At 48.9% G+C, this 57671-nt stretch carries 54 protein-coding genes and 1 pseudogene (2 of these 55 cut by a window edge); 24 read left to right on the forward strand and 31 right to left on the reverse strand.

Features of this window, described 5'->3' with window-relative positions:
- From RN22_RS03895 to RN22_RS03935, 9 genes are all read right to left on the reverse strand, one after another.
- Nucleotides 1–1697 carry the 5' portion of an ATP-binding cassette domain-containing protein gene (locus RN22_RS03895; protein ID WP_046303159.1) on the reverse strand. The gene continues 25 nt to the left of window position 1, outside the view, so only the first 1697 of its 1722 coding nucleotides appear in the window; the start codon lies at nt 1695–1697; the stop codon falls past the left edge of the window.
- A complete protein-coding gene (locus RN22_RS03900; RefSeq protein ID WP_002538773.1) occupies nt 1675–2526 on the reverse strand; it encodes a branched-chain amino acid ABC transporter permease in 852 nt (283 codons plus the stop codon). The genes RN22_RS03895 and RN22_RS03900 overlap by 23 nt, the downstream gene beginning before the upstream one ends.
- Before the next feature lie 17 nt (nt 2527–2543).
- Nucleotides 2544–3710: a substrate-binding domain-containing protein gene (locus tag RN22_RS03905; protein WP_046303160.1), complete on the reverse strand. Its 1167-nt coding sequence runs from the start codon at nt 3708–3710 to the stop codon at nt 2544–2546.
- 31 nt (nt 3711–3741) lie between these two features.
- Nucleotides 3742–5148: an indoleacetamide hydrolase gene (gene iaaH / locus RN22_RS03910; RefSeq protein ID WP_046303161.1), complete on the reverse strand. Its 1407-nt coding sequence runs from the start codon at nt 5146–5148 to the stop codon at nt 3742–3744.
- A 104-nt stretch (nt 5149–5252) separates the two neighbouring features.
- The gene (locus RN22_RS03915; RefSeq protein ID WP_046303162.1) at nt 5253–7253 is read right to left on the reverse strand and encodes a tyramine oxidase; all 2001 of its coding nucleotides are present in this window, start codon (nt 7251–7253) and stop codon (nt 5253–5255) included.
- A gap of 144 nt (nt 7254–7397) precedes the next feature.
- On the reverse strand, nt 7398–8504 hold the full coding sequence (locus RN22_RS03920; protein WP_046303163.1) for a class II histone deacetylase: 1107 nt from the start codon (nt 8502–8504) through the stop codon (nt 7398–7400).
- A gap of 135 nt (nt 8505–8639) precedes the next feature.
- Complete coding sequence (locus RN22_RS03925) at nt 8640–9659, reverse strand: response regulator transcription factor (protein ID WP_046303164.1); 1020 nt, start codon at nt 9657–9659, stop codon at nt 8640–8642.
- 126 nt (nt 9660–9785) lie between these two features.
- The gene (locus RN22_RS03930) at nt 9786–10244 is read right to left on the reverse strand and encodes a MarR family winged helix-turn-helix transcriptional regulator (RefSeq protein ID WP_046303165.1); all 459 of its coding nucleotides are present in this window, start codon (nt 10242–10244) and stop codon (nt 9786–9788) included.
- 2 nt (nt 10245–10246) lie between these two features.
- Nucleotides 10247–11209 (reverse strand): MBL fold metallo-hydrolase, encoded by a 963-nt coding sequence (locus RN22_RS03935; RefSeq protein WP_046303166.1) that lies wholly within the window; start codon nt 11207–11209, stop codon nt 10247–10249.
- A gap of 297 nt (nt 11210–11506) precedes the next feature.
- Between RN22_RS03935 and RN22_RS03940 the strand changes: the two genes are divergently transcribed.
- Both RN22_RS03940 and RN22_RS03945 read left to right on the forward strand, forming a co-directional pair.
- A complete protein-coding gene (locus RN22_RS03940; protein ID WP_046303167.1) occupies nt 11507–13177 on the forward strand; it encodes an FAD-dependent oxidoreductase in 1671 nt (556 codons plus the stop codon).
- Complete coding sequence (locus RN22_RS03945; protein WP_046303168.1) at nt 13174–13359, forward strand: DUF2783 domain-containing protein; 186 nt, start codon at nt 13174–13176, stop codon at nt 13357–13359. The genes RN22_RS03940 and RN22_RS03945 overlap by 4 nt, the downstream gene beginning before the upstream one ends.
- Nucleotides 13360–13445: 86 nt before the next feature.
- Here RN22_RS03945 and RN22_RS03950 read toward each other — a convergent pair whose 3' ends face one another.
- From RN22_RS03950 to RN22_RS03965, 4 genes are read right to left on the reverse strand one after another with little or no spacing between them, the layout of a single operon-like run.
- Nucleotides 13446–14234: a response regulator transcription factor gene (locus RN22_RS03950; RefSeq protein WP_231590840.1), complete on the reverse strand. Its 789-nt coding sequence runs from the start codon at nt 14232–14234 to the stop codon at nt 13446–13448.
- A gap of 22 nt (nt 14235–14256) precedes the next feature.
- A complete protein-coding gene (locus RN22_RS03955) occupies nt 14257–15558 on the reverse strand; it encodes a TRAP transporter large permease (RefSeq protein ID WP_046303170.1) in 1302 nt (433 codons plus the stop codon).
- The gene (locus tag RN22_RS03960) at nt 15551–16105 is read right to left on the reverse strand and encodes a TRAP transporter small permease (protein WP_046303171.1); all 555 of its coding nucleotides are present in this window, start codon (nt 16103–16105) and stop codon (nt 15551–15553) included. Before RN22_RS03960 ends, RN22_RS03955 begins: the two co-directional genes overlap by 8 nt.
- Nucleotides 16095–17114 (reverse strand): TRAP transporter substrate-binding protein, encoded by a 1020-nt coding sequence (locus RN22_RS03965; RefSeq protein ID WP_046303172.1) that lies wholly within the window; start codon nt 17112–17114, stop codon nt 16095–16097. The genes RN22_RS03960 and RN22_RS03965 overlap by 11 nt, the downstream gene beginning before the upstream one ends.
- Nucleotides 17115–17492: 378 nt before the next feature.
- Between RN22_RS03965 and RN22_RS03970 the strand changes: the two genes are divergently transcribed.
- From RN22_RS03970 to RN22_RS03980, 3 genes are all read left to right on the forward strand, one after another.
- Nucleotides 17493–18446 (forward strand): helix-turn-helix domain-containing protein, encoded by a 954-nt coding sequence (locus tag RN22_RS03970; RefSeq protein ID WP_156168164.1) that lies wholly within the window; start codon nt 17493–17495, stop codon nt 18444–18446.
- An 87-nt stretch (nt 18447–18533) separates the two neighbouring features.
- The gene (locus RN22_RS03975; RefSeq protein ID WP_197076243.1) at nt 18534–19967 is read left to right on the forward strand and encodes an aldehyde dehydrogenase family protein; all 1434 of its coding nucleotides are present in this window, start codon (nt 18534–18536) and stop codon (nt 19965–19967) included.
- Between the two features lie 10 nt (nt 19968–19977).
- Nucleotides 19978–20400, forward strand: a complete 423-nt coding sequence (locus tag RN22_RS03980) for a hypothetical protein (RefSeq protein WP_046303175.1) — start codon at nt 19978–19980, stop codon at nt 20398–20400.
- A gap of 48 nt (nt 20401–20448) precedes the next feature.
- Here RN22_RS03980 and RN22_RS03985 read toward each other — a convergent pair whose 3' ends face one another.
- The 6 genes from RN22_RS03985 to paaK form a co-directional block, all read right to left on the reverse strand.
- A complete protein-coding gene (locus RN22_RS03985) occupies nt 20449–20784 on the reverse strand; it encodes a DUF3088 family protein (protein ID WP_046303176.1) in 336 nt (111 codons plus the stop codon).
- Nucleotides 20785–21019: 235 nt separating this feature from the next.
- On the reverse strand, nt 21020–21397 hold the full coding sequence (locus RN22_RS03990; RefSeq protein WP_046303177.1) for a hypothetical protein: 378 nt from the start codon (nt 21395–21397) through the stop codon (nt 21020–21022).
- 164 nt (nt 21398–21561) lie between these two features.
- A complete protein-coding gene (locus RN22_RS24465) occupies nt 21562–22137 on the reverse strand; it encodes an MltR family transcriptional regulator (protein ID WP_052737487.1) in 576 nt (191 codons plus the stop codon).
- Between the two features lie 267 nt (nt 22138–22404).
- Nucleotides 22405–23001, reverse strand: a complete 597-nt coding sequence (locus RN22_RS04000) for a phenylacetic acid degradation protein PaaY (protein WP_046303178.1) — start codon at nt 22999–23001, stop codon at nt 22405–22407.
- Between the two features lie 24 nt (nt 23002–23025).
- On the reverse strand, nt 23026–23955 hold the full coding sequence (gene paaX / locus RN22_RS04005; protein WP_046303179.1) for a phenylacetic acid degradation operon negative regulatory protein PaaX: 930 nt from the start codon (nt 23953–23955) through the stop codon (nt 23026–23028).
- 147 nt (nt 23956–24102) lie between these two features.
- Entirely contained in the window at nt 24103–25389 is a 1287-nt protein-coding gene (gene paaK / locus RN22_RS04010) for a phenylacetate--CoA ligase PaaK (protein WP_046303180.1), read from the reverse strand.
- Between the two features lie 243 nt (nt 25390–25632).
- On the opposite strand from paaK, the gene paaZ reads away from it, so the two are divergent.
- Genes paaZ through RN22_RS04060 form a run of 10 tightly spaced genes read left to right on the forward strand, consistent with a single transcriptional unit; the run spans nt 25633 to nt 35966 of the window.
- A complete protein-coding gene (gene paaZ / locus RN22_RS04015) occupies nt 25633–27681 on the forward strand; it encodes a phenylacetic acid degradation bifunctional protein PaaZ (RefSeq protein WP_046303181.1) in 2049 nt (682 codons plus the stop codon).
- 2 nt (nt 27682–27683) lie between these two features.
- The gene (paaG, locus tag RN22_RS04020; RefSeq protein ID WP_082111349.1) at nt 27684–28487 is read left to right on the forward strand and encodes a 2-(1,2-epoxy-1,2-dihydrophenyl)acetyl-CoA isomerase PaaG; all 804 of its coding nucleotides are present in this window, start codon (nt 27684–27686) and stop codon (nt 28485–28487) included.
- A gap of 2 nt (nt 28488–28489) precedes the next feature.
- Nucleotides 28490–28933 carry a hydroxyphenylacetyl-CoA thioesterase PaaI gene (gene paaI / locus RN22_RS04025; RefSeq protein WP_046303182.1) on the forward strand — a complete coding sequence of 148 codons (444 nt, stop codon included), beginning with the start codon at nt 28490–28492 and terminating at the stop codon, nt 28931–28933.
- A complete protein-coding gene (pcaF, locus tag RN22_RS04030; protein WP_046303183.1) occupies nt 28930–30132 on the forward strand; it encodes a 3-oxoadipyl-CoA thiolase in 1203 nt (400 codons plus the stop codon). Before paaI ends, pcaF begins: the two co-directional genes overlap by 4 nt.
- A 30-nt stretch (nt 30133–30162) precedes the next feature.
- On the forward strand, nt 30163–31131 hold the full coding sequence (gene paaA / locus RN22_RS04035) for a 1,2-phenylacetyl-CoA epoxidase subunit PaaA (protein ID WP_046303184.1): 969 nt from the start codon (nt 30163–30165) through the stop codon (nt 31129–31131).
- 11 nt (nt 31132–31142) lie between these two features.
- Nucleotides 31143–31430, forward strand: a complete 288-nt coding sequence (paaB, locus tag RN22_RS04040; RefSeq protein ID WP_046303185.1) for a 1,2-phenylacetyl-CoA epoxidase subunit PaaB — start codon at nt 31143–31145, stop codon at nt 31428–31430.
- A gap of 12 nt (nt 31431–31442) precedes the next feature.
- Nucleotides 31443–32201, forward strand: coding sequence for a 1,2-phenylacetyl-CoA epoxidase subunit PaaC (paaC, locus tag RN22_RS04045; protein WP_156168166.1), 759 nt, complete (start codon nt 31443–31445; stop codon nt 32199–32201).
- A gap of 3 nt (nt 32202–32204) precedes the next feature.
- On the forward strand, nt 32205–32744 hold the full coding sequence (gene paaD, locus RN22_RS04050) for a 1,2-phenylacetyl-CoA epoxidase subunit PaaD (protein WP_046303187.1): 540 nt from the start codon (nt 32205–32207) through the stop codon (nt 32742–32744).
- 15 nt (nt 32745–32759) lie between these two features.
- A complete protein-coding gene (paaE, locus tag RN22_RS04055; protein WP_046303188.1) occupies nt 32760–33857 on the forward strand; it encodes a 1,2-phenylacetyl-CoA epoxidase subunit PaaE in 1098 nt (365 codons plus the stop codon).
- 24 nt (nt 33858–33881) lie between these two features.
- A complete protein-coding gene (locus RN22_RS04060) occupies nt 33882–35966 on the forward strand; it encodes a 3-hydroxyacyl-CoA dehydrogenase NAD-binding domain-containing protein (RefSeq protein ID WP_046303189.1) in 2085 nt (694 codons plus the stop codon).
- Between the two features lie 102 nt (nt 35967–36068).
- Here RN22_RS04060 and RN22_RS04065 read toward each other — a convergent pair whose 3' ends face one another.
- Entirely contained in the window at nt 36069–36656 is a 588-nt protein-coding gene (locus RN22_RS04065; RefSeq protein WP_046303190.1) for a TetR/AcrR family transcriptional regulator, read from the reverse strand.
- Between the two features lie 160 nt (nt 36657–36816).
- Between RN22_RS04065 and RN22_RS04070 the strand changes: the two genes are divergently transcribed.
- From RN22_RS04070 to RN22_RS25100, 6 genes and pseudogenes are all read left to right on the forward strand, one after another.
- Nucleotides 36817–37872, forward strand: a complete 1056-nt coding sequence (locus RN22_RS04070; protein WP_046303191.1) for a Rieske 2Fe-2S domain-containing protein — start codon at nt 36817–36819, stop codon at nt 37870–37872.
- Nucleotides 37873–37937: 65 nt separating this feature from the next.
- Nucleotides 37938–38234: pseudogene (locus RN22_RS25610) on the forward strand (FAD-binding oxidoreductase); the annotation flags it as partial.
- 48 nt (nt 38235–38282) lie between these two features.
- Complete coding sequence (locus tag RN22_RS04075; RefSeq protein WP_231590841.1) at nt 38283–39059, forward strand: flavin reductase family protein; 777 nt, start codon at nt 38283–38285, stop codon at nt 39057–39059.
- Between the two features lie 30 nt (nt 39060–39089).
- On the forward strand, nt 39090–40082 hold the full coding sequence (locus tag RN22_RS04080; protein WP_046303192.1) for a xylose isomerase: 993 nt from the start codon (nt 39090–39092) through the stop codon (nt 40080–40082).
- A 167-nt stretch (nt 40083–40249) separates the two neighbouring features.
- A complete protein-coding gene (locus RN22_RS25615) occupies nt 40250–40420 on the forward strand; it encodes an epoxide hydrolase N-terminal domain-containing protein (protein ID WP_197076244.1) in 171 nt (56 codons plus the stop codon).
- A 9-nt stretch (nt 40421–40429) separates the two neighbouring features.
- Nucleotides 40430–40744 carry an alpha/beta fold hydrolase gene (locus RN22_RS25100; protein ID WP_197076245.1) on the forward strand — a complete coding sequence of 105 codons (315 nt, stop codon included), beginning with the start codon at nt 40430–40432 and terminating at the stop codon, nt 40742–40744.
- A 169-nt stretch (nt 40745–40913) separates the two neighbouring features.
- On the opposite strand, the gene RN22_RS04090 is transcribed toward RN22_RS25100, so the two are convergent.
- The 3 genes from RN22_RS04090 to RN22_RS04100 all read right to left on the reverse strand — a co-directional run bounded on the left by RN22_RS04090 (nt 40914) and on the right by RN22_RS04100 (nt 44596).
- Complete coding sequence (locus tag RN22_RS04090; RefSeq protein ID WP_231590842.1) at nt 40914–42242, reverse strand: outer membrane beta-barrel protein; 1329 nt, start codon at nt 42240–42242, stop codon at nt 40914–40916.
- Nucleotides 42243–42456: 214 nt separating this feature from the next.
- Complete coding sequence (locus tag RN22_RS04095) at nt 42457–43476, reverse strand: phenylacetaldoxime dehydratase family protein (protein WP_046303194.1); 1020 nt, start codon at nt 43474–43476, stop codon at nt 42457–42459.
- Nucleotides 43477–43531: 55 nt separating this feature from the next.
- Nucleotides 43532–44596: a carbon-nitrogen hydrolase family protein gene (locus tag RN22_RS04100; protein ID WP_046303195.1), complete on the reverse strand. Its 1065-nt coding sequence runs from the start codon at nt 44594–44596 to the stop codon at nt 43532–43534.
- 255 nt (nt 44597–44851) lie between these two features.
- On the opposite strand from RN22_RS04100, the gene RN22_RS04105 reads away from it, so the two are divergent.
- Entirely contained in the window at nt 44852–45823 is a 972-nt protein-coding gene (locus RN22_RS04105) for a helix-turn-helix domain-containing protein (RefSeq protein WP_046303196.1), read from the forward strand.
- A 184-nt stretch (nt 45824–46007) separates the two neighbouring features.
- On the opposite strand, the gene RN22_RS04110 is transcribed toward RN22_RS04105, so the two are convergent.
- The 8 genes from RN22_RS04110 to xsc all read right to left on the reverse strand — a co-directional run bounded on the left by RN22_RS04110 (nt 46008) and on the right by xsc (nt 55043).
- Nucleotides 46008–46805, reverse strand: coding sequence for an FRG domain-containing protein (locus RN22_RS04110; protein WP_046303197.1), 798 nt, complete (start codon nt 46803–46805; stop codon nt 46008–46010).
- Nucleotides 46802–47833, reverse strand: coding sequence for a phosphate acetyltransferase (gene pta / locus RN22_RS04115; protein ID WP_046303198.1), 1032 nt, complete (start codon nt 47831–47833; stop codon nt 46802–46804). Before pta ends, RN22_RS04110 begins: the two co-directional genes overlap by 4 nt.
- 98 nt (nt 47834–47931) lie before the next feature.
- Nucleotides 47932–49272 carry a TRAP transporter large permease gene (locus tag RN22_RS04120; protein ID WP_046303199.1) on the reverse strand — a complete coding sequence of 447 codons (1341 nt, stop codon included), beginning with the start codon at nt 49270–49272 and terminating at the stop codon, nt 47932–47934.
- A 39-nt stretch (nt 49273–49311) separates the two neighbouring features.
- Entirely contained in the window at nt 49312–49863 is a 552-nt protein-coding gene (locus RN22_RS04125; protein ID WP_046303200.1) for a TRAP transporter small permease, read from the reverse strand.
- A gap of 84 nt (nt 49864–49947) precedes the next feature.
- Nucleotides 49948–50946, reverse strand: coding sequence for a TRAP transporter substrate-binding protein (locus RN22_RS04130; RefSeq protein ID WP_002538703.1), 999 nt, complete (start codon nt 50944–50946; stop codon nt 49948–49950).
- 219 nt (nt 50947–51165) lie between these two features.
- The gene (locus tag RN22_RS04135; RefSeq protein WP_046303201.1) at nt 51166–52617 is read right to left on the reverse strand and encodes an FAD-dependent oxidoreductase; all 1452 of its coding nucleotides are present in this window, start codon (nt 52615–52617) and stop codon (nt 51166–51168) included.
- Between the two features lie 30 nt (nt 52618–52647).
- Nucleotides 52648–53079 carry a nuclear transport factor 2 family protein gene (locus RN22_RS04140; RefSeq protein ID WP_046303202.1) on the reverse strand — a complete coding sequence of 144 codons (432 nt, stop codon included), beginning with the start codon at nt 53077–53079 and terminating at the stop codon, nt 52648–52650.
- 152 nt (nt 53080–53231) lie between these two features.
- Nucleotides 53232–55043, reverse strand: coding sequence for a sulfoacetaldehyde acetyltransferase (gene xsc / locus RN22_RS04145; protein WP_046303203.1), 1812 nt, complete (start codon nt 55041–55043; stop codon nt 53232–53234).
- A 209-nt stretch (nt 55044–55252) separates the two neighbouring features.
- On the opposite strand from xsc, the gene RN22_RS04150 reads away from it, so the two are divergent.
- Together RN22_RS04150 and RN22_RS04155 are read left to right on the forward strand one after the other, a co-directional pair.
- Nucleotides 55253–56236, forward strand: a complete 984-nt coding sequence (locus RN22_RS04150) for an AAA family ATPase (RefSeq protein ID WP_046303204.1) — start codon at nt 55253–55255, stop codon at nt 56234–56236.
- A protein-coding gene (locus RN22_RS04155) for an aerobic cobaltochelatase CobT subunit (RefSeq protein WP_046303205.1) crosses the window boundary here: on the forward strand, nt 56233–57671 show its 5' portion. 310 nt of this gene lie beyond the right edge of the window; 1439 of the gene's 1749 nt are visible here — the first part of the coding sequence; its start codon is at nt 56233–56235; its stop codon lies off the right edge, out of view. The genes RN22_RS04150 and RN22_RS04155 overlap by 4 nt, the downstream gene beginning before the upstream one ends.

The following is a 57671-nucleotide window of genomic DNA, read 5'->3' on the forward strand; positions in this document are numbered from 1 at the left end:
GCTCGTACTTCCTCGTTCTTACGAACAAAATCAAAGCTGCCAAAACACAACATAGAACCTTGATTCATCACAAGCACTTCGTCAGCCAATTTCTCCACCACTTGCATGTCATGCTCAATAATCACACAGGGTTTTCTCTCTCTGGCGATGTAATTTTTGATGATGTCGATGAGCGTTTTTGTCTCGACAGGTGAGAGTCCCGCACAGGGTTCATCCAGCAATAACAAGTCAGGTTCAGCAAGACAGGTCATCGTAAAGTCCAGCATTTGACGTTGCCCTACCGATAGCGATCCGGCCAAGACTTCACCCTGTTCAAGAAATGGCATCGCTTCGTAAAGCGCGTTTAAAGATGCAGAACGTTTTCCGTATTTGGCGACTCGGAATAATGATTTTTTATTCGAACGGCTTGCCCACATCGCCAAATGAATATTCTCTTCAACGCTTAGCGATGGGAACACACAAGGAATTTGTAATTTCCGACCTATACCCTGACGTGCAGCGTCATAAGGCTTACGTGGACTAAAGCGTTCTCCATTCCATACAAGCGTTCCGGAAGAAAGCGGCAGCACGCCAGTCATAGTGTTGAATGCCGATGTTTTTCCTGCGCCGTTTGGGCCGATCAGGCACTGAATACCCTTTCCACCCAACCTCATATCCAAGGACGATAGAATATTAACTGCTCCTATCGATACGGAGACATCATTGATGGCGAGCGTCACGCGCCGTTCAGGCGAGCAGGCATTAGGCTCCTCATCTGACTTGTCTTCCTCAATACGCTTTTTCGTCGCGGGTAACCAACCTAGCAAACCCTTTGGTAAAAAGAGCACTACAACAATGAAAATAGATGCGACTATCACTTCCCAGTAAGGGAAAGACGCTTTCAACTCACTGGACACCATTCCCATCACCAAAGCACCAGCAATAGGACCAACCAGCGTAAAACGTCCTCCCACTGCAGCCCAGATAACAAACTCTGCCGAAAGGAAAAAGCCCAGTGCCTGTGGCGTAACGATGCCCTGATGGACACTGTACAACGCGCCTGCCAACCCAGAAACCGCAGCACTTATGGCAAAGACAATACTTTTCAGTTGGTCACTTTTGTAACCCAGTAAGTCAACACGCTGTTCATTATCACGGATGGCATTAAGCAAAAGTCCGAATGGCGTATTTTCTAAATACTGAAGGGACAAAAGCACAACTGCCACTGCGCCTGCAATCACCCAATACAGGTTTTCGTAACGATCTGTTCCTGGAATGTCATTAATGCCATTAAGGCCGTTAAACCCGCCTGTGACACCATCAAAAACCAATGCTAATTGCGTTGCCAACATGGCAACCGCCAGTGTGATCAACGAAAAATACGGGCCGGAACTCGAAGTACGTGAGAACACCAGCTTTCCCAATGCGAAAGCTAACAGCGCCGGTACCAGAAGTGCCAAAACCAGTCCTTCTACGACACTGAACACCGATGCCTGCTCAACATTCACATAACCATAAAGATACGCGCCCAATCCAAAGAAAGCGGCTTGGCCAAGCGGTAAGAAACCTGCCTGCCCCCAACAAGACGCGACACTCAATGCTGCGAGTCCGAAGATTAAATAGAGACCAACCTCATATGCAGTAAAGCTATCGATAAACAGAGGCAGTGCGAAGATAAACGCGATCGCGTAAAAATTAACGTTGCGAAATGATGCCATTGGGTTTCCACCATAAAAAGAAAATCGACAGCAGAAGCACACCTGTATAGCCGACGACCTTGTCGAACAGGTTGGAGAGGGACTGATCTAAGCCGCCAATCATGCCGCTTCCCAGAATCAGGCCTTCAACGCTGCCGAGGCCGCCAATCACAAGGGCGAAAAATGAGGAGAGCAAGTAATCCAGCCCCATGTAGGGGTCGACTCTCACCAGAGGTGCAATCAAGGCACCGGCGAGCCCTGCCGTACTGACACCGAAAACAAACGTGTAAAAGGCAACGCGTTCAGTGTTTATTCCCACCGCCTGCGCCAGTGCAGGGTTGTCTACCATCGCACGAATTTTGAGGCTGGCAGGGCTTTTTCTGAACCACAGGTAGATGCCTGTCATCAAGGCGGCAATCAACACCACCAAGAGCAATCGATAAACTGGGTAATCAACACCAACAACATCGACGGTGCCTGGCAAGTATTGAGGAACGTTTTGGTACTCCCTACCAAAAAGAGCCTCAATCCCTTTTCGGATGAGCATGGCTACACCCCAAGTTGCCAACAAGGTGTCAAACGGCCGCTGATAAAGGTGCCTGATGAGGCCCTTTTCCATGAGTGCACCGACTAAAGCACTCACAATGACAGCCAAAAAAAGGCCCGCAGGCCAAGGCAGTGACCATTGACTTGCGAGCAGCGCGCTATAAGCGCCAAGCATGACAAACTCACCATGCGCCATGTTCATCACACCTAGTAGTCCGAACACAGCGGCAAGGCCTGTTGCAACTAAAGCCAACACTGAGAGGCTGTAGATGACGTTCAAAATATACAAGGTCAACACATCCATGTGCGTCACTCTCTCCATTAACTGCAGGTACTGCCGCTAGGCACGTTTTCAAAGGTTTCAACAACGCGGAATCTGCCATCTACGGCTTCCGCAAGATAGATATCTTTATCAACATGTCCCTTCGTCAACGTCATGTTCCCGCGAGGAGAAGAAAATGACGCGCCCTCAGAAGCGCTGGCAATTTTTTCAGCCGCTACGCCTTTTGCTTCGTTTGCCAAGGCTTTGAAGAGATAGACACCGTCATAGCAGGACTCACCTAATGCATTGAGTGCAGGTGCATCACTGCCAAACTTTTCGTAGTAGCGCTCAGCAAATGCGGCGGCTTTTGGCGAGTTAATGTTCTGAAAATAACCTGATGAAGAGTAAAGTCTTGCAGCATTTTCTGCCCCAATACCTGCTAGGGTATTTTCTTCTATTAAGGTGCCCAATCGCAGGGCTTGCTTGTCCAAACCGAAGTTTGCAAATGCGCGGTTAAAGCTCACTGATGCACCACCAACCAAAGTGATCAGTACTGCATCAGCGCCACTGGCTTTGATTTTTGCCAAGCTGGAGTCGAAGTTATCGGCTGAAAATGGCAGATATTCCTCACCGACTACCTCACCACCTGCTGCTTTAATGTATTCTTTCGCCGCAGCATTCGAGTCACGTGGCCAGTTGTAATCATTACCAATCAAATACCATTTACTGACCTTGTTGTTTTTTGCTAACCAAGGAATGACCGGTGCCAATTGCTGCGCAGGGGTCTCACCGAGTACATAAGTTCCCTCTGCGCATTCACCACCTTCATAGATTGGCGTATAGATGTAAGGCACCTCGCCTTTGAACAAGTTGGTGAGTGCACCTCGCACAGCACTGTCATGCATGCCAATAAACGCATCCACTTTTTCGCCTTTGTACAGGCGCACCGCATTTTTCAGCGCATCGGAAGGAGAACCGCCAGCATCGGCATAAAACACTTCAACCTGCTTGCCTAAAATGCCACCCGACTTATTGATTTCTTCAACCGCCATTTCTGTGCAGTTTTTACAGGAGGGGCCAAACAGACCCGCGGGGCCTGATTGGGGAATCATCACACCGAGTTTAACTGTCTCCGCAGCGAGAGTCCGGGTTGAGACAAAAGTCGGTGCAATCGCTGCCAGCAGCGCAGCACTCATCGACGAAGTTAAAAATTCGCGTCTTTTCATTGTTGTGTTCCTTACATCTATGAAGAGTGGATCAGGGGCGTTGCGTAAAGTTGAAGACTGACTCCAGCGCTTCCGCGATCGATAGCAACCGCTCATCGCTGTTGAAAGGTCCATCAATTTCGATACCAACAGGCAAGCCGTTATGGGTTAAACCTATGGGTAGGCTAATTCCCGGGATCCCTGCATTACTGCCCGGATCGGTGTTGTGAATGAAGGTTGGAAAGGTAGGTAGGCGTTCGCCATTAAGTTCAACGGTTTCATCATCACCAATAGGCGCGGCAGGCAGCACAGTGGTTGGGAAGATGACAGCATCCACGCCTTGCTTCGAGAAATAGTCTGCGTAGGTTTGTTGGAGTTTAGGACGAACCACATTAACAGCTTCTCGATACACGGATTCTGGCATCGCGCCATCAGACATCAGCGAAGCCATCAATCCACTCACGTCAGGGCTTAAAGCATGATCAGCGACGTCTTTAATACTGATATGTGATGCATGAGCGGTAAGATAGGCAGGTAAGTCCTGCATAAATTCATAAAGCGCAATCGGGAAACTGCAGGCTTCATCAAGTTCACCAACATTGGGAATATCCGCCTCCACCAAGGTCACGCCCGCATCAGAAAGTTTCTTTAAGGCATCTTCAGATAATCTGGCGACTTCAGGGTCTAGATTGTCAAAGAAATAGGCTCGGGGAACACCCAGCTTGATAGAGGAAAAACTCGCTACTTCATCAATGGCGGAATCGTTTTTACCCGCCATGATGGCATCCAAGATTCGACAATCCTTGACAGTATTCGCCATTGGACCTGCCGTATCCCGGGTATGGCTGACAGGTACCAGTCCTTCTGATGGATAGCGCATCATAGAAGGTCTAAAGCCAACGATCCCACAAAGTGCAGAAGGTAACCTTACGGAGCCTCCTGTGTCCGTTCCAATGCCTGCTGGCATAATGCCAGCTGCAATCGCCACAGCGACACCACCGCTGGAGCCACCGGGGATCCGCTCTGTATTCCACGGGTTTTTCGACGCGCCGCTATATCCATTGTTGGTCGTAATACCAAAGGCCAGCTCGTGCATGTTTCCCATGCCACCCACTAAGGCACCACTGTTCAACAGCCGCTCAGCCACGACGGAAGCACTGCTGATATTTCCCGCTAATGCTTTAGTCGCAGCAGACGCAGCAAGAACACCAGTCTGAATGTTATCCTTGAAGCAAAGTGGGATGCCATTGAGCCCTTCACCTGCTTTTCCACTCTGGTCAACGTCCCTAGCTGCCTTTCGAAGCATCTCCCAGTCAACCGTAATAAAAGCGTTAAGGTGTTTCAGACTTTCCGCGCGCTCGATAACCGCGTCGATGTAGGATTCGCAGGTTAACTCACCCGATTTAAATGCTGCCTGCAGCTTTTCTAACGTAAACGGTACATCTCTCTTATCCGTCATCTCTTGCTCCTGAGAATTATGCTTCCTTTCCCTCTCAGCATGAAACGAGCACGAAAAAACCGCCATCCTCAACAATGAGGATGGCGGCAAAGACGTGAACTCAATTACTTCCCAGAAGGGGTTTCTGCATTGCGGATTGTCAGCGCTGGATTATGGGCAAAGAAGTTGTGTGGCATGATGTGTACCGTTTTCCACTCAGTGGACATCACAGGCCAATCCTCCATTCTTGGAATGTGATGAAAGCCAGCCGTAAACCAAGTCACGATATCTGCATTCATCAGGGAGCGGTCTTCTTTCACCCACTCTGCCAACGTGTCCGAGCCATCACTTTGCACAGCATATTTGCCTCCGGCGTAGCGCTGGTCCGGATCATAAACCGTGTTCCAAACGGCATATTGGATGTAGGCATTTCGCCTCATTGGAGGATCATTTTCAAAATCGAATGGCCCATAAGCCACCGAACCATGGTGTAGCATGTAGCCTGGTTTATGCCCCAGATACCCGTCGCGTTTTGCATTACTGATATGCAAGTATCTTGGCTTAGCGGTTGAGGTTTTGTATCTCGCATCCAGCTCAGAGTCGAGCATGGTGTGTTTCACTTCCCACATTGAGCGTCGCGGTACAGCAGGATCAACAGAGGCAGGAACAATGTCCATCGTTGCCGCATGGTTCACTGGTTGATCGATATCGAAGTCAATCCGGAAATTGAAGTAATGATCATGATTCGCCGCGACTAAATTTGGGGCAATCAGGGTGCCGTAGCGGGTATCTTCCTTGTAGGTTTCGCTGTCAGTGTTCACCGAAGCTACCCCTTTCACCGCATCGAGACCGGATGCGCCAACTTTGACATACAGTTGGCCATCTTGCTTCAAACGGTAATCAATCAGGTAGTCGTAGTTGCCCACTTCAGATGCAGTGCGAATCACCAATTCCGTTTCAGGACGCCCTTCGACAGGGACAAACTTATCTGGACCTTGCTCAAAGACTTCGTAATGACGCCATGCAGGATCGCCAATATTGCGCTCAAAAATACAAATCGCGTTAGGAATTTCGAGTGGATTACCTTGGTCATCCGCAATCATTGCGGGTAAGAACGTCGCATAAACCGGGCAATCAATGCCGGCCTCAAGTGGTGTCATAAACAGCCCAAACCCGTATTCACCACTGTCCATATAGGTACGCCAGTACCAGCCTTCTGTCGGATCCATATAGGGAACGAAGACTTCTGACAAATGCGCTTGATAGATAATCGGACGCCACGTGCCTTGGTCGTTCACGTCGATATTTGAAACCACCAAACCTGCGCGTTTCTCGGTACGGAAATTCAAACGCCAGATGTCCCATTCAAGGTGACTCCCCTCAATGGTGTAATTCGGTTCACCCGTCTGAGTCACAACCGCCGGATTTGTTTTAGGTCTTAGTGGAACCCTTTTCGCCACTTCTTCCTCGGTGTAACCCCAGTCGTCAGCGGGAAGCGGCACTGCGCCAGTATCAATGATTTCTACGACTTCTTTTTTGCCAATGTCATAGGTGGCAAATAAGCCCTCAATAGGCTTCGCGTAATAATTTGACCCGGTAGGGAGGACATAACATGGCACCTTCATCAGGCGCGAGTTTTCAAAGGCTTCTGTGAAGAAATTACCTGCGGTTAGAGGAAGACAAAAGACATCGTCTGGTTTCAAACCACGTTTGGCTAACCCTTTTTCCATGTCTGGATGAGAAGTCGCGCCGGTCAATGCACCAATAAACTCTTCAAACAGGATCATGGGTTGACCGCTGCCCTTGATAAGTTGATTAGACTCTACTTTCTTCTGAGTGATGTTGACCACCGCTTCATAAAAACCCTCAGGTCCAGTCATCACCACTGTGGCACGTCTATCCAAGGGTTGGCCTTTTTTCCACGCCAGAACTTTCTCTTTTGGCGGCTCTTTTAAATCAATGAGAGGAAACAGCGTATTCTCGTCGGCTAGCTCAGAACCACGCAGAATGCTTTGTATCGATTTATATTCTTCGGCCGTCAGGCCATCCAGCGGGTGGGCACTCAATGGCATCGATAGCAATGCCACCAAAGCAAGAGGTAGAAATACAATCCTTTTTATCCTCATCTCTTATCTCCTTTCATCCTTTTCACTTTCAGGGTGTTTTTACCTTAAAGGTTGAAGGATTTTTCTTCTTGGTACTGGGCGTCAGACCCGTTGGAGGTCAACGACAGGAGAACAGCGGATTGCAGGGAATCCGCTGTTGGGGGCCTACCGTTTTAGTAGTGGCGCAGACTCAGCGACCCAAGCTATTAATGCTGCCTGATGGGGTTGGCATTCCTGCCCACCCATTCCGCCAACAATCGGTAAGAAGGGGTCTTCAAGCTCCGTTTTCAAGCCGCTTAACGCCTCCATGACTGCCAAACCACAGTACGGCACATAGGCTGTGGAGTAGCCGCCTTCATGAATACACAGCAAGTGACCGTGACAGAGCTTCTCGGCAGCAGCCACCAAAGACTCGGTCATGTATCTATAGGTTTCGCTCGTCGCCATATTGCGGCCAAGCGGGTCAATCGCACTGCCATCAAAACCGGATGACACAATGATCAGTTCAGGTTGATAAGCTTCCAGCGCGGGAAGTACAACATCTTCAAAGGCCTTGCGATAAGCCCCATCACCAGAGCCCGGAGGTAAAGGAACGTTGATATTGTAGCCTTCACCCTCACCCTTACCGCGTTCTTCCAATGCACCAGACATAGGTGGGTAAAAGTTATCCTGATGAATGGAAATAGTGAGCACACCTGAGTCTTGATAGAAAGCGCCTTGCTGGCTATTTCCATGGTGAACATCCCAATCAACGATGGCTATACGTCCCATACCGTGGACATCCCGGGCATAATTCGCCGTGATAACGCCATTGCCAAAAATACAAAACCCGCGCCCCATTTCAGGTTCTGCATGATGACCAGGCGGACGAACCAAGCAATACGCATTGTCGACGTGCCCTTCCATCATCCGATCCATCGCCTCTAAACAACCTCCCAAGCTCATCAGGGCTATTTCATAACTACCTGGACCAAAGGGAGTAAGCTCGCCAGCATCACCGCCATTGGCATCACTCATTTCGCGAATGCTATCGATGTAGGCTTGAGTGTGAAAACTAAGCAAGTCGTTATTATTAGCCAGTCGCGGGGGAATCGTGGTTAGAGAATCAGCAAGTCCTGCCACATTCAGAAGATTAAGCAAGCGTCGCTTCGTTTCCGCATTCTCCGCATGCTTATCGGGTTGAATAGTGAGTCCAGGTGGCAGAAAAGCAGCGGCTTCTCCGGTGTTATGCCAGAAGTAGAGTTCGTGTGTCACCAATCCAGTCTTTCTCATCTTGCTCCTCCTTGGATAACCTGATCAGTCATTTGAATCAGGTGATTAACCAACAAGCTAGGAGCTAGAAGCAGAACCTTGAATGATGCAAATGCATTGTTTTACATTTTTTCAGAGGGTTTCCCTGATGGTGTATCAAATAAGGGAACGGTATTTTTCCACCAACTCAACTTTGTTTCGAATGCCAAGTTTCAGGTATATGGACTGCAGGTGATTGCGTACCGTCGTGGGTGCCCGGTTAATCTCCTGGGCAATTTCCATATAGGTTTTCCCTTTTGCAAACAGCTCGGCAACCTGTGCTTCCCTTTCGGTCAATTCAGATAGCAAAGATGAAGGGTAAGCCCGCAAAAACCAGTAACTGTCTATCGATTCAAATGTCAGGGTGAAATGTCTTCCTTTCCATGACGAGATATTCCCAAGCACACTTTCTTGAATCTCTTCCGGTAAAACGCATCCATCCCAGTCTGGGTAGTCTCGTTTGAGCAGTTCAATAAAACCAATCGACGGTGTATTCAGCATAAACCCACTGTCAAACATCGCTGCTTCCAACACGCTGTTTGCCTGCGCACTTTGGTTGGTCAACACCGAGAATTCAAGGCAGTGATTGAGGCTAAGTACAATGTGGGGCATGACAAGGCGAAGGCAATTTCCGTCTTGTGGTTCAAACGCTGCACCTTCCCTATTTCGATACAGCGAGAGAAAATCCACCAGCAAACTCTCTCCCATGTTCCCTTTCGCATCCAGCAAGAGTTCAGGATCGACTTTCATGAACGAGAGCACTTGGTGAATGTCGTGCTGCCAAAGAAAATCACACAATGCCCCGCTCATTGTTTCGAGCTGAACCTCTGACATAAAAGGCGTGGTGGCATCGTTGTAGAGACTTTCTGCAATGGTGTCGCAGTCAGCAATTTTCTGCCATTGCTCAAAGTAATCTTCTGGTAATTGAAACAGCGAATTGCCGTGTACTTCAGGCGTATCAGAGAGTTCGGGAAAAAGAGCGCGTCCCCACCATGCGCTGTCAAAATGAATAAGCTGACGAAGCTGCGTAATGGTCCATTGCTTGAAATCACCAGGCTGCATATGGCTGGATGCCTGATAAAGCAGTGCGACAAACTGCAATATATCTTCAGTCGTTGAAACGCTTTTCCCCTTCATCAGCCGTTACTCCATGGCCATTCGATTCGCTTTAAAAGCTTATATCCAAACCAACGGATTATGTAGGAAGCGGCAGAAGGTGGAGAGTTAACAAGTCAGGATAAGCAGGACTAGAGTCTGCTGACCCTAGCCTTTCATTTGCTCCAGTCGGGCATCCAACTTTTCCATCACACGAAGGAAGTCGCGGTACTCAACGGTATCAAGTACATCAATAAGCTCAGCTTCCCAACCCAGCGCTTTGGGAGCGATTTTCGCATAGAGATCACGGCCTGACTCACTGAGCGAAAGGAATGACACACGGTTGTCTGTGCTGTCTTTTACCTTCAGCAAAAGACCTTTTTCTTCAAGCAGTTTGACCGCGCGGGAGACCCGGGATTTATCCATAAAAGTGAGATCACCGATGTCTTTGGCGTTCAGTTTTTCGTGCTCAGCCAACCGAGCAAGAATCCGCCATTCGGGAATAGAAACATCAAACTCTTCCCGATAGATTTTCGAGCAGGCGTTACTGATACCATCAGCCAAATTCACCATCCGATAAGGAAGAAACTGGTTGAGCATTAATGTGCGATGTTTTTTCTGTGTCATTCCTAATCCTGTAAAGCGTCCCAGACTTCCCGATCTTTCTCTGCGGTCCAGATCTCGGGCCAGTCCTTACCTTCAAATTCGTCCCATAATCGTTTTACATCAAACGGTAAGCAATGCTCAAATATCGGCCATGCGCCAAACTTAGGAGCGAGCAATGTGTGGGTTTCCTCGAATGCTTCTTTCAGTGTTCCACCGCGCTTATGCACTGCTCCGACGGTGTCCAACATACCCGTTAAGAAGCCGCGGGTTTGCTCAATCGCAGCATTGACTGCATCGTTACCCCGCGCCACCGCGCCGCGCCCCCCGACTAATATATCAGCTTGATATGACTTCACTTTATCCAGAGTTTGAGATGACCAGTCAAAGTGGAAGGCATCCCCAGTGTAAAGTGCTGCCTGGGCCTCAACCAAGTCCCCTGCAAACAGTATTTTTTGCTTAGGTAACCAAGCAACAATGTCTCCTGCAGTATGCCCTCGGCCACAATGTTCAAGTACCAAGCTTCCGCGATCACCACCGAGCGGGATTTCAATGCGGCTGTCAAATACAACGTCCGGGTGCGTTAAACCCGGAATGCCCTCTGGCTCTCTGAACAAGCGAGGCATACGCCCGAATTCACTTTCCCAATCCTGCTGGCCACGTTCTTCAATAAGCATTTTCGTGCTCTCATGCGCAATGATGGTTTCCGCGTTAAAAGCTGATGCGCCTAATACCCTCACTGCATGGTAATGAGACAAAACCAAGTATTTCACAGGCTTGTCCGTATGCTCTCTCAGCATAGTCAGCCAGTCCTGAGCAGCTTTGGGGGTGGCTCTTGCTTCAAAGGCGATAACGAAGTCTTCTGCTTCTATCGCGCCTACATTGGGATCACCCTCTGCCGTTAACGCGTAAACGCCTTCGGCTAATACCTCAAGTGTTTCCTGTTTTTCACCTAAGTCGGCGGATGATGCGAATGGTTTCGTTGCCATGTTGGTTCCTTTAGCGTGATTGACTTCCTAAAACCAAGATAGCAAATACTCTCACGTGAGATTTACAAATATCCATAAATATATCAAATATAAGACACTAAAATTTTCACTCATCAATGAGAGAGATAAAAACACAAGGTTAAATCTTTAATTTACAATGCATTAATAATTTAAGACAAAACAGGCTTATTAATAAAGAGCTAGATCCTCCCAAAATTGAAACAACATTTTCTTGATTCTGTCGTTTAATCACCTCTAAATTTATTCTTACATGAGAACATTTTTAGATGGATTTTTATGTTATCAACTTATACCAATCCGGTTTATTCCTATTCGAGGAGTAAAGACCAACAATCAGGCACAGTGACCCATCACAAGGTCGTGATTATCGGTGGCGGGCCAGCGGGCTTATCCATGGCTATTGATCTTGCAAAGCAAGGCGTCGAGTCCGTCATACTCGATGACAACAACACTGTCAGCGTAGGGTCGCGGGCCATTTGCTTCGCCAAACGAACACTCGAAATCATGAATCGGTATGGCTGCGTAGAGCGGATGGTTTCAAAAGGCATCACATGGAAAAAGGGCAAGGTTTTTTTTGGTGACGAAAAGGTCTATGAGTTCGACCTACTACCTGAAAAACACCATAAGTTCCCAGCCTTTATCAACCTTCAACAATATTACTTTGAGGAATATCTGGTCGATGTGATTGAGACGCTATCAGAGGTCGATCTTCGCTGGAAAAACAACGTTCAGGTTGTTGATGCGCAAACAGACATCAACCTGCTAACCGTCGACACACCCGACGGCACTTATCAGATTTCCTGTGATTATCTTATTGTGGCGGACGGCGCAAACAGCCCTATTCGCACCAAGCTGGGTTTGGAAAGTAAAGGACAGGTTTTTCAGGACAGATTCCTGATCGCTGATGTGGTCATGAAAGCCGATTTTCCTACTGAGCGCTGGTTTTGGTTTGAACCACCCTTCCACCCTGAGCAGTCCGCATTATTACATCGTCAGGCCGACAACGTTTGGCGCATCGACCTGCAACTCGGGTGGGATGCAGACCCCGAATGGGAAAAGAGGGAAGAGAACATTCGTCCCCGTATCGAAGCCATGTTGGGCCCAGACAAACACTTCGACCTGGAGTGGGCAAGTGTGTATACCTTCCAGTGTCGGAAAATGGATGACTTCATCCATAAACGGGTGATTTTTGTCGGTGATGCAGCACATCAAGTCAGCCCTTTTGGTGCACGCGGCGCAAACGGTGCAGTCCAATCTGTTGAAAATTTAGCTTGGAAGCTATGCCGGGTACTGAACCAAACGGCCTCTCCCTTGTTGCTTCGTACCTATAATGATGAGCGACAGTTCGCGGCAGAAGAAAACATCCTGAATTCGACCCGCGCGACCGACTTCATCACCCCCAAAAGTACCATGAGCAAGGTGCTGAGGAATGCGACACTGGAACTGGCAAAAAACTACCCTTTTGCGCGTCCACTGATTAACAGCGGCAGATTATCGACACCCTGCACATACCGCAATTCAACGTTAAATACGCCTGACAGGGACACGTTCAATAATGTGTTGATTCCGGGTAGTCCAATCCTAGATGCGCCTGTAAACAAACACGAAGTTGCTTCCTGGCTTCTCGATTGGGTGGGCAATCATTTCGTACTTATGGTGGCAGAAGGTAGTACAGAACAGGATAAGCTTCTGGCTGAATTGGCAAAGATTACCGATTTAGAGGTACTACTCATCAGCCACGATCAGCAATCTGCAAACCTCCGAGGAATCACTCAACTGACAGACACACAGGGATTGCTCCACCAGAGATATGACTTATCTGAAGGTACGGCTTATCTCTTTCGCCCTGATCAAGTGATCACCGCACGCTGGCGACAGCCGGCAATTAACGACATAACAGAAGCCATGCAGCGCGCACTTGGTCACCAACTGGATGAAGCACAATGAAATTGAATATCGAGCCGAATTTCACCGATGGAGATGCATTCTATGCAGCACTCGCCAACATTTATAACTCTCTTCCTCCGGAAGAGGTCATGACAGTAAACGCCAAGTTGGTGTTGCTTCTCGCCAACCATATCGGCGAACAAGAAATTCTGGAACAAGCCATCGTGGCTGCGAACCAATAACTCACTCTACCGGCTTATTTCAGATACGCCTTATACCCAAATAACCTGAGGGAAAAATCAGGTTGTTTGGGTATATCCCTCTCTCATCAGTGGGTCAGTACTTTATGAATCAGCTGCGTTCTCCCCCTCACATTGAGCTTTTCAAAAAGATGCTTCATGTGAGTCCTTACCGTCGTGAATGAGACATTATATCGTCGGGCTATTTCCTTATCAGACAGCCCTTGTATCACCGCTAAACACACGTCCACTTCACGCGCGGTCAGGTGATACTCTTCCACCAGAAAGTCTTCATCCATCCCCGATGATGCATTGATGTCCGGGATAACATCGGGTCTGACATCTTCTTTAGAAAAAGCACCAGGTCTTGCTTGCTTCATGGCATTGGTGAAAGCTGCGCCCATTGCACTAACAATTTCCACATCTCTTTTGGTGAAATCATTTCGTCTGCGACTTCTCCAGATCCTGATATCGCCGATGTTCTGGCGACCATCATGGGCATGGAAATTCAACCCATAGGTGAGCCCATCAATAGACAGGAAATCGTTGAAAAACTCAGTCTGTTTCAACGCACTGTGCGGCATGATTTGACTCACTGCTGTTGCCTGTTTACGTTGCTGCAGCTTGGGCGTAATAGGATCGTGATACTGAAAATAGCTTTCATAGTGGGAAAGATTGTCGTCAGACATATTTATCGCCACGCGATGAGAAAAGCCGCACCGCGGCCCGTCCCATACATAGGAAGCAAAGTAATCAGCATCAAGAAGATCCAGCAAGCATTTACCCACTTGCTGGCGCATTTCCGAGCATTCCATGCCCGCATTCAAACACTCTGCAATCTGGAATACTGCATGAGTTTCTCGCATAGACAGGTTCACAACGTCCCCCTGTTACACAAATTTATCCATAAAGAAAATTAGGTAAACCCAGCGCCAAAGCGGGGATGAAAATAATGGCGAAAAGCCTCACCATATCTGCAACCCAAAATGGCATCACACCGCGAAATACCGTGCGATTATCAAGGTCCTTGAACATGCCGCTCAGCACAAAAACGTTCATGCCAACCGGCGGCGTAATTAAGCTGATCTCCGTGACCACCACAACCACAATGCCGAACCAAATCAGGTCAAAGCCCATACTTTGAACCACAGGGTAAAACACAGGAACGGTCAACAGCATCATCGACATACTTTCGAGCACAGTGCCAAGCATCAGGTAAATCACGATGATCATTAAAAACACTAGCATGGGCTGAAGATCCTGAGTGGTCAGGAAATGCACCAATCCCTCAGGAAGACCCGCACGGTTGATAAAGTTGGAGAAAATCAACGCGCCCAGCACGACAAAGAATATCTTTGCGCTCATCACCGCCGTTTCAAAAAGGACTTCTTTCAGCAGCTTTCTAGTGAGCAGATCACGCAGATAAACGATCACCAAGGCACCAAAACTCCCGATACCTGCGGCTTCGGTGGGTGTGAAAATCCCCAGATATATCCCACCCATAATGATGGTGAACAAAGAGGCAATACCGGCAATACCTTTGTAAGCCTCCCGCTTCTGCTGAGACGTCATTTCATGCCCACGGGGTCCTGCTTCTGGCGAGCGCCACACTACGTACTTCACCGCCGCCAGATACAATAAAATTCCCATCACCCCCGGCACGAAGCCTGCCGCAAACAACTCACGGATACTTTGTTCCGTCAAAATACCGTAAATGATCAAAGCCACGCTGGGAGGAATAAGGATGCCAAGCGTCCCCCCAGCGGCAATACAGGCAGACGCCAGGCTGTCGGCATAACCGAACCGACGCATAGAAGGGATAGCCACCTGACCCATCGTTGCTGCCGTTGCCAGACTGGATCCACAAATCGCGGAAAAACCGCCGCACGCCGTGATGGTCGCCATGGCCATACCACCGCGGTGGTGTCCCACCAGCGCATTAGAAGCCCGAAACAATTCAACAGACATCCCTGATCGGCTGATTAAGTTACCCATCAAAATAAACAAGGGGATCACGCTCAACGCTGGGTCTTGTAAAGTATCGACAATTCGGCGGGCACTGATCGTCAAGGCAGCAGTGAAATTGAAATCCAGTAAAGAGGCATATCCTACGACGCCTACCAGTGTCATGGCGTAAGCCAAAGGCATTCGCAGGACACACAGCAGCAAAACAATCGTGAGTCCAATCAGGGCACTAATCATGACGCTCACCCTCCAAGGACTCAACATGGCTATCTAAGGTCGCCGTTGAGCAGATCCCTCTGAACAAAAAGGCAAAAGCACTCAGCAGCAAGCAGAAAGCAATCGCATACATCGCCCAAGAGGCCGGAATTTCTAGGTACTCTGTTACCAATTGCTTTCTGTCAGCACGTGCTGCCAATTTATGGACGCTCATCGCCAGATAGATGCAGCCAACACTGAGTCCAAGGGAATAAATCCTCTCAACCCACTTGGCAAACGCCGGACTGATGGCATCCGTGAGTAAATCCACCCGGATTTGATCATCTTTAAAAACAAGTAATGGCAACATCAGCATGACCAATACCAACAGCATGAAGCCGGTCAATTCGCTGCCACCCAAGATAGGAGTGCCGAGAAGGTATCTGCCCAACACATCAAGGACGGTTAACAACATCATGCCTATCAGTGCCACAGCACTTGTCCAACGCATCAAGGGAAACAGGTAACAACATCCTTGTTGGAACAATGACCAGTAGTGTTGGCCAATGCCTGTTTTATTACTGACCATTAGCGACCTCATATGCCTGAGCCTCTTCGCGGAATGCTCTCAAAGCAGCTTTGGCATCCACATCACGATCTTTGACTGACTCAACCCAAGCCTGATCTAAGTCGCCGGTGGCCGCAGCGAAATACGCCAAATCCTGGTCAGATGCATCAACAATCTGGTTCCCTTTTTCGCGGGCGACACCTTCTGCATAGTCGTCAGCATCAGCCCATGCTTTCGCCGCCATTGCGGACAGTTTCTCGCCGGATACCGCCATAATGGCGTCTCTGTCTTTTTCAGACAGCCCATCAAGCGTATCTTCGCTCAGAAAAATACCGAAACTGCCCAAATACATGCCATGAGGCAGCTTCAGTGTATAAGGTGCAACTTCATGGAGTTTCAGTGTCGTTTTAGTCGACATCGGGTTAAACACACCATCTACAACACCTTGCGTCAGCATTTCATAGATTTTGTTAGCAGGCGCTGCGACACCAGTGACACCGAGGCGCTCACCGATTGCAGACTGAATGCCGCCACCCACACGGATTTTTTTGCCTTTAATATCCTCAAGGCTCTCCAAAGGTTCACGCATATGGATCTGGCCGGGGCCATGAGTAAAAACGCCCACTAATTCAACGCCATCATGTTCCCCTGCCTCAGCAAGGTAATCCTCATGAATCCGCCAATGGGCGACAGATACCGCTTCTGATCCGGCATTGTGGTTAGGTAATTCCGCGAGGCTCGTCAGTTTAAACTGACCAGGGAAATAACCATGGTAAGTCCAGGCACCATCTACCGCGCCATCTTCCACCAAGTCAATCAGACTGTTGGGACTTCCAAGGTCGTAGACCAAAGTAATCTTAACGCGCCCTTCAGTCGCTTCTTCAATCCATTTCCCCCATGTTGGCAACACGGTTTTATTCATCGCCGCTGCTGGGGAAAGCCATGTGGCAATCTTAAGTTCGACCTCTGCCATCACACTCATAGGCAGGAAAAGCAAACCTACTGCTACTCGCCAAAACACTCGTTTCATTACAACCTCACAATCCGTTACGATACACATAATGACAATATTTAACATATAACGTAACATGTAATAACAACAAACTAACATTACGATAAATGCGTTGATTCTCGTTATTGAAACAGCCCCGCATACAACGCATTTAAAAACATCAAGTTAGAGACAAAAGATGTTAGTGGTAGACGAATAAAAGGCAGAGGAGTGATTGAGAAGCACAGTACTGAAACAGCTAGACAGCCGACAGGATGTAAACTTTTTGTGATAAATAACGAAGGCAAATAGCATGGCGGCTTTTTGCACTTTAGCTTTAATGACTCGAATTTTTTCAATAGACCCAAATTTCGAACCAGAAAAATCTGAGTAACCGCGCAACCAAGGAGGGCTGTCGTGTTATCCCATCTTAGATTGAGCCAAACCAAGCCAAGCCTCGTGCACCTCGACGAGCTACAAACCATGATCACCGCATCATGCGGGCAGTACGCACTTGAGCCAAAACAAACCGACACCCCCTCTCTCCAAGGCGCGCTCGAGCCCTTCATGCTGTCCCGCTACGAAGCCATTAGTGTTTGCATGAATGTGGGTCAGGTAACACGGTCAGAACGCATGATTAAACAAGATCCTGGTGATCATCTTTATATGCTGGTACAGGATGAAGGTCGCTGCGTCGTCGAGCAAAATCACAAGCAACACACCTTATTGCCCGGCGACATATATGTCGTCGATTCTACCCAACCAAGCCGCTTTATATTGAATGGTCATGCCTCCAGACAAATCTCAATTCACCTTCCACGGGAAGAGATGCTCCACCGATACGGAAAAGCCATTACTGGTGGCGTGATGGTTGAGCATGACGATCCTTTGCGCACCGCGCTTATTGCTGTGGTAGCAAAATCAATGGAAGAAGGCATGCCAGACTCCTGCGCCAGATTGATGGATTCCACTTTTGACCTTTTAGGAATTTACATCGACGGGAAGGAAAAACAGAAAAGCCAAAGCGAGCGTGAAAAACAAGGCGTACTTGGGCGGGCACTCTCTCTGATCGACCGAAACTTTAACGACCCGGCATTCGACGCCTGCAAACTCGCCGATAAACTTGGGGTATCCAGTCGGACCCTTCAACGCCAGTTTCAATCCCTTGGGGAGTCACCTACCCGAAAACTCATCAATACCCGACTTGATAACGCAAAAGCGCTGTTAATGGGCATGTCTCAAAGCGACGATCACAGCTCTGTGACCAACGTGGCCTACCACTGCGGCTTCAGCGATCTCTCCTACTTCTACAAGGAGTTCCACAAGCGCTTTGATATGGCACCAGGCGCGATGGTGAACTGTCGCCAATAGCCAATGAGTTTGGCGGTTTGTTCCAAGTCACTCACGTTAACTCATCCTAAGGTGGGGTAATCATACTCATCAACGAGGATTGGAAACATGAGTACGGAAACACAGAACCCTACAAAGCCATATTTAATGACAGTGAATGGGCAAGGCAGAAGTGCTGATACCTACTTTGAGGTGTTAAACCCTTCCACGCAGGCTATCGTTGGACTGGCACCACAATCAATTCAACAAGATGTCGACGCAGCAGTCGCCGCCGCTAAAAACGCCTTCCCAACGTGGTCATCAACCCCACATGAAGAGCGAGTCGCACTTTGCCAGCAAATCGTCACCCTAATCAAAAACAACAGTGAGGCCTTAGCCACACTGATCACCCAAGAACAAGGCAAGCCGCTGAATGGCTTGGGCTCCCGTTGGGAAATCGGTGGCGCTTGCGCGTGGGCCGAATACACTGCCAGCCTGAATCTGGGTGTCAAAGTGCTACAAGATAACGAAGAAGGCCGGCTTGAGTTGCACCGGAAGCCTTTGGGTGTCGTCGCCTCCATCACACCTTGGAATTTCCCGGTACTCATCGCGATTTGGCACATTATGCCCGCACTTGTTACTGGCAATACCGTCGTCATTAAGCCCTCCCCCTACACCCCGCTTTCCACTCTAAAGCTCGTTGAGCTGATGAATCAGGTATTGCCACCCGGCGTCGTGAATGCCGTTGCGGGTGAAGACACTAACGAAAACAGCGTGGGACAAATGCTGTCATCACACCCTGACGTCCGCAAGGTGGTATTCACCGGTTCGACAGCAACAGGCAAGTCCATCATGCGCAGTGCCGCAGATTCCATGAAAAGACTCACCCTCGAATTGGGTGGAAACGACGCGGGTATCATCCTACCTGATGCCGATCCAAACGCCATCGCTGAGGGGCTTTTCTGGGGAGCCTTCATCAACAACGGGCAAACCTGCGCCGCGCTTAAGCGCCTTTACGTGCATGACAGCATCCATGATGACGTATGCGACGCATTGGTGGAATTCGCCAAACAGGTTCCGTATGGCGATGGCATGGATGAAGGTTCCATACTTGGCCCCCTTTGCACCCCTTTTCAGTTTGAAAAAGTCAGTCGCCTTGTCTCGGAAGCGGCAATCAAAGGCACTGTGCACCTCGGTGGTACTGCCGCAAACGGTCAGTTTTTCCCACCCACCATTATCTCTGGGTTAAAAAATGGCGATTCACTGGTCGATGAAGAGCAATTTGGGCCCGCTCTCCCCATCATCCGTTACACCGATATTGAAGATGCGATTCAAGCCGCGAATGACAGCAGTTCAGGCTTAGGCGGCTCTGTATGGTCTTCAGACACACAAGCCGCAGCAAATGTGGCTAAGCGCCTCGAATGTGGCTCAGTCTGGATAAACCGACACGGCATGATCCAGCCCAACGCACCGTTTGGCGGAGTCAAAAGCTCAGGTCTGGGTGTCGAATTTGGAGAAGAAGGATTAGCCGAATACACCGATATTCAGGTGGTATTTAACTGAAGGAGAAATCATGTCTGCTTTTAAAAACGCAACCGAGTTCTTTCATGCTTGTGAATCAGGCAAAGGTTGGGAGGCCTGCAAAGGCTTCGCTGAACCCAACGCCGGGTTTGATTCCCAAGCTTTCGCACTCACTGACATTCAAACACTGGAAGCCTACACCCATTGGATGCACGGTATCACCAACGGTCCTATGGCAGGCAGCCATTATGAACTCACTACCTCTGCATTTGACGATGACAAAAACACTGCGATTTTCTTTGGTACCTTTTTCGGTATCCACAGTGGAGAAGGTGGGCCTGTCGCGGCCACAGGGAAAAAGTGTGCAAGCCATTATGTGTATGTGATGCAATTATCTGATGAAGGCAAAGTCACGCATATGACCAAAATCTGGAATGATGGCTGGGCGTTGAAAGAGCTTGGTTGGACGCAGTAGGAAACCGAAGAGCCGCCGGATAATAAGGCGGCTCTTGTTGTTGAACCATTAGTGCTTTTCAGGCAGGTCAAAACGTTCGATAAAGTACTGGATGATGTCATCGGTCTTATCAATATGACGCATACCCGTATGTGCTGACACCGAGAACTTCTCCGACCCAAACTGGTCGCCTTCATTTAAGACCAGATTTGGACAAACTTGATTTGTCTCCCCCAAAAATACCGGGAGATCGCCACGTGGCTTCTGGAAGTCGACATACCTAACTTCTACGTTATGGCGGATTTCTGGAAACATCGCCATCAATCCTTCAACCCGCATACAGTAAGGGCAGAAGTACTTTTTCCCACCGTCGTTAAAGTCTCGCTTAAGCAAATACAAAATCATGATCGCCTTCCTTGGTAACAGCCTAAAAAAACCATAATATGTATTTTTTGCATTTTGTTTCGAATCAAAACTGATAATCATACCAAGTCGCGCTGGGTGTGAGGGTTAGGTTGCGGCTTAAAGGCGAACATGACAGAAAGAACTAGATGGTTTTGTTAGAGAGGATTGGCTGCTGACGCAGCCAAAAGAATGCTATTGCCTATTGACCGGAGAAGGGCTCATATGTGTTAGCTGTTCAATACACCTTACTAAGGCCTTGCCGCCATTCTGGTTGACCGTCCTCAAATGCCCAGTACGTTTCCATTCTCACTATTTGATGCAAAGAGAATGTAAACACACTCGTTGCATAAAAACTGTTCGGCCACGATGGACTCGTTACATAAACAATGCTTATGACTCCCTCCGAACCAGTATTTTCTACATGCCTGATTTCAAACGTCCAATCTTTGCCAAATATTTCATTTACGGCAATAAACTCTTCAACACTCTCATAGTATTCACGGCTTGTCGGCCAGACTATTTCCAGTTTTTCGCTAAATAACGGTCTAGAGCCCTCATAGTCACCTGAGCTAAATTTTGACCAAAGTGTTTTTACAATTTCAACTTTATCCACGCTACATCCCTCCTACGCGAATTTCTTGTGACAGCTAACGCCCGCTTAAGTGGTGAGCAACGCAATACCGATGCTTCCGCATACCACCTAAATCACTAAGCTTACCGCAAAACACAAATGCCACGCGTTGCGAATCCGTCTTGAAGCGTTTGTTATGGCGCAACTCACAGCGACTTGCTGACTAACCCAACAAAACCTGCATTCTCTGGTGGCGGAGTGTCATTGGTGTTGTACCAAGTTGAGTCTGGAACCCATTGCTTTGGCACTCTTTGTTCTTTAGCAACCCACTCAGGACGATAAAACAACCTTAGAACGATGCATACAATCGCGTTAATAAGCCGAAACCTTGCTGTTTGCCGCTCCTTCGGCATACCATCAGGTAAAGGAGATTTGAGGCTAGTACACAAACCTTTTATTTTCTCATCGTCAAAGGTGAGTCCATGTCGAAGATGGGCAAACTGATTACGTATTTTGCGAATAATTTGAATCTCTTGATACTCAAATTGGTCTATTAATCCAAGCGAAAGGCATAATTCAACGCGAGAAGATAAGTCCCCAATGGGTGCATTAGCGCCAAAGAGCAGATTTTTGGTCGACTTACCCCCAACGAAAAATGACTCCAGTGTTTTTGACAGCTTTTCATCAATGAGAGCAGCACCAACCAAAGGTAACCCTCGATCAGTCTCACTTTGGAGTTCGGTTACAAACTCACCCAAATCTACAGCATGTTCTAATAACATATTTCTCCTTGAGCCATAACAGTGTATTAGAAGACAAAATGTCGGAATAAAACACGACACTTTGTCTTTTAATAACAATGGCACTGATTCTATCACTGACTAACGGGTTGTTTTAAAAGAAAATTATCGAAAATTGAAAAACTGTGACGAACCAAAAGGACTAGGAGTCCCTTTTGTTGCATAGAGGTAAGAAGGTTTAATTCTGTTTGTAAAAGCAGTGCTTAACAAAGCGACAAAAAGCCCCGCTTTTTCTCGCTTACACAGTTTCTAATCCGCAAACTTCGGCTTGATGCTTTCATCAATCACCATCCGCTTTCGGTCTGCTTCAACCGTTTTTAACGGCTCTACTTCCTGCATGGTCGCGAGACAGCGTTCGGTGAGTTCTATATAGCCATCCGTGCCTAGACTCTTCCAGGTCACTTCTTCCTCTCGAAGTTCACGAATGACTTTGGCAGGGCTGCCAAGGGCGAGCATTTTTGAGGGAATTTTCTGTTGGGAGGCAACAAGGGAGTGAGCGGCGACGATGCTATGGGCACCAACCACCGCGCCGTCCATCACCACCGTATTCATGCCAATTAGTGCGCCTTCTTCAATAATACAGCCGTGTAAGATGGCGCTGTGTCCGATATGACCGCGCTCATGAACCACGACATCGATACCAGGGAAGGCGTGAATCACACAGTTGTCCTGCACATTGGCGTTGGCTTTGATGTGTATCCGGCCAAAATCGCCCCGCAAGCTGGCAAAAGGCGCAATATAACTGCCCCGCTCTACAATGACATCACCGATTAAAACCGCTTCCGGGTGAACATAAGCACCCTCTTCTACCACAGGCGAAATACCGTCCAATGCATAACAGGGCATGACTACTCCTTAGTCTGTTTAGTGTCAGTTCAGCGTGATGCCTCCGAAGCGTTCACAGAACTGTTTATCTGCTTTTGGAAGAGGCCCATCCGCCGCGCGGGCAACAGCATCGACGTGTTGCTCGGCCGGATACGCCACCAGGTTGTAGATATTGTGTGTCAATGTTCGTGCCGCCTTACCTGGCCAGTTTCCCGGCAATAACTCTTCGGGTAATGGCGGGTATTTCAACAGCGCACGACGATAGATATGAATCAGCAGTGTGCGTACCTGAAAGGCTTGTGCAGGCTCCAGTTGCTCACCGTTTTCCAGCAACGACAGAACTGGCCTGAACTGGCTGAGTAGGGTATGAAACCTGCCTTCCACTTCTTCCAGTTGCCACAGCTTTGCCACCAGCGATTTCAAGTTGGCTTCGTTACCTTCCGAAAGGTCACAAGAGGAGGCTTCGAACACCAGTGCTTTATCGTTCAGCGCATGTTTGCTTAATAACTGTCGTGTCGCATCTTTGTCTGCGCGCGGATACAGCATGACGGAGGTCGAAAGAATTGCATAACCTGCCGACTCCAGTTGCTTTCTTGCCTCCATCAACTCACTGCCACTCAGTGAGGGCAAGGCGATCATCTGCCACTGGCGGTTCCACTCAGCATCATGTGCACTGTATATCCGCTCTTCCGCTGCCGTGAATCGGTCCATCGCTTCTTCCGTGACGTGATAGAAACTGTATCGACCACTGCGTTCAGCCGTCAGCCAGCCATCTTTGACCAAACGAAACACCGAAGTTCTGACAAACCGGTCAGAGACATTGAACACACTTAACAGCTCAATCAGGCTGGAAAGACTGATTGAGCCACCGCGACGGGCAAGGATGTCACCAAAGACCGTCATGATGAGCGAGGTGCCGCTGACCGAGTCAGCGGCGAGAATGTCAGAAAGCAGCTTCCCTAATTTTTGGTTCATACGTTTTTATCCATAAACATAGCGCTTTGTTATTTTGTACCTTCAGGGCACTTAGCTTCATGTTACACAATCACAACAAAACAGCAAAAATATGAATCTGTTAATTAGGGTCTGTCGCGTTCTTGCATCGATTCTCTGTTACCGCTTCTATCGCTTATCGATCACTCGCTTGGCTTTGCCCTCTGAACGCGGCAATACACCGGCCGGCACTACTTCCACTTTGGATGAAATACCAATAAAGGTTTTCACTTTGCCTGCCAGCTCATTCGCCAAACCATTTAACTGAGAACCATGAACTTCAGGTTGCTGTTCCACCCTTATTGTCACGCAGTCCATATTGCCCTGCTTAAACAGCTCAATCAGGTAATGGGGCGCCAGGCCACGGGTATTACAAATTTGTTCTTCTATCTGGGTGGGGAAAACATTCACACCTCTAATAATCAGCATGTCGTCGCTGCGACCGGTGATTTTCCCCATTCGGCGCATAGTGCGCGATGTGCCGGGCAGAAGGCGGGTCAAATCACGGGTACGATAGCGGATAATTGGCATCGCTTCTTTGGTGAGACTGGTAAATACCAACTCCCCTTCCTCGCCATCTGGCAATACTTCGCCGGTTAACGGGTCGATAATTTCCGGATAGAAATGGTCTTCCCAAATGGTTGGGCCATCTTTGGATTCCACACATTCCTGCGCGACACCAGGGCCAATCACTTCAGATAAACCATAAATGTCTACCGCATCCATCGACAAGCGACGTTGCATCTCTTCACGCATGGCTTCTGTCCAGGGCTCTGCACCAAAAATACCTACCCGCAGGGCAAGTTTTTCTGGATCCATACCCTGCCTCGCCATCTCATCGGCGATGTTAAGCATGTACGAAGGCGTCACCATAATGATGTCTGGGTCAAAATCCCGAATCAGCTGAACTTGCTTCTGGGTTTGGCCGCCACTCATTGGAATCACAGTACAACCTAACCTTTCCGCCCCATAGTGGGCACCTAGACCACCCGTGAAAAGTCCATAGCCGTATGAAATATGCACTTTGTCTTTAGGTCTGCCACCCGCTGCGTAAATAGAACGAGCTACCACGTTCGCCCACATATTTACGTCGTTTTGTGTGTATCCCACCACCGTCGGTTTGCCCGTCGTACCACTCGAAGCGTGAACGCGAACCACCTGCTCCATTGGCGTACAGAACATGCCGAATGGGTAGTTATCGCGAAGGTCAGCTTTTGTGGTCATAGGGAACTTACTGAGGTCAGACAGTGTTTTCAAATCGTCTGGATGGACACCATGGGCCTTGAATTTCTCGCGATAAACCGGCGAGTTTTCATAGACGTGGTTCAACGTGTTTTTAAGACGTGATAGCTGAAGTCCGCGTAACTCATCAATGCTGGCATTTTCAATCGCGTGCATCCCTACCTTACTGCTCATCTTGCTCTCTCCTTTCAAGGCTTTACTTCCAGCTCCATCGCTTTTCAAGGTTCGCCTCTTAAAGCGTAGTCGCCAATTCGATTATTTATTCATGTTACACATTATTGATCATTTACATTTATTGTGTATCATAAAATTTAACCATTCATAAACATTTTTATTAAACCTCGACAACAATTGACCGCTTTCGCAGGGATTGATTTGGGTCGAACGCAAATGCGAACACGTAGAAGGACACGTGACATGAAGGCAAAAAGTTTTGTTTACGGCGCATGGCATGAAGGAGCTGCAGAAGGGGTTTCTGTTGCCAATGCCATCACGGGAGAACCGATTTGTTCTGTCAGCTCTGACGGCATTGATTTTGCGAAAGTAGTGCGATTTGGCCGTGAAGTAGGTGGCCCTGCGCTACGCGCGATGACCATTCATGAACGCGCAGAAATGCTAAAGGCTTTGGGTTTGAAGCTACTGGATAACAAGAAGCGCTTTTACGATATCTCTCAATGGACGGGGGCGACCAAAGCTGATAGCTGGGTTGATATTGAAGGTGGTCTTGGCACTATGCTGAGCTACTCAAGTATTGCCCGCCGTGAACTGGGCAATGAGCCTTTCATCGTCGAGGACAAAGCCCAGCCACTTTCTGCAGATGGTTCATTTGTTGGCCGGCACATTCTCACACCAAAACCCGGCGTTTCAGTTCACATCAATGCCTTTAACTTCCCTTGCTGGGGCATGCTGGAAAAAATTGCTCCTAGCTTGATCGCAGGCGTGCCCGTGATTGTTAAACCCGCCACACAATCGGCTTACCTGACGCAAGCGATGGTCGAGGATATGGTCGGAAGCGGTCTCCTTCCTGACGGCTCCCTGCAACTTATTTGCGGAAGCGTGGGCGATCTGTTGGATCAATTGAGCGAACAGGACAGCGTCACTTTTACTGGCTCAGCTTCTACCGGCCAGATGCTTAAAGTGCACCCGAATATCGTTGCCCATAGCATTCCATTCAACATGGAAGCAGACTCGCTGAACTGCAGCATTCTTGGTGAAACGGTGAGTGAAGACGATCCAGAGTTCGATCTTTTCATCAAAGAAGTCGCAAGGGAAATGACGGTCAAGGCGGGCCAGAAATGTACGGCCATCCGTCGCGCACTGGTGCCACGCACCAAAGTCAACGCAGTGAGTGAAGCGCTTAAAGCGCGCCTTGCCCGCGTGGCGATGGGCGACCCTTCTATTGAAGGCGTCAAAATGGGTCCTCTGATTGGTAAAGGCCAGCGGGATGATGTGGCGGCTCAGGTCAACAAGCTTTGCGAGCAAAGCGATGTGCTGCTCGGCGGTAACGACGCGGTGTTGGAACTTGTCGGTGACCATTGTTCTCAAGACGCTTTTTATCCGCCGACCGTGCTGCTCTCCAAAGCACCAACCGAAGAGGGTTCTGTCCACAGCGTAGAAGCATTTGGTCCGGTTTGTACGCTATTGCCTTATGACGACATTTCCCAAGCGGTTGCCATTGCTTCACTGGGTAAAGGCAGTCTGGTGGGTTCAGTGGTGACCAACGATGCATCAGAAGCATCAGAGCTTGTGCTGAAAGCAGCCGCCTACCATGGCCGTATGCTGATCCTGAACCGTGACAATGCCAAATCCTCAACCGGACATGGTTCGCCGCTCGCGCCGCTTGTTCATGGTGGCCCCGGACGCGCTGGTGGCGGTGAAGAGTTGGGTGGCGTCCGTGCCATCAAACACTATATGCAGCGAACCGCGTTGCAGGGTTCACCCACCATGCTGACCGCGATTACCCGCGAGTACACCGCAGGCGCTGAGAAAATCCGAACGCCAGTACACCCTTTCCGTAAGTACTTTGATGAACTGCAAATTGGCGAAAGTCTGACCACGCACAGACGCACGGTCACTGAAGCTGACATCGTGAGTTTTGGCTGTCTCTCGGGCGATCATTTCTACGCCCACTTCGATGAGATTGCCGCGAAAGATTCACTGTTTGGTCAGCGCGTGGCTCACGGTTACTTTGTTCTTTCAGCAGCCGCAGGCTTGTTTGTCGACCCCGCGCCAGGTCCGGTACTTGCCAACTACGGCTTAGAGAATCTGCGCTTTATTGCTCCGGTCGCGATTGGCGACACCATTCAGGCGGACATTACCGTGAAGCAGAAGATCAAGAAAACCCGCCGCCCGGATGAGGAACGCGCAACGGGTGTGGTGGTGTGGGACGTATTGGTACGCAACCAGAATGACGAGACCGTCGCGGTGTACGACATCATGACTCTGGTCGAGCGTCAGGAGGGTTAAATATGAAGAAGCCAATAAACTTCATCACCATACTTTTCACCGTCCACAATGGTGTCGCGACCTTGGTGCTGAACCGACCGGATTCGCTCAATAGCTTCAATGCACAAATGCATGAAGAAGTGAAAGCTGCCATCAGAGAAGTGCGTGAAAACAGTGAGATCCGCTGTTTGCTCATCACGGGTAATGGCCGGGGCTTTTGTGCCGGACAAGATCTGAATGATCGCGCCGTGAATGACGCCAGTGCCCGCGTTGATTTGGGCGAATCTGTCGAGCGCAATTACAACCCATTGATTCGCGCCATCAGCACGCTCAATGTTCCCGTGATCTGCGCCGTTAACGGCGTAGCCGCTGGCGCTGGTGCCAATATCGCCATGGCTTGTGACATTGTCTTTGCTGCCCGCTCTGCAAGCTTTATTCAGTCTTTCGCCAAAATCGGACTGATCCCGGATTCCGGCGGCACCTGGAACCTTACCCGCGCACTTGGCCTGCCAAGAGCAAAAGCCTTGGCGTTGCTGGGTGAAAAGCTTCCGGCAGAGCAAGCCGAGGCTTGGGGAATGATTTGGCGCTGTGTTGACGATGAAGCCTTGATGGAAGAAGCCAATGCAGTAGCAGAAAAACTCGCCAGCCAGCCGACTCTTGCCCTCGCCAATATCAAACGTCTGTTGAATGCATCGTTTGCCAACACGCTCGACCACCAGCTTGAGCTGGAGAAAGAGACTATGCGTAACCTCGGCTATTCAAAGGATTACGCCGAAGGCGTGGCTTCATTTCTTGAAAAGCGTGCACCGCAGTTTAAGGGGGAATGAGCATGGATGCGGACCAAATAGCGCAAGCCTGCGCGCGGCACATGTTCAGTCATGACAGTGTCTCCCGCACCATGGGCATGGAAATCGTGCACATGGCCTGTCGGCAGAGTGAAGTCACCATGCGCGTCACCCAAGAGATGTTGAACGGTCACCAAACCTGTCATGGCGGCCAGATTTTTAGCTTGGCGGATTCAGCATTTGCTTTTGCCTGCAATTCAGAAAACGAATCTGCCGTGGCCTCTGCCTGCTCTATCGATTTTCTACGCCCCGCCAAAGAAAACGATGTGCTGACTGCAAGGGCGCATGTCATGCATCAAGGCAGAAGAGCTGGCATCTACATCGTCAATATTACTAACCAGAACCAGGAGCTTGTCGCCATTTTCAAGGGCAACTCAGCACGCCTGAACCAAGCCGTACTCCCACCAGATCAAAGGAGTGATTCATGAAGCATGCTTATATCTGCGATGGCATTCGCACCGCATTTGGCCGCTACGGCGGCACGCTCTCCGCAGTGAGAGCCGATGACCTGGGCGCAGTACCTATTCGCGCTCTGATGGAGCGTAACCCGCAAATTGATTGGTCCCAGATCGAAGAAGTCTTCTATGGCTGTGCCAATCAGGCCGGTGAAGATAACCGCAATGTGGGCCGCATGAGTGCCCTTCTGGCAGGCATGCCAGATTCTGTCCCCGCCACCACCATCAACCGCCTTTGCGGTTCAGGTATGGACGCTGTCGGGACAGCAGCCCGCGCCATTGACTGTGGAGAGATTGAACTGGCGATTGCCGGCGGCGTGGAATCCATGTCCCGCGCTCCCTTTGTGATGGGCAAAGCGCAAACCGCTTTTTCCCGTCAGGCGGAAATCTTCGATACCACCATTGGCTGGCGTTTTATCAACGACAAAATGAAGAAGCAATACGGCGTCGATTCTATGCCTGAAACAGCAGAAAACGTCGCGGAAGATTTTAAGGTTAACCGCCAAGATCAAGATGCCTTTGCCCTTCGAAGCCAACAACGTGCCGCCAACGCACAGGAAACGGGTGTATTCGACGCTGAAATCACACCCGTGATGATCCCACGCCGTAAGCAAGAACCGCTTTGTTTCGAGAAAGACGAACACCTTCGCGCTACCACTGCTGAAGCACTGGCGGGATTGCCCACGCCTTTTCGTGAATTTGGCAGCGTCACCGCTGGCAACGCATCAGGTGTGAACGATGGTGCGGTAGCCCTGCTGCTCGCATCAGAAAGTGCCATTGAGAAACATGGGCTCAAACCCCGTGCCCGCATTCTTGCCATGGCAACCGCTGGCGTACCACCTCGCATCATGGGTTTTGGCCCCTCTCCAGCAGCCAAGAAAGTGCTGAAACTGGCGGGTCTGACCCTCGATGACATGGACACCATCGAGCTCAACGAAGCGTTTGCCGCACAGGCGTTAGCAGTAACCCGCGACCTTGGCCTGCCGGATGATTCACAGAAAGTGAACCCCAATGGCGGTGCTATCGCGTTGGGTCATCCTTTGGGTGCCAGTGGCGCACGACTTGTGCTTACCGCCCTAAACCAACTTGAACGCACGCAAGGCAGATATGCCCTTTGCACCATGTGTATTGGTGTCGGTCAGGGCATCGCCCTCGTGATTGAACGTGTTTGACTTTCTGCACCTGAAAACGGAGCAACAACAATGAAAAAACTAAGACAGGAAGCCCAGGAAAAAGCACTGCTGGAAGCCTTTCAGCAGAAGATTGATCGTGAAGAAAAGATCGAACCAAAAGATTGGATGCCGGAAGCCTATCGCCAGAACCTGATCCGTCAAATCTCGCAACATGCGCATTCTGAAGTGATTGGTGAGCAACCGGAAGGTAACTGGATCACCCGCGCGCCGTCGCTGCGTCGCAAAGCCGTGCTGCTCGCCAAGGTACAGGATGAAGCGGGCCATGGCTTGTATCTCTACAGCTCTGCCGAAACGCTCGGAATCAGCCGCGCAGAAATGATCGAAGCACTGCAAACCGGAAAAGCGAAATATGCCTCTATCTTCAATTATCCCACCCAGACCTGGGGCGATATCGGGGCGATTGGCTGGCTGGTTGATGGCGCGGCTATCTGTAATCAGGTTTCCTTACAGCGCACCTCATACGGCCCTTACTCACGCGCCATGATCCGCATCTGTAAGGAAGAAAGTTTCCACCAGCGTCAGGGCTATCAAATCATGCTGGCACTCGCCAATGGAAGCGAAGAGCAGCGCCAGATGGCACAAGATTCACTCAATCGATTTTACTGGCCATCACTGATGATGTTCGGCCCGCATGATGCAGAGTCCGCGCACTCAGCACGTTCAATGCAATGGAAAATAAAACGCGAAACCAATGACAGTCTTCGTCAGAAGTTCATTGACCAGACCGTGCAGCAAATTGAGTTTCTTGGGTTGGAACACCCAGACAAAGCGATTAAATGGAACGATGAACGCGGCCATTACGACAGCGGCGAAATCGATTGGGAAGAATTCTACAACGTGATTAATGGCAACGGACACTGTAATCGCCAGCGTATTCAGCACCATGTGAACGCTCACGAAGAAGGTGCCTGGGTGCGTGACGCGCAGAATGCGCACGCAGAGAAAGTCAAACAACGTCAACAACATGCTGTGGCTTAAGGAGAAGCGCTATGACTCTGGAAAATCTCGAACTGTTTGAAGTCTTTGTTCGCGGTAAGCGCGGCCTTGACCATAAGCACGTTGGTAGTCTTCACGCGGAAGATGCCGCCCACGCTCTGCATTATGCACGAGACTGTTACACGCGCCGAAGTGAAGGTGTGAGCATTTGGGTGGTTCGCTCGGCTGATATTTCTGCCTCACAGGAAGATGACAACGAAGCTTTCTTCGACCCGTCAGACGACAAACCATACCGCCATGCCACCTATTACCCACTTCCGAAAGAAGTCGGCAACATGTAAGGAGGCATGAAAATGGAACAACAACAAGATTTGCTCCGCTACGTGCTGAGCCTTGGCGATGACGCATTAACGCTCGGACACCGTTTATCCGAGTGGGCGAGCAATGGGCCTTTTCTGGAAGAAGACATTGCACTGGGTAATGTTGCGCTCGACTACATTGGCCGTGCCCGCATGTTTTATGGCTATGCCTCAGAACTGACCAACGGTGAGAAAAGCGAAGATGATTTTGCCTTTCTTCGCGGAGAGCGTGATTACATCAATCACCTCATCAATGAGCTTCCCCGCGGGGATTTTGCGTTCACCATGGCAAGGCAACTTATCGTCGACATCTACAGCCAACTGTTTATGACCCAGTTGCTGGAGTCCAACGATCCTGTGTTATCAGCCATTGCCCATAAGTCGATTAAAGAAACCCGTTACCACCTGATGCGCAGCAAAGATTGGGTCATCAAACTAGGGGACGGCACTGAAGAAAGCCACCAGCGCATGCAGACCGCCTTCAACGATTTGTGGGGTTATATCCCAGAGATATTTGAGCCGGACGACACAGAACAGCGATTGGTTGCCGCCGGCATAGCCGTGGATACTTCAGCTCTTAAAGCCAGTTTTGACGCACAGTTAAGCCGCGTTTTGGAAGAAGCCACGCTTGAGCTTCCGGCTGATGAATGGGCAGTGCGTGGAGGCCGTAAAGGCTATCACACGGAACATCTCGGTCATTTGTTAGGCGTGATGCAAAGCGTACACCGTGCTTATCCCGGTTGTGAGTGGTGAAGTATGGAAACCATCCCAGTAACACCACATGCCCGGTTTGAGCGGGTGAGGATGCGGGCAGAGTCTACGCTACCAGACGTTTGGCAATTGCTGGACGAAATTGCTGACCCTGAAATCCCGGTGCTTTCTATTTGGGATATCGGGATCCTACGTAATGTCAGCGAACAGGACGGTAAGCTCCTTGTCACCATCACCCCCACGTATTCCGGCTGTCCGGCGGTGGAGACGATCAAGGAAGATATCCTGACTCTCCTGTCTGAAGCCGGTTATGGCAGCGTTGAAGTCAAAACCGTGCTTTTCCCTCCTTGGTCAACCGACGACATGTCAGAGTCTGGCCAACGAAAGCTGAGGGAATATGGTATTGCGCCGCCCTCAGATGCACCTGATAGCTGCCTTCGACTGACGCCCGAGCAAGGAGTGCGCTGCCCTCACTGCGGCTCATCAAACACAACAAGGATCAGCGAATTCGGCTCAACAGCCTGTAAAGCGCTATTCCGTTGCGAGAGCTGTCATGAGCCTTTCGATTTCTTTAAATGCTTGTAGTAAAGGGAATTGACCATGAGTGAAACCAATTTCTATTCATTAAAAATAAAACATACGCAATCCCAGACTGACTCTGCTTTGTGCGTCACTTTCGATATTCCTGACACGCTGACTGAGACATTCCGCTTTGTTCAAGGGCAGTTTCTCACATTGCGCGCCAACATAGATGGGGAAGAAGTACGACGTGCTTACTCGATTTGTTCCGGCGCCGATGAAGGCCTGTTACAAGTCGCGATCAAACGCGTGGATGGCGGTAAGTTTTCCAACTTCGCCAATGACACGTTTGAGGCAGGTCTTACGGTTGATGTCATGCCGCCACAAGGCAGCTTCTATACAGAGCTGAATGCATCTAACCAGCATCATTACATGTGCATCGCCGTCGGAAGCGGGATCACGCCGATTTTGTCGATCATCAAAACCGTACTTTCTCAGGAGCCCAATAGCCGTATCACCTTGATTTACGGCAATCGTCAGAGCAACACCATGATGTTCGCTGACACCCTGGGTTATCTGAAAAACCGCTACATGACCCGATTCAGTTGGATAAACATCATGAGCCAGGAAGATCAGGGCTCAGACCTGTTATCCGGCCACATTGACGTGAAGAAAGGTGCCGCACTGCAAAAACATCGCCTGATTGATATCAACAGCACCGACCATGCCTTTATCTGTGGCCCTGAATCCATGATGGCGGAAGTCTCCAGAGGGTTCCGTATTGAGGGGCTTTCTGATGACCAAATTCACTATGAGCTTTTCTCCTCATCGTCTGAAGATGCGCAAGTAGCGCTGGAAAAAGCCAAACAGCGTGTCGCCAACTATGGCGAGGAAAAAATGAGCAAAGTGACCGTCACCGCTGATGGGCGCTCTATCACCTTCAAGCTGGCGACTGTGGGTGAAAACATTCTCGATGCAGGCATCGAGAATGGCATGTCACTCCCCTATTCATGCAAAGGCGGTGTTTGCTCCACCTGTAAAGCCAAGCTGGTGAAAGGAGAAGTCGAGATGGATATCAGCCACGGCCTTGAACAACACGAGATCGATGCAGGTTACATCCTGACTTGTCAGGCGCACCCTCTTACTGATGATGTGACCGTTGACTTCGATCAGCGATGATTTCGACCAAGGATAGGAAAAATTATGCTTCTTTCTGACACCGTGAGTCTTCTCATTGAGGATGGGGTTGGGGTAATCCGGGTAAACAACCCACCGGTAAATGCCCTCTCCCATTCAGTACGGTCTGGCATTTTGGCCGGACTGGAACAGGCAAATGCCAATCCAGATATTTCCGCGATTGTGATTGGTTGTGACGGCAACACCTTTATTGCCGGCGCTGATATCAAAGAGTTCGGCCAAGTGCCCAAAACACCTCACCTTCCTGATGTGTTGCAGGCGATTCGAAACAGTGTGAAACCCGTGACGGCTGCACTTCATGGCACCGTGCTTGGCGGCGGTTTCGAATTGGCGCTGTCCTGCCACTACCGGGTTGCCATGATAGGCACAAAGGTTGGCTTGCCCGAAGTGAACCTCGGCCTTATACCGGGTGCCAGCGGCACTCAGCTTTTACCCCGTTATGTAGGTGTAGAGAAGGCCCTTTCCATGATCACGTCCGGCAAGATGGTATCGACAGATTCCCTAACGGATCTTATCGATATGAAGGTCGATGACGGCAGTTTAGGACAAGCATCTTCACCGCTACCCGAGCACGCCTCTCTGGTTAACCAAGCAGCGACTCTTTTCTCCCAACGCACAGCTAACGATGTCTTTGTTGCACCGGACAAGCGGGATATTCCGGATTCTTTCGAAGAGAATATCTTCGAAAACTGGCGTAAAAAGCTCGCCAAAAAGGCCAAAGGTCAGCTCGCTCCTCAAAGAGCCATTGATGCCATTGAAGCCGCGACTAAGCTCCCCTTTGACGAAGCCTTGGCCCTGGAAAGAACCCTTTTTCTGGCCTGCCGGGATTCCGAACAATCCAGTGCCATGCGCTATGCCTTTTTTGCTGAAAAACAGGCAGCTTCCGGCTATGCCAAATCGACGTCTGACGACGATATTCAATCGGTCGCCGTCATTGGTGCAGGCACAATGGGCGCCGGTATTGCCATCGCTTTTGCAAATAGTGGTTACAGCGTCACTTTAGTGGAAACCAATGAAGATCTGTGCGTCTTGGGTTTAGAGCGCATTCGTCACCAATATCAGAAAATGTATGAACAAGGCCGGGTATCAGAAACGCAAAAAGAACATGCCCTCTCGCTGATTTCTGGCACCAGTGATTATGGCAACCTTGCCAATATTGATTTGGTGGTCGAAGCAGCATTTGAAAAAATGTCAGTGAAGAAGATCATTTTCTCTTCTTTAGATGCCGTTTGTAAGCCGTCGACCATCTTCGCGACCAATACCTCCTATCTGGACATTGACGAGATAGCCACCTCTACCACCCGACCCGAGCAAGTCATCGGCATGCACTTTTTCAGCCCCGCTAACGTGATGAAACTGGTTGAGGTGGTCAAAACCCGTTCGACATCCGAACAAGCTGTCAGTGCAGTCATGAAGACCGCCAAGCGATTGGGCAAAGTACCGGTTTGTGTTGGGGTTGGCTTTGGATTTGTTGGCAACCGGATGTATGCCGCTTACGGCCGGGAAGCCAATATGCTATTGCTGGAAGGCGCAAGCCCGGAACAAATAGATTCGGCGATGGAATCCTGGGGCATGGCGATGGGACCGTTGGCAGTGAACGATATGTCCGGTATCGATATCGCCTACAAAGCGCGCCGCGAGTACCCACCGATTTACGATGATCCTGCTTACTTTCTCGCAGCCGATACCATGGTTGAACATGGACGACTCGGCCGAAAAACGGGTGTGGGCTTTTACCGTTATGAAAATGGTAAGAAAACCAATGACCCAACAACAATGGCACTGATTGCTATTGAAGCAGAACGTTTAGGCATTGAAGCCAGAAGAATCAGTGATGAGGAAATTCAGAACAGACTGGTGCTTGCATTGGTCAATGAAGGGGCAAATTTATTAGAAAAAGGAATTGCCAGAAACAGTGAAGATATAGATACCATTTGGCTAAATGGCTACGGATTCCCCCGTTTTCGAGGTGGTCCAATGTATTACGCTAAAGCAGCAGGAATAAGTAACACGATTGAAAGTATCCATTCTCTTTACCGTGAAACAAATAAAGTGTGGTGGCAACCTTCTCGTCAATTAGTCGCCATTTGACCCCATCTATTGCTCTATTTCTGCCATTGTCCCCGCATTAATTCGCGGGGTCTATACTCAAACAACCTAAAGATGAACCACTGCGTTTGATCGAAATAAACGTCATTTTCTCATCAAGGTTGTCAGGACCTCATTCGCCAACCTCTCAGCAAACGACGCATCCAGCGATGAGTGGTGGGAAAATGCCCGGAAGTATATCGGGCCCGCATAAAGGTCAATAATAAAATCCATATCCAGGTCCGAGCGAAAATACCCGCTTTCCTGCCCTCGTTTGATAATTTCACTGGCATGCCCACGTCTTGGAAGCAAATAAACGTTTTGGAATTTAGCCATCAAAACCGGGTCACTTTGTGCTCTTCCCAGTATCTCCGCAATGACCCGTCCGACACGGGAATTAACGAAATTACACAGCAAGACAATATATTCACGGAGCTGTTTAGGCGGTTCAGACAATTGGGGTGATGGTACATTTTCACTGACAGCATCAAGAAAAGCATCAATCACAATATCTTCCACAGAAGACCAACGTCGATATACCGCCGGTCGGGTTGTCTCTGCCCGCCTAGCAATTTCATTGATGGTTAAATCAGCCAACGGTTGCTCCGCTAAAAGATCCCAGGTTGCTTTTTTTATTTGCGCATTTAATTGGTCATTTCGCGGTCGTCCCGTTTGCAATGGTTTTTTTTTCACGCTCTCGCCTTTCGGGTTTCTGTATGAACACTGAGTCAAGTACTTATAACAAACCTATTGCTTTCATACAATACACAGTGTTATGATACATAAAGTAACGTTACACACTGTAACTTTATTGTAACCTGTTCGGGCAATATGGCACAAAAGGAAAAGATGCATGAACAACCATTTTCTGGACAATGAAACATGGCGATACTTTTGGCACCCGGTCTGCACGATAGACGAGTTAAATCAATCTGATTGCGGACGAGGAAAACTCCTGCGTGCGGAATTACTCGGGCAGGAACTGGTCATCGCAAAACTCGACAATGGTGTTGTTGCGTTAGCAAATCGTTGTCCACATCGCTCTGCCAAGCTTCATCTAGGCTGGAATTGCGGCAATGCTATTCAATGCGCATATCATGGTTGGAAGTATGGCCATGATGGCACCTGTACTGAAATACCAGCCCTTCCCAATGGCCCGATACCACCCAATGCCAAGACAAAGGCATTCGACTGTGAAGTGCGATACGATTTGGTCTGGGTCAGGCTCGACAACACGATCAATACTGAGATCCCCGCGCATCTCGCTTTTGATGACCCATCATTTACCTGCACGATGGGCACGCCATACACATGGAAAACCCACTCAGCGCGAAGGGTAGAAAATTACACAGACCTCGCGCACTTTCCTTTTGTTCACCCTGAAACGCTGGGTAATCCTGACTTTGTCACCTTCCTGATCCCCGATATCGATTTGCAACGCCATGGTCGAATGCGCTTTAAATATGAACCTCCCGAAGGAGGCAGAAATGGAATGGATGCGGCAGGAAACCTCGCTCCACTGATCCACACCGATTACACCATCCAGTTACCTTTCGGTGTCACACTCGACCAGCCTCTTGCTAATGGCACACGCACAATTATGTGGATGTGGGCAACACCGATTGATAACAGGCATTGCCGCACGTTTTGGTTCTGCTGCAGTAACACCAAAGCGCCCTTTGATCCTGCCGTACCTATCGCGACACAAATGGCCATTCTCGAAGAAGATATTGGCCCCGTTGAAAGCCAAGAACCAGAACAGATTCCGCATCCCCGTGATGAGATTGCCATCGCTGCAGATAAAGTCTCACTGACATACCGCCGTTTACTCTTTGAACTATGTAAGGCTAAAGCAGCCGGCCAAGAGGCTGTTACTGCCTTTCTGGCCTCTGAAAGAACCAATATCTGACCCATATCTTTGAGTACAACGTGGAGTGTTTGATGAACCAGCACAACAGAAAAAATAAGGGAGTAATGACGCTCGAATGTGTCGATATCGCATCTGAAACCCATGATGTTAAAAGCTTCTACTTTCGTATCGTGTCAGATGAACAAGGCCCCCCACTCCTTTGGCCACATCGGCCAGGACAGTTTGTTACGCTAAGGCTTTGGTATAAAGGCACCTTGATTCCACGTTCTTACACAGTTTCATCACCGCCGACTCGCCCTTCGCTACTTTCGCTAACCATAAAGCGTGATCCTGCAGGATTAGTCTCAAGGTTCATGCACGACAGGCTCAGCATTGGCGATAGGCTCAGTTGCACGAGCCCAGGGGGAAACTTTGACCTTTACTCGATAAAGCCAAGAAGAAAGATCGTCATGTTGACAGGTGGAGCGGGGATCACACCAGCAATGAGCATGCTCCGTTATCTCTATGACATGAGGGCAACTGAAAATGAAGTCATCTTTATCCATTCTGCCCGCACCCCCGATGACATTATTTTCCGTGATGAAACACTGCTGATGTCAAAGCAAAGTCACACCAAGGTACACTATGTCTGTGCGCAACACGCTGAGCCGGGTATGGAAAACGGTTTTCTATCAAAGGAGATACTTCAACGTATTGTCCCCGACATTCATGATTCTACCATCCTCACTTGCGGGCCCACCCCATATATGGATGCTGTAAAAAGTATGCTCAATGAGATTGGGGTCGATATGAACAATTACCACGAGGAAAGCTTTGGCGACCCGTCGAAGCGTTTCAACCCAGGGGGTGCGACACCAAAAACACTCGATCTAGGGTGTTCGGAGTCTACAACAAAAAGCGATAGCCCACGTTTTCATGAAGACAACGCAACAAGCGAAATACCTGACCTCGCCGCAGACACCGAAGACTGCACCGTCCGTTTTTCTATCAGTAATCAAACATTGACGTATTCACCTCAAGAGACCCTTTTGCAAGTCGCTACCCGCGCAGGCATAGCTGTAGCAACAAATTGCCAGATGGGGCTTTGCGGCACATGCAAAGCAAAGTGTACCGCTGGAAACGTGGTGATGGATACCACTGAAGGTCTTACCGACGAGGACATGAGCAATGGGTATGTGCTCACCTGTGTAGGCAGAGCAAATGGGTTGATTGATCTCGAACTTTAATCGTTTTTTCAGTATTCATTAAGGAACAAAATGGACGGAATATCGCTTGGCTGCAACGGCCGTGGACTTATGCATACCAAAGAACTGCCCTTGAACGATCAATTTCGCCTTATTCGAGACAGTGGAGTCTTCGACCATTTTGATCGCATACCTCAACCTGGGCAGGAAAGAGAATACGTTGAAGCATCAAACCGATTCGGCATACCGCTGACTACCGGACTGTGGACTTACCAGATTGGCCGTGACGAAAAACTGGTAGAACACAATTTACAATGGGCTGCAAAAGCAGGTGCAAAGTGTCACAACCTCATGATTTCCACCCGCCATGCTGCCGGGCATGTGGTCAGAGATGATGAAGTGGTTGCGTTTTATTTACGCGCCTATGAGGCCGGAGAACGGCTTGGTATCACGATATCCATTGAAGTACATATCTATATGTTTACCGAAGACTTTCGCCGAATAACACCGATAGCAAATCTGATTCGGTCACGAGGCGTTCCCTTTAACTTTGTACTCGACCACAGCCACGTCTTACTGAAAATGGAAAACCCCGAAGAACAGGATGTCAGCGGCATACGTGAAGATGTTGAACTCGGTCGTCTAGTATTAGACCCCTTTGATGACGACAACATTATTGACGAATGGATTCATCAGAATATGGTGGTATGGCTTCAGGTGCGTCCTGTTGCTCCAAATGGACCCAAAAACAATGCTCAAATAGGGCCTGGCGGTCGCTGGGGTAGAGCCTGCCAGTATCCGTTCAAAAAGCCGCTAAAAGGAGAATGGGACCATTTTTGGCATGCTTACAAAGTGGAACCTTGTAAGGAAGTGGTTCGTAAAGTATTCCAATATCATCAGAGTACGCCAACAAGTCCGCTTAGGTGGATAACGACAGACATGATTGATATGCCAGACTATGGCGGAGGGACACGCTACTCCCTGTTTGAGCAAAATGTGGCAATCGCTGAGTGGCTGCGTTCAACGTGGTCTTCCTTTATTCCCAAAAAACCTGCAGATGCATGATGCACAGAGGTAGACAGGTGCTCTGAGTCGCGGCGTTCCTTTGCAGGTAAAGCCATCTCCGCCAAAAAGGAACAACAAAGAGCACCACCCTGATGCTGTCCCTTCTATACCCAGAACGGTCTCTCGTTTGCAAAAATTACTTCTGGCTTAATAACAACATGGAATATATGAAAGAGCTTTGCGATTATTGGGTGAACGAGTTCGATTGGAGAAAACAAGAAGCCAAACTCAACCGATATACTCAATTCACTGTTCCTGTGGACGGCATCAACCTGCAGTACATCATAGAGAAGGGGAGCGGCCGAACACCTACACCTCTTCTTTTAAGCCATGGCTAGCCTAGCTAAGTGACTGAATTAAATCATTTAATTGGGCCTCTTTCACACCCGGAACGCTTCGGCGGAAACATTAAAGATGCCTTTGACGTAATTGTGCCCTCACTACCGGACTTTGGATTCTCAGGTCGCCCACCTCGTCCCTATAAACCACGTAAGATAGATACCATTTGGCTAAATGGCTACGGATTCCCCCGTTTTCGAGGTGGTCCAATGTATTACGCTAAAGCAGCAGAAATAAGTAACACGATTGAAAGTATCAATTATCTTTACCGTGAAACAAATAAAGCATGGTGGCAACCTTCTGAGAAATTAGAAACTATTTAAATTCATCTTACGCACTAATAACTCCATTTTCCCCGCATTAATTTGCGGGATTTTTTATACCTAAAAAAAGACCTTAACTAATGTTAAGGCCAAATACTAGGAGTGTATTAACGTACCAAGTGCTAAGGATTAATCAGTAAAAGCTCTCCTATATTTTAAAACGGAAGGCTTAGAAATAAGCAACCGCATTGAGCAGTGCGATAAATTGATCGTCTGATGTACCACCAGCAAACAGCCCCGCACCATTGCCTTTATAGGTGTCATAGCGAAGTTCAGGACGGATCTTGAAGTGTTGATTCACACTCCAGTCGAGATTTGTCGTCACGGAGTAAACGTCACCACCTGTTGCACCGACTGAACTCCACAGCACATTCGCTGCATTCTCATCATCAAACCATTCGGCACGGGCTGCGAAGAAGAGGTTATCGTCCAGTTTATATCTCGCGCCCAGATTCAACCCCATCCAGTCACTGTCTTTAGTGATAAATACAGGTGCCGCTGCTACATCGCCACCTTCCTGAAAGCCATAAACAAACTCTGCGGCCAACTGCAGGTCTGGATTGACAGTTTGGATCAGCGTGGTAGAAGAGTGAAAACGGTCGAGCTTCTCATCGGTAGAGCTAACAGCAATGTAGGGTGAACCGCCTTTGGCAGCGCCAAATGCATCGCCTTCGCCATCACCGTAGATAAACTCGAAATCTAACCAGGTTGCTAAATCCGGGCTACGCCAGCGCGCTGCACCGATAAAGGTTGGACGCTTTTCATCCCAATTATTCCAGCCCGCCACCAGACCGGCATCAAAGCTCAAAAGCCCAAAGTCTTCCTCCGTCGGTACTTTGATGCTGGCAAGCGCACCAACGTGTTTTGAAGGGCCATGTTGCGTGGCGTAAGTGTGCGTGACAAACCAGTTGGGCGGCGTAAAAGGAGCACCGACTTCATTGCCGATGAAAGTGAAGAAGCTACCTACCATCAATGTCATACCATCTAATACTGGCAAGTACGCATCAATGTAAAACTGCGGAATGGCGAGTTTGTTGTCGTCATCGTTATCGAAGGTGTAGTCGTCAATGCCTGCAGTACGGAAAAACTGAATGTCCTGGCCGTACATAGCTGTCACGTTGAAATCAATACGCGCTTCACCAACCGGACCTGGGAATGGTCCTACCCGACTCAAGACGTTCTGAGCCGGTGCAAAAGCACCAGTCGGCAAACAACCCATGCCCTTACACAACATTAAGCCGATTTGGTTTAGGCCTACACCGTCTTTCTGGTTTAAAAAGGCACCGTTGCTGATATTGCCATCGCCAATCGTGTCTGAAGCATGAAGTGCCGTCGCTTCTGCCCAGCCTGCGATAGTGATTTCATATTCATCTAGAGCGTTGTTTGTCGCTGCACGAAACAGCGAGCCTCCTGCAGGTTCAGCATTCGCTAATCCCACTGTAGGTACCATTAATGCCAAAGAGACTGAAAGTCCCAATATATTCCTTGTTAATCTCATACTGCTTTCCTTTGATGGTTTAATTATCACATCTAGCGGTGATAACTTTCCTTGATTTTTAAATTAATTTATTAGCCAACTAAAAGAACAAATAGACGAAACCTGTCCCCGTAAAAACGGAGATTCATGGGATTTTTTATTATTTAAATAGAGTGGACACTGGAGCCTAGTTGGACAATCCTCAAAATTAAGGAGAATTGTCCAACTTATACATCTATGACAATTTAACGCCTGCTAATAAACCCGTTCCTTCAGTACAATTAATATATTCCCCATACTGAGAGCCAGCTGGTAATACTGATACTTCGTGCCAAAGTTGTAGCTGAAGGTCAGGTCCATACTTGGGTGCAATTTCAAGGAAAGTATTAAATATCGCCACATGAGTAGGATGGCTTTCAGACCATGCCTCTAAGTCTGACATCGTGCGGAAGAAGGCAAGACCAAACGTGCACTCCTGCTTGCCTTTAAAGGGCATAAACTGCGTCATATAACGGCAGCTATAACAATTGACCTCATCACCTTCATCACGCAGGAAATTCATACCCGCTTTAAGCACCGGTTCAATTTGATTTAGGTACTCTTCCCTTTGGGTTCCTGTAGTGTGACTCCAATCCTGACCAGATCGGATAATGCAAAGGTTCTCATGTGCACGAACCACAACACGATTTCCCTGTTGTTCAATCACTTCCAAAGTCTGATGCGCTTCAAAAGGGTTTTCAGCCGAGAGCGGAATACGATCCCGCATCCCCCCCCAATAGCCATGACGTTCAATCGGGCCTTCGATGTCCTTGCGTATCTGACTAAAGCCATGGTTGTGTACCGGGCCAGAGAACAGGGTCTCAAGGCGTTCAAAAGGTACATTGAACACCTCCCTGAAAATCCCAAACCCCCACTTGTCATCCGAATATAACTCCCAGAATAAGGTCACAACATCGCTGTGCAGCCAATCTGCGCAGGCTTGCGCATCCATCCAATAGATAATCGCAATGGTTTGGCTGAGCCCATCTTTGTCTTCGCAGGTTGCAAAATCGCAAACATCCGCGTTTTTAGCGAGACCATTCAGTGCACCAACAAACTCGCTGATGTAAGCATCAGATTTATGCTGACACCCTATAATGCACATGCTGACGTCTTGTTGGTTTTCGGCAAATACCGAACTCCATGCTGGTACGGGTGGCTCCCAATCCGGTGGCATCTTCAGAGGCAGTTTTCTGTTGGTTGTATTATTCGCCATGGTGAGTACTCCTTGTGCTTATGGCTTCAAATTGGTGACATCGGTTTTCTAGGCCTTACCAAGGTTTAAGTCGGTGCAACAATGAAGAACGTTCACTCACAACTTCAACCGCTTCCTCCTGCCCCGTTGTTGCCAGCTCTGACATTGCCGTTTTTGACGCATCAAGGTCTGTTACTTCTACAACTGCACGTCGTTTTTCACGATCTATCAGTAAACGTGTAGCATCTTTCTTCGCATAGTGGCCCGCAGGGTCAGCGACAGCTTTGGCATAAGGGATCATGCTGAGGTCAATATCTGCAATCACTAAGCCCTCTTCCGTCTCTCCAATTTCAGAACCAATAGACTGCCCATCCGGCGCGTAGATTTTGGTGTAACCACCCCCGATCTGGCACATCGCCTCTTTTTCGGGATCACCCTGACAAAGCATTTCCTGCTGCGCTTTGCTCACCGTGGCACATGGCGCAATAACGTAACAGCCACCTTCCACGGCATATATCATGCTGGCTGCGTTGTTCACTACGTCGCCAAGGGCATGGGCCATTCCACGATAGAGGGAAAAATTCGGCCATGCCGCGCAATGGATCTGTTCATTCTGAGCGTACATCGCATACTTAGAGAGTGGCTGAAGATGTTCCCAACAGGAAAGCTGTCCAATGCGGCCAATTGACGTTTCCTTTACTGCCAGGTCGCTACCATCACCTTCACCAAACACAGTGCGTTCTACGTGGGTAGGTTTGAGTTTTCTTCTACGGCTGATAATTTCGCCATCTTCGCCATAGTGCCACTGCGAGATATACAGGCTGCCGCCGTCACGCTCACTCACACCGATTGAAACCTGAATATTGTTTCGACGAGCCGCCTCAGCAATGGCTTTGTCTTCCTCGCTGCCCACTTCAATGCTGCTGTCAAAATAACGCCCTACAAATTGCATCTGCCATGCAACTGGGCCTAACCAGATATGATTGGGATAACCTGGAAGCCAGGTTTCCGGGAAGACCACCAACTTGCACCCTTTGGAAGCGGCTTCATCGATATACGCTTCGGCTCGCTGTATCCCTTCTGCGAGATTTAAAAAAGATGGTGCTGCCTGTACCGCAGCCACTTTAAATACTTCCGACATCGCGCGTTCTCCTTCTTCGCGTGTAGTAATTTGGTTTTGGCCACCCACTCATAAGTGATGTCTGGCAAATGATGAAAACCAGAGCTTTACGGCGGGCTTCTAAAACACTAAGAGGCGAACGGGAGGATTGCTTGCGTAAGAAGGCGGCCTTAGTTGTCGTAAAAGGCAGCGGTCAAGCCGACTCACATTTGAGACAGTGTCAATTTTGCATTTGGTGTTACAACATAAAGGTAGGGTTTAAAAGAGAGCACACGGATGAGTAGTACCGTCAAAAGGTTTACCTATGACACAAGCCATTGCCAACCTGGCGAAAAATTCGCTTTTTGGCGGGAGTCGGTGTGTGATGCTTATGTCAACTTAGGTTGCGAAGCTCTATCTCGTAAAGACTTTAAAGGAAGAATTGAACTCTCCAAACATGACGTTATTGACCTTTCCTTTGTGTCTGGGTCGAAACACAAGGTCATCAGGCGTGCGGAAGACATTGGGCGCACATCAGAAGCCGAATTCCTGTTAAGTATTCAACTTAATAACCGTTCTGTTATCGAACAATGTGGCCGTGCGGCTCCACTATCCCGCTACGATTTTACTCTGTATAGCAGTACAGAAACTTACTCCATTGACCTCGAAGAAGACTTCAAACAGTTAGTCATCAAGTTTCCAAAGAAGGCACTATTAAGCCGGCTCCCTGACGCCAATATGCTCACGGCAATTCCCGTCAACGGGACATCTCAACTAGGCAGTTTAGTGGCAACGACGGCGTTAAATATTTCTTCGCTTATCGACAGCCAAACCACGGACTGTAAACTCCTGTTGCAAGAGACATTGATAGATTTGATCGCCACGTCATTAGCACCACTCCGAGGCTCTCGTCTCGAGTTGTCTCAGCCAGAGCAGCAACTGCTGATTCGCGCCAAGTCTTTTATTCTCATAAACCTGCAAGATGCCAGCCTTAACCGTGAAGACATTGCGAAAAGCCTAGGGTTGTCAGTACGTCGCCTTAGCGAAGTGTTTACGAAAAATGGAGAAACGGTATGTGGCTTTATCCGAGAGAGCAGAATGCAGAAAATCGCCAGTGATCTAGTGGACGAGCGCTTTCAAAAAACGGGGATCAGTGAAATCGCATTTAAATGGGGGCAGAACAATCTTCAACACTTCTCACGCTCCTTTCGGGATCAATTCGGTTGTTCACCAAGAGACTACAGGAGAACAATTCTCGATCCTAAGTAATCGGTATTTTGAAGCCTTTAATATTGCGAATAAAAAAGCCGCTAACTTTCATCAGCGGCTTTTTTGTTATTCGTCTGTTTACTGCTGATTAAGCAAAGCTTGCAGCTTGCGACGCGATAACGAACTCTTCATTGGTTGGGTTTCTATTCGTATGGTTCAATTTTGGACCGCTCAATACGACCCATCAATCAAAATCAAAGTCAGACACGTACTTTTTCTTAAATTGCTGCAAATTCTCAGCTGCCTCGCCCTGCATCTCAGCGCCAGCGAAACGGTTATCCATAGGCATCCAACCGTATGGGTTGTTGTCGTACATTAAGTTCACATGGCGACACAGACCGAACAGGTTGTTGTATATAGAGTGTTCATTGACCCCAAACTCATTAAGCTCTTGAATAATCTTAACTTTGAGATCTGGCATAATCGGAAGCTCAGTCAACGCAGCATGCATTCCTTCTTCCTCCTCCAACGCCGTGAATTGAGGGCGGCCCTGAATAAGGGTGGAGGCATGCACAGTTAGCCGTTTGTTTTTGTCTGCGGCTTTCCCGTAAACAGGCATGATGTGTGTTTGGGTAATAGCAAAAGGATCATCGTCCATACCCAGTTGTGGAATACTCTCCGTGTTCAGTACATAAACAAGAGGCTGAGATCCTGAACTATGACAGGCGTACCATAGCGCTTCGTAAGGATTAATCGTCCAGTCCAACAAACGGGTTTCCAAGCCGGCGTTGTGCGCTTTCATCAGTAAGTGGCATGTCGAAGGGTTATCAACATCGATATAGTCCCGGCCGTACTCCGCGATATGCGCGAGCATCTTGGCTTCCGTTTCTGAGGCTTTGGTATGACCGCGAGCCGCTTGGGGAAGCAATTTACAGCGGATATTTGGCTGACCTCGAAACAGCATGGTTTTGTTAGTTTCGGTGATATTTTCAACCGCTGCCGTAAAGCCAGACAGTGAGTCTATATAGTTAATATGATTCATAATTCCCTCGCATTGGAGTAGCCAACTGAGCTGTTTATCTCTTTTTGTACGACCGTCACCGCGATAACGTTAACAATGTCATCCACGCTGCAACCCCTCGATAAGTCATTCGCTGGTTTTGCCAAGCCTTGCAACAAAGGACCAATAGCAACCGCTCCTCCAACACGCTCAGCCAGCTTGTAGCAAATATTTCCTGCCTCCAGGTTAGGGAAAATAAGGACATTCGATTTCCCTTTTACGTTGGAGTTGGGCAGTTTCTTCTTCGCGATATCCGCGACAATCGCCGCATCCAATTGGATATCTTCATCGATAGCAATGTCCGGCAACTGCTGCTTTACCCGCTGAGATGCCCTGACGACTTTGCTAACCGATTCGTGCTGTGCACTGCCGCTGGTTGAAAAAGACAACATCGCGACTTTCGGTTCTTCCATGAGTAAGGTTTCTGCATTCTTCGCTGCTGCAATAGCAATGCTCGCAAGCTCTTCGTCGGAGGGATCAATTACCAGCCCACAGTCTGAAAAAATCAGCCCTCCTTTGAGGGTGTGGAAGGGCTGGCACAGCATCATAAGAAAGAAGCTCGACACAATCGTGCTGGTGCCATCCAATCCAATGATTTGTATTGCGCTACGAACCACATCTTTCGTTGTGTGCACTGCCCCAGCGACTGAGCCGTCTGCGAGTCCTTTGGCCACCATAAGGTTGGCAAAATTGAGTGGCTTAAGCGTCTCTTGCAACGCCTGCGTAGGCGTGATGCCTTTCTTTTCCCTAAGCGCGAGATACAACTCCGACAGAGAGGCGGTGAGCGGGCTGGATTGAGGCTCAATCACCTCAAAATCATCCAGTCGAACGTTAGCTTCGTCAGCGGCCAGTTGTAGTTTTTCTCTTTCACCAACCAAAACGACCTTTGCAATTCCGTCTTGTTGAGCCTGAGCGGCGGCGATGAGAATCCGTTTATCATCGCCTTCACATAGCACAATTTTTGAGTCCAACTTTTTCGCTTTCTCAATAATATTGTTTAGTGCTTTCATCACTTACTGCTCTCTTAACGTCACTTTTCAAAACCCAATATCCCTATGGGATTTCATCCGAATATCTCTAAACAAAGCTTTCGTTTGTCTACTCCTCTTTATGGGCCCACCAGCGAAGGAAGCCATAGGGTGAGTTGTGGGAAGAAAGCGATAACAAACACACCAAGCACCGAGGCAAAAACGAAGGGATGAATTCTTGAAGTAATTTGCTCGACGCTCGAACCGCCGATACCGGACGCGACAAAAATGTTCTCTCCCAATGGCGGCGTCGCAAAGCCAATGGATAAGGTACAAATCACCACGATGCCAACATGCGTTGGATCCGCGCCTAGCATGTACATGATGGGCAGAAGCACAGGCACAATGATCATTATCGCCGCCAGGGTTTCCATAAACATGCCGATAAAGAGCAGTAGCATGATGGTCAATGCCCAAACCAGATACATGTTGTCCGTGACACTCAATAGCGCATCAGCCACATGAACCGGAATTCGCTGCTCGATAAGAAGACGCCCGAAAACCGTGGCAGCGAAGAGAATCAAAAGAACCCGGCCGGTTATCCATGTTGTAGTGGTCAAAGACTTAAGCACATTCTTAAATTTCAGTTCTTTATGTAAAAAGAACCCCACAAACAGTGAGTAGAAAATCGCCACCACTGCCGACTCGGTTGGCGTGAAAATGCCACTATAGATCCCGCCCAGTATCAGAAATGGCGCAAGAATCGACCAAACACCCCGACGCAACGAGTGGTTGATGTCAGGAAGAGACCAGGACTCCATCAAGCCTTTGTAGCCACGACGTTTTGAGATGTAGTAGTTGGTCAATATCAGGGTTGTCGCCATGATCAGTCCGGGAACAACACCTGCTATAAACAATTTGGGGATGGAGACAGTATCAAACTCGCCATGCAGGGATATCGCTTCTGGCGGTGCCATCAACCCCATCGCAGAGATACCGAAGATGACAATAGGTATGGACGGAGGAATGATTATCCCTAAACCGCCGCTTGCGGCTGTCACCGCTGACGCGTAGCTCGCTTCATATTCGCGTTTCACCATTGCAGGAATCATCAGCATGCCCACTGCTGCCGTGGTCGCTGGCCCTGAACCGGATATCGCACCGAAGAAAAGACAGGCAAAAACCGTTGCAGCACCAAGTCCGCCTGTTACCGGGCCTGCCATGTTTTCTGCAATATCGACCAATCGGCGTGATATACCAGAGGCTTCCATCAAGGCTCCGGCCAAAACAAAAGATGGCAGTGCCATCAGTGGAAAGTTCCCGACAGACGTGAATGCGATTTGCACCAGTGCAATAGGGTTTTTATCCAAAATCAGGTAGGCCGCCATCGATGCGCCAGCCAAAGAAACGGTGATAGGTGCCCCAAGCACCAGCAGAACTAAAAAACCACCAAATAAAATGAGTGTTAAATAGGCTTCCATAAGGTTGAATCCCTTCTCGCTATCTTGTCACCGCCGGGCCTATGGCAGCTTGGGAATATCCATCTTTTTTTCGCTGAGCTTGCGGATCTCTTCTGCCTCTGGGTCATCGTGTTCAATGCCTTTTAAGCGATCGATAACATTCCATAGAATCCGTATCGACATCAGCAAAAACGCGATGGGCAGAATCATGTAGATGTACTTCATTGGGATACCGGTGGTTTGAGACTTCCAAAACAAGTTCATCTTGTTGAAAACAAAGTCATAACTCAGGTAAACAAAATACAGATTGAAAGCAATCCAGAGCAGATCGGCGATCGTCTCGCAGACGGTTTTTACGATGGGTGGAAAGTAGTTAAAGTGGAAAGAGACTCGGTTATGAGCAGACATTTTTGCTGCGACAACAGCACCTAAATAGGTAAACCAAACGAATAAATAGGTCGCGACTTCATCACCCCAAGGAATGGAGTATTGGAAAAACTGTCTAACCAAGATCTGCGTAAACAAAAGCGTGACAAATACCGCCAGAAACAAGCAGCAGATGTATTCTTCAATCCTGTTTAGGTGACGACGCACTGTTAACATTATCGACATGCTCTTACTCTCAACGTTCAGGCTTCAAGGGTGAGTTCAATAGCTAACCCGTCGGACACGTTCAGTGCCCGACGGGTATTTCGATTATCGACCGAGCTGTTTCAGTGCGTTATCCAGTTTTTCTTTACCACCAATACTGCTGTAGAACTTCGGCCAAACAACAGTTGTTACACTCTCAATCCATTCCTTCTCGTTATCAGCCGGTTCGGCGATTTCCATGCCTTTTGCTACCAGCTCTTTCTTGATGCGATCTTCGGTATCTTTAAGAAACTCAAAGCTATGTACCGTCGCTTCCTGACCCGCCTCTAAAATCGCCTTTTGCATTTCGGGTGATTGGTCCTGGAAGACCGACTCACTGATGATGAGAGGCTCCATCGAGAAGATGTAACGGATATTGGTCACGTACTTCTGTACTTCATTGAATTTCATGGCAGAAATAGTGATGTAAGGGTTGTCCTGACCATCAACCACACCTTGCTGGAGGCCGGTAAAGGTCTCTGACCACGCCATGGGTGTAGGGTTAATACCCAGCGCCTGATAGGAAGCAATCATGATTTCATTTCGGGGAACGCGGATCACCAGACCTTTGAGATCTTCAGGCGTTTTGACAGGGCGTTTAGAGTTGGTGAGAACGCGGAAACCTGAATACGCCCAACCAACAATTCTGACGCCTGCATCACGTATGGTGTTCTCTACTAGCTCTTTACCGATGTCGCCTTGCGTCAGCAGTCTCGCCTCTTCGGCTGACTGAATCACGTAAGGCATAGTCAACAGGCCAACAGTGGGAGAAAAAGGCGTCACGTTGTTGATGGCCAACACAGAGAAATCAAGCAAGCCGATAGCTGCATTGTTAACTGTGTCTTGCTCGGTACCTAACTGGCCATTGGGAAAGAGGTCAACCTTAGCTTTACCACCCGTTTTATCACTGAGTTTTTCAGCAAACGTTTTACCCAGTTCCCATTGTGTACCACCAGCAGCATCACCCAACGCCATTTTGAATGTTTGAGCGTATAACTGCGGAGTGGTCAGCGCCATGCTGAAAGCGGTGACAATAGCGAGGACGTTACTACGAATTAATTTCATGATCTTAACCTCTTTAATTAATGTATTGGTTCTGACTTTCCTCGGGTGCTAGCCACCCAATGCAGGCGGCAAAACGTTGCTCTAGATTTCGATGTTATTGTCCCAAACCAACTGAATTCTCCGTTTACAGCTGGTTTGGCGTCATGCTTGGCTCCATCAAGCAGGTGCGCTGCAGCGAGCGTCTATCAATTTCTGATTCGAATACATGCCCCTACATCACTAAAGCACTTCGTCTTTTAAGTGATACCAACGGTATAGGAATCGCTGCCCTAGCCGTCGAAACGGTGCAAAGTATTCGGATTCAACAAGCTCTCTCACATTTGGATAAGGCAACTTTGACTGGAAAATAGGAAGATTGAGGTCTTTGGTATCCTCCGCAATCCACTGCGCTAACCGTTTGCCAGCTTGCGCGGAGTACATCACGCCATTGCCGCCATAACCCAATGCGTAATAAAGGGTCTCAGATTCGTTTGGTTGGAAAATCCTCGGCATCATGTCATGGCTCACATCCACCCAACCCCACCACGAGTAGTCGATACCAATGCCTTGCAAAGCAGGGAATTTTCGAACCATATCCGTATAGAGCTTGTCCTCATACTTCTGTTTTGGCGCGTCAAAACCGGTAATGGCGCTACGCGATCCAATCTGTAGCCGGTTATCAGGAAGTAACCGGTAGTAATGCCGAAGAACACGGGTGTCTGTGATGATCTGCGTTGTTCTGAAATTGCACGCCTCAATTTCTGAGGGTGTTAAAGGCCGGGTTACCATGGAATTAGACAGTATGGGCAACAAGCGGTTTTTCAGCTGAGGATGCAGCGATTGAGAGGTATAGCCCCCCGTTGCGATGCCTACGCTTTGCGCTTTTACCGTGCCATGCGGTGTTTGAAGGTAGTGGATACCCTTTCGTGTTTCCCACCCGGTAACTGGGCTTGCAGGGTGCACTTTCACACCTAAAGCGCGTGCCTTCTTCAAATAACCAAAGGCCAGTTTGCCCGCATGTATGCCGATCCCCTCGGGTTCATGCAACGCCCCTGCTGCTTCCACATCGTTGACGTATTGTTCTTTTACGGTCTGGGCATCAAAGATTTGAGCATCATAATTAAACGTTTTACGAAGCAGTTGCGCCTCTTTGACTAGCCCTGGCATCACCTTCGCTCGGTGCGCAATATAGAGATGTCCACCCGGCTGGGGATCACAATCGATGTCTTTGATCAACGATTTGAACGTTTCCATGCCATCTACACACTCTTGATGCATGCGAAGCGCCGTATCTAACCCCCATCGCTCTATCCACTGTGAGCGCTTTAGCCGGCCAGAAGCGCATTGAGCCTGACCACCATTTCTGGTGCTGCAACCCCAACTGGTGCGGTTCGCCTCTAGAACAGTCGCTTTAATGCCATAGTTTTCTGCCAGAAAAATAGCAGCGGTCAGTCCGGTAAACCCCGAACCGACGATCACAACATCGGCATCAGTATCACCGGGCAGTGGGCCATCATCTTCCGGTGGCGCACCCGCTGTCCCAATCCAATATGAAGGAGAATAATCCCTACCCTTTCCTGGCGTCGCATCCACAAGGGGATCGTAGGCGGGGTCATAAGCATCAACTGCTGGCGTCGGGGAGCGTGAGAGCTCCTTTTCGACACCAGATATCTCTTGACTGGCTGATTCCATTGCTTGCTCCGATATCAATTGCTACAACAATCAAACCACTAAGGCAGGTCTGTCTTTGCGGAAGGCATTTTTCACTGCAATCTTGCCGTCACGGAGCGTAAACACATCCACCATGCGCGCTTCTATCCGACTGCCATCTGGTTTTGTTGCACAGAAAGTAGACTCAGTGATGGCTTTGCCCCCGGATAAAATCGTGTGCTCTGCATCTTTCCAACACACATCAGGAAAGGTTTTCCAAACTTGCTCAAATGCATCGCGGACGGCATCAAACCCTGAAATAGTCGTGCCTTGCAGTTCACTACCGGCTGCCGTAAGAAAAACGCAGTCATCCGTCATAAATGTCATCAGTGCTTCAACATCATGATCATTCCACGCTTTCGAAAACGCATCCAAAAAATCGGTGGTAATGGCATCTGGGTTTGCCTGAGTCATAGGGTTGTTCACGTTAAAACTCCTTTTCATCGTCGGTCAGCGCTTTAAGCTCAACCTTGTTATTTTTGAAATCTGTCTCGGGTTAATTTTTAAAAGAGGTCTGGCCGATCGCACTCAGCCAAACACTCACTCTTTATTTAAAGAATTTTCCTTCTCGGTGCTGTCGACTTCGCGACACGCGGTTAAACGTAGTCCTGATACTTTTCGAGGAAGCGAACAGGTGTAGACAGCGCATCACGGCGGAATGGGTCTCCCAGCTCCTGAGTACACATGATTTCAATCACGGTGGTTTTCCCTTCGTTCATTTGTTTGTCGATGGCTGCTTTGAGTGCCGGACCAACATCTTCCAAACGATCCACAGTGACGCCTTCTGCCCCCATAGCGCGTGCAATTTCTGCAAAGCTTTGGTTATCCAATTCGCCCGCCACAAATCGACGGTTGTAAAAATCAACCTGGTTCTTCTTCTCCGCGCCCCATTGGCGGTTATGGAATACCACTGCGGTGACTGGAATGTTGTGTCGTACACAGGTCATGGTTTCAACCAGGCTCATTCCCCACGCACCGTCACCGGCGTAAGAAATAGCGGGTCTGTCTGGTGCTGCCATTTTGGCGCCAATAATGGTTGGGAAAGCGTAACCACAGTTACCGAAGCTCATTGCCGCGAAGAAGCTGCGGGGCTTTTCGAATCTTAGGTAGCTGTTAGCAATGGAGTTGATGTTGCCAATGTCGGTAGAGACCATGACATCCTCAGGCATGGCTTTTTCAAGCTCACGCAGGACTTGGCGCGGGTGGAGGTATTCGCCACCGGAAAATGGCGTTTCATTCGCGTTTTGCTCAATCATATCGAGGCTGAAAGCGTCTTTTTCATGCGTCCACTCATCCAGCTCCTTTTCCCAGGCATCTTTTTCCTGTTTCATGATGCCAAGACGCGCTTCTTTATTGCTGTCACAAGCCAGCTCTCGGCTACTTAACCGTTCAGTCAGTGCCACCGCTGCCGCTTTCGCATCACCACAGATACCGACTGAAATTTTCTTCACCAATCCCAGCATTTTGTTGTCAGCGTCAATCTGAATGATTTTGGCGTTCTGCGGCCAATAATCGAGACCGTGTTGTGGCAAGGTGCCAAATGGACCCAGACGGGAACCCAACGCAATAACAACGTCTGCTTGCGCGATCAATTTCATCGCCGCTTTTGAGCCTTGGTAGCCCAATGGACCACACCATTGTGGGTGTGAAGCAGGGAAAGAGTCATTGTGCAGATAGCTGTTTACCACTGGCGCACCTAAACGCTCAGCAAGCGCTTTACACTCTTCTACAGCGTCAGCCATTACCACGCCGCCACCGGAAATGATCACAGGAAACTTGGCTTCAGCGAGAATATCAGCGGCCTCATTCAAACTTTTCTCACCGCCAGGACCACGGTCTAAACGGGCAGGTTTTGGAATTTCACAAGTGATTTCACCATAGAAATAGTCGCGCGGAATATTCAGTTGCGTTGGGCCCATTTCGCTCATGGCTCTGTCAAAGCAGCGTCCTGTGTACTCCGCCATTCTTGCTGGGTGAGTGACATGTCCTTGGTATTTAGTAAATTCCTGAAACATTGGCAGCTGATTACACTCTTGGAATCCGCCCAACCCCATGGTCATGGTTCCTGTTTCCGGTGTAATCATCACCACTGGGCTGTGTGCCCAGTAAGCTGCTGCTATCGCAGTCACACAATTACTGATTCCTGGGCCATTCTGTCCAATCACCACCCCATGATTCCCTGATACACGTGAGTAACCATCTGCCATGTGCGCTGCACCTTGCTCATGAACGACCGGGATCATTTGAATACCCGCAGGCGCGAAGATATCCATCGCATCCATGAATGCAGAGCCCATGATGCCAAACATCGTTGTGACGTTGTTTGCGACCAGTGTTTCCACGAATGCTTCTGATGGCGTCATCTTGGTTGGACCTTCAACAACAGTGCGCATCGATGATTCACTCATAACGTTCTCCTTGCTAAATTTCATATTATGGAATTAAATGTTTCGTTATACGGAATTTGAAATTTAGTTAATGCCATGTTTCGGGATTGGTCAACCAAAAATTTAAATAACGGAATTTTTGATATCGAAAGTCTCACCAGCGAGAAATCGCCTCGTTGGTAAAAACAAGACATAAGAAGGCTCGCTAAAGGCTTAATAACGGAGGAAAAATGGAGAGGACGATGATGCAAGGACCCGATATCCAGGTGTCGGCCAAAGAAACATTCGGTATCGATACAGGATTAGTTGTACCCGCTTTTTCCAGCACCAGCGACCTGGTGCCCAAAATCGATCCTGACTACGTCTTCAATCCAGAAGTGACCAGTGCGATTCTCGCGGGCTTCGCTCACAACCGGAGAACACTGATTCAAGGGCTACATGGCACGGGTAAATCCACCCACATTGAGCAAGTTGCAGCCCGGCTTAACTGGCCTTGCATGAGGATTAACCTTGATGGGCATATCAGTCGATTGGATTTGGTAGGAAAAGATACCTTGGTGATCCGAGACGAAAAGCAGGTCACCGAATTCCAAGACGGTATTCTGCCCTGGTCTGCGGCCCGACCGATTGCGCTGATCCTAGACGAATATGACGCCGGCAGACCTGATGTCATGTTTGTTATTCAGCGCTTACTTGAGAAAGACGGAAAGCTTGTCCTGACTGACAAAAACCGGGTGATAGAGCCTCACCCTTCATTCCGCCTGTTTGCCACAGCCAACACTGTCGGTTTAGGCAATTTGCAGGGCCTGTATCATGGCACTCAGGTATTAAACCAAGCCCAGATAGACCGATGGAATCTGGTTGTCACTCTGAACTACCTCAAGCCAGAAACAGAAGCCAAGATTGTTCTTGCGCGTGTCCCATCAAAAAACACAGAACGCGGACGAAAGCTGGTGGCTCAAATGGTTGAGATTGCCAACCTGACACGCAAAGCGTTTTCAACCGGTGACATATCAACCTTAATGTCGCCACGAACCGTGATTACGTGGGCGGAGAATTGTGAAATATTCAGTGACCCTAGAACTGCCTTCCGCCTCACCTTCCTCAATAAATGTGATGAAGCTGAATGGCCAATCATCAACGAGCTTTATCAACGCTGTTTTAATGCGGAATTCATAGAGGAAGACTCCGCTTTAACGGGTGCTGAAAGATGAGTCGCGCTCACCACCCCGCGCCCGCACCTTTTACCCGAGCCCAGCAGCGCAGACGAGAACTGATTCTGGCAACCATCCGATCGGAAACGGGCAACTCGGAGCTCAAACTTCGTGGTGAGCATTTTTACAATGGAGCGGTGTATGTGCCGATCTCGGCCGCTCACTTACAGGCTCATGATCTTTACCATGATGCGCAAGCACAGCGCGGACGGGCTGATGCAATATCAGCGCGTCTGTTGTTCAGCAATGCTGACGTTCACCGCTCAAGCATGCCTGCAGACCCTGTCGCGGGCATGCTGTTTGACCTCCTGGAACAATTTCGCACAGAAGCTCTTCTCAGGAGCAACCACCAGCCAGGCACACAACAAAATATTCGCTATCGGTTTGACGCTTGGAGCAGGCTCGCATTGCACGCGAATCTGGTGGAATCAAAGCTCGGTATCTTAATTTTCACTGTGATACAGATTGTCCGTTCACGCCTGTTTTCAACGCCCATCGACCCAAAAATTGAAGATTTAATAGAGGCGACCCGCGCTGGTATCACACCCTGTCTGGGTTCAGAACTGGCAGGTCTTCGTCGCAATAAAGACCATCAAACATTTTACGGCCGACACGCTCTATCACTGGCTGAGAAAGTGTCCAACATGGTGAGTGAGTGTGAGAACAATGAAGATGACAATGAAAGGAGTGAGCAGATCCTCAGTGCTTTTCCCCTGTTACTCAGCACGGATATAGAAGCCGACAATACCTACTCTTCAGTCACAGGGGGAAACAGCAAATCATTTGAAATGCACCGCCTTCAATATCGGGTTTTTAACCGTGAATTCGATACCGAGATCGACGCATCCAGCTTGGTGAGAAAAGCGCAGATCGCAGAATTTCGCTCACATCTTGATAAACGCTTTCTTCATCTGGGGCTGAACCTTCGGGAAATATCCAAACGCCTATTGCTTTGTTTGAACCAAAAAACGCGCGACGGCTGGCAATTTGAGGAGGAGGAAGGTTACATCGATGGAAGCCGCCTTCCACAGGTTGTCTCATCCCCTATGGAAAGGCGCGTATTTATCAAAGAACACTTCGTTGAACGTCCTGACAGCGCTGTCACCATACTGATTGACTGCTCAGGTTCGATGAGGCAACACATGGAAAGCATAATCCATCTCGTTGATGGGCTGGTCAGGGCACTAGGTATTGGTGGCGTGCCTACTGAAGTTCTGGGATACACAACCTGTGCTTGGAATGGCGGACGGCCTTACAAAAAATGGCTAATGACCGGTAGGCACGCAATGCCAGGCAGAATGAACGAAGTGTGCCATTTGATTTTCAAAGATGCTGGAACACATTGGCGCCAAGGCTCTAAAAACCTAGCGGCATTGATGAAGGGAGATATTTTCCGTGAAGGTATTGATGGCGAAGCGATTGAATGGGCATGCGC

Origin of the sequence: Grimontia sp. AD028 (assembly GCF_000973155.1) — a bacterium.
In the GTDB taxonomy this organism is placed as follows: Bacteria; Pseudomonadota; Gammaproteobacteria; order Enterobacterales; family Vibrionaceae; genus Enterovibrio; species Enterovibrio indicus.

Bases quoted from the DNA above. Each gene is read 5' to 3' on its own strand.
- RN22_RS03900 (WP_002538773.1), bottom strand. From the start codon at position 2,526: ATGGATGTGTTGACCTTGTATATTTTGAACGTCATCTACAGCCTCTCA.
- RN22_RS03905 (WP_046303160.1), bottom strand. From the start codon at position 3,710: ATGAAAAGACGCGAATTTTTAACTTCGTCGATGAGTGCTGCGCTGCTG.
- iaaH (WP_046303161.1), bottom strand. From the start codon at position 5,148: ATGACGGATAAGAGAGATGTACCGTTTACGTTAGAAAAGCTGCAGGCA.
- RN22_RS03915 (WP_046303162.1), bottom strand. From the start codon at position 7,253: ATGAGGATAAAAAGGATTGTATTTCTACCTCTTGCTTTGGTGGCATTG.
- RN22_RS03920 (WP_046303163.1), bottom strand. From the start codon at position 8,504: ATGAGAAAGACTGGATTGGTGACACACGAACTCTACTTCTGGCATAAC.
- RN22_RS03925 (WP_046303164.1), bottom strand. From the start codon at position 9,659: ATGAAGGGGAAAAGCGTTTCAACGACTGAAGATATATTGCAGTTTGTC.
- RN22_RS03930 (WP_046303165.1), bottom strand. From the start codon at position 10,244: ATGACACAGAAAAAACATCGCACATTAATGCTCAACCAGTTTCTTCCT.
- RN22_RS03935 (WP_046303166.1), bottom strand. From the start codon at position 11,209: ATGGCAACGAAACCATTCGCATCATCCGCCGACTTAGGTGAAAAACAG.
- RN22_RS03940 (WP_046303167.1), top strand. From the start codon at position 11,507: ATGTTATCAACTTATACCAATCCGGTTTATTCCTATTCGAGGAGTAAA.
- RN22_RS03945 (WP_046303168.1), top strand. From the start codon at position 13,174: ATGAAATTGAATATCGAGCCGAATTTCACCGATGGAGATGCATTCTAT.
- RN22_RS03955 (WP_046303170.1), bottom strand. From the start codon at position 15,558: ATGATTAGTGCCCTGATTGGACTCACGATTGTTTTGCTGCTGTGTGTC.
- RN22_RS03960 (WP_046303171.1), bottom strand. From the start codon at position 16,105: ATGGTCAGTAATAAAACAGGCATTGGCCAACACTACTGGTCATTGTTC.
- RN22_RS03965 (WP_046303172.1), bottom strand. From the start codon at position 17,114: ATGAAACGAGTGTTTTGGCGAGTAGCAGTAGGTTTGCTTTTCCTGCCT.
- RN22_RS03975 (WP_197076243.1), top strand. From the start codon at position 18,534: ATGAGTACGGAAACACAGAACCCTACAAAGCCATATTTAATGACAGTG.
- RN22_RS03980 (WP_046303175.1), top strand. From the start codon at position 19,978: ATGTCTGCTTTTAAAAACGCAACCGAGTTCTTTCATGCTTGTGAATCA.
- RN22_RS03985 (WP_046303176.1), bottom strand. From the start codon at position 20,784: ATGATTTTGTATTTGCTTAAGCGAGACTTTAACGACGGTGGGAAAAAG.
- RN22_RS24465 (WP_052737487.1), bottom strand. From the start codon at position 22,137: ATGTTATTAGAACATGCTGTAGATTTGGGTGAGTTTGTAACCGAACTC.
- RN22_RS04000 (WP_046303178.1), bottom strand. From the start codon at position 23,001: ATGCCCTGTTATGCATTGGACGGTATTTCGCCTGTGGTAGAAGAGGGT.
- paaX (WP_046303179.1), bottom strand. From the start codon at position 23,955: ATGAACCAAAAATTAGGGAAGCTGCTTTCTGACATTCTCGCCGCTGAC.
- paaK (WP_046303180.1), bottom strand. From the start codon at position 25,389: ATGAGCAGTAAGGTAGGGATGCACGCGATTGAAAATGCCAGCATTGAT.
- paaZ (WP_046303181.1), top strand. From the start codon at position 25,633: ATGAAGGCAAAAAGTTTTGTTTACGGCGCATGGCATGAAGGAGCTGCA.
- paaG (WP_082111349.1), top strand. From the start codon at position 27,684: ATGAAGAAGCCAATAAACTTCATCACCATACTTTTCACCGTCCACAAT.
- paaI (WP_046303182.1), top strand. From the start codon at position 28,490: ATGGATGCGGACCAAATAGCGCAAGCCTGCGCGCGGCACATGTTCAGT.
- pcaF (WP_046303183.1), top strand. From the start codon at position 28,930: ATGAAGCATGCTTATATCTGCGATGGCATTCGCACCGCATTTGGCCGC.
- paaA (WP_046303184.1), top strand. From the start codon at position 30,163: ATGAAAAAACTAAGACAGGAAGCCCAGGAAAAAGCACTGCTGGAAGCC.
- paaB (WP_046303185.1), top strand. From the start codon at position 31,143: ATGACTCTGGAAAATCTCGAACTGTTTGAAGTCTTTGTTCGCGGTAAG.
- paaC (WP_156168166.1), top strand. From the start codon at position 31,443: ATGGAACAACAACAAGATTTGCTCCGCTACGTGCTGAGCCTTGGCGAT.
- paaD (WP_046303187.1), top strand. From the start codon at position 32,205: ATGGAAACCATCCCAGTAACACCACATGCCCGGTTTGAGCGGGTGAGG.
- paaE (WP_046303188.1), top strand. From the start codon at position 32,760: ATGAGTGAAACCAATTTCTATTCATTAAAAATAAAACATACGCAATCC.
- RN22_RS04060 (WP_046303189.1), top strand. From the start codon at position 33,882: ATGCTTCTTTCTGACACCGTGAGTCTTCTCATTGAGGATGGGGTTGGG.
- RN22_RS04070 (WP_046303191.1), top strand. From the start codon at position 36,817: ATGAACAACCATTTTCTGGACAATGAAACATGGCGATACTTTTGGCAC.
- RN22_RS04075 (WP_231590841.1), top strand. From the start codon at position 38,283: ATGTTGACAGGTGGAGCGGGGATCACACCAGCAATGAGCATGCTCCGT.
- RN22_RS04080 (WP_046303192.1), top strand. From the start codon at position 39,090: ATGGACGGAATATCGCTTGGCTGCAACGGCCGTGGACTTATGCATACC.
- RN22_RS25615 (WP_197076244.1), top strand. From the start codon at position 40,250: ATGAAAGAGCTTTGCGATTATTGGGTGAACGAGTTCGATTGGAGAAAA.
- RN22_RS04090 (WP_231590842.1), bottom strand. From the start codon at position 42,242: ATGAGATTAACAAGGAATATATTGGGACTTTCAGTCTCTTTGGCATTA.
- RN22_RS04095 (WP_046303194.1), bottom strand. From the start codon at position 43,476: ATGGCGAATAATACAACCAACAGAAAACTGCCTCTGAAGATGCCACCG.
- RN22_RS04100 (WP_046303195.1), bottom strand. From the start codon at position 44,596: ATGTCGGAAGTATTTAAAGTGGCTGCGGTACAGGCAGCACCATCTTTT.
- RN22_RS04105 (WP_046303196.1), top strand. From the start codon at position 44,852: ATGAGTAGTACCGTCAAAAGGTTTACCTATGACACAAGCCATTGCCAA.
- RN22_RS04110 (WP_046303197.1), bottom strand. From the start codon at position 46,805: ATGAATCATATTAACTATATAGACTCACTGTCTGGCTTTACGGCAGCG.
- pta (WP_046303198.1), bottom strand. From the start codon at position 47,833: ATGAAAGCACTAAACAATATTATTGAGAAAGCGAAAAAGTTGGACTCA.
- RN22_RS04120 (WP_046303199.1), bottom strand. From the start codon at position 49,272: ATGGAAGCCTATTTAACACTCATTTTATTTGGTGGTTTTTTAGTTCTG.
- RN22_RS04125 (WP_046303200.1), bottom strand. From the start codon at position 49,863: ATGTCGATAATGTTAACAGTGCGTCGTCACCTAAACAGGATTGAAGAA.
- RN22_RS04130 (WP_002538703.1), bottom strand. From the start codon at position 50,946: ATGAAATTAATTCGTAGTAACGTCCTCGCTATTGTCACCGCTTTCAGC.
- RN22_RS04135 (WP_046303201.1), bottom strand. From the start codon at position 52,617: ATGGAATCAGCCAGTCAAGAGATATCTGGTGTCGAAAAGGAGCTCTCA.
- RN22_RS04140 (WP_046303202.1), bottom strand. From the start codon at position 53,079: ATGAAAAGGAGTTTTAACGTGAACAACCCTATGACTCAGGCAAACCCA.
- xsc (WP_046303203.1), bottom strand. From the start codon at position 55,043: ATGAGTGAATCATCGATGCGCACTGTTGTTGAAGGTCCAACCAAGATG.
- RN22_RS04150 (WP_046303204.1), top strand. From the start codon at position 55,253: ATGGAGAGGACGATGATGCAAGGACCCGATATCCAGGTGTCGGCCAAA.